The sequence below is a fragment of the Derxia lacustris genome, from assembly GCF_002105195.1.
Classification (GTDB): domain Bacteria; phylum Pseudomonadota; class Gammaproteobacteria; order Burkholderiales; family Burkholderiaceae_E; genus Derxia; species Derxia lacustris.
In genome coordinates this window covers 57,672-113,043 of sequence record NZ_MUHU01000009.1, presented here as the reverse complement: position 1 = coordinate 113,043, position 55,372 = coordinate 57,672, and the positions used below count along the sequence as shown (strand labels likewise).

The 55,372-nt window shown below is 69.2% G+C and carries 53 protein-coding genes (2 of these 53 only partly in view); 37 read left to right on the top strand and 16 right to left on the bottom strand.

Features of this window, described 5'->3' with window-relative positions; genetic code table 11:
- Positions 1–286: the 5' portion of a winged helix-turn-helix transcriptional regulator gene (locus tag B9P64_RS10070; RefSeq protein ID WP_085316112.1), read on the bottom strand. Its footprint begins 86 nt before the window's first position; 286 of the gene's 372 nt are visible here — the first part of the coding sequence; it begins with the start codon at positions 284–286; its stop codon lies off the left edge, out of view.
- Between the two features lie 98 nt (positions 287–384).
- Between B9P64_RS10070 and B9P64_RS10065 the strand changes: the two genes are divergently transcribed.
- Complete coding sequence (locus B9P64_RS10065; protein WP_085316111.1) at positions 385–1,371, top strand: quinone oxidoreductase family protein; 987 nt, start codon at positions 385–387, stop codon at positions 1,369–1,371.
- Between the two features lie 42 nt (positions 1,372–1,413).
- Here the strand turns inward: B9P64_RS10065 and B9P64_RS10060 are convergent, their stop codons facing one another.
- Complete coding sequence (locus B9P64_RS10060) at positions 1,414–2,046, bottom strand: CGNR zinc finger domain-containing protein (RefSeq protein ID WP_085316110.1); 633 nt, start codon at positions 2,044–2,046, stop codon at positions 1,414–1,416.
- Between the two features lie 157 nt (positions 2,047–2,203).
- Between B9P64_RS10060 and B9P64_RS10055 the strand changes: the two genes are divergently transcribed.
- The 3 genes from B9P64_RS10055 to B9P64_RS10045 are packed head-to-tail and all read left to right on the top strand — an operon-like array spanning position 2,204 to position 4,158.
- A complete protein-coding gene (locus B9P64_RS10055) occupies positions 2,204–3,157 on the top strand; it encodes an alpha/beta fold hydrolase (RefSeq protein ID WP_085316109.1) in 954 nt (317 codons plus the stop codon).
- An 8-nt stretch (positions 3,158–3,165) separates the two neighbouring features.
- A complete protein-coding gene (locus B9P64_RS10050; RefSeq protein ID WP_085316108.1) occupies positions 3,166–3,687 on the top strand; it encodes a GlcG/HbpS family heme-binding protein in 522 nt (173 codons plus the stop codon).
- Positions 3,688–3,729: 42 nt separating this feature from the next.
- Positions 3,730–4,158: a DUF4437 domain-containing protein gene (locus B9P64_RS10045; protein WP_085316107.1), complete on the top strand. Its 429-nt coding sequence runs from the start codon at positions 3,730–3,732 to the stop codon at positions 4,156–4,158.
- Positions 4,159–4,170: 12 nt separating this feature from the next.
- Here the strand turns inward: B9P64_RS10045 and B9P64_RS10040 are convergent, their stop codons facing one another.
- A complete protein-coding gene (locus tag B9P64_RS10040; RefSeq protein ID WP_085316132.1) occupies positions 4,171–4,755 on the bottom strand; it encodes a TetR/AcrR family transcriptional regulator in 585 nt (194 codons plus the stop codon).
- A gap of 176 nt (positions 4,756–4,931) precedes the next feature.
- On the opposite strand from B9P64_RS10040, the gene B9P64_RS10035 reads away from it, so the two are divergent.
- From B9P64_RS10035 to B9P64_RS10020, 4 genes are all read left to right on the top strand, one after another.
- Complete coding sequence (locus tag B9P64_RS10035) at positions 4,932–6,116, top strand: hypothetical protein (protein ID WP_085316106.1); 1,185 nt, start codon at positions 4,932–4,934, stop codon at positions 6,114–6,116.
- A gap of 34 nt (positions 6,117–6,150) precedes the next feature.
- The gene (locus B9P64_RS10030; RefSeq protein ID WP_085316105.1) at positions 6,151–7,440 is read left to right on the top strand and encodes a hypothetical protein; all 1,290 of its coding nucleotides are present in this window, start codon (positions 6,151–6,153) and stop codon (positions 7,438–7,440) included.
- A 129-nt stretch (positions 7,441–7,569) separates the two neighbouring features.
- Positions 7,570–8,271 carry a glutathione S-transferase family protein gene (locus B9P64_RS10025; protein WP_085316104.1) on the top strand — a complete coding sequence of 234 codons (702 nt, stop codon included), beginning with the start codon at positions 7,570–7,572 and terminating at the stop codon, positions 8,269–8,271.
- Positions 8,272–8,321: 50 nt separating this feature from the next.
- Positions 8,322–9,161 (top strand): DMT family transporter, encoded by an 840-nt coding sequence (locus B9P64_RS10020; protein WP_328589860.1) that lies wholly within the window; start codon positions 8,322–8,324, stop codon positions 9,159–9,161.
- A 50-nt stretch (positions 9,162–9,211) separates the two neighbouring features.
- Here B9P64_RS10020 and B9P64_RS10015 read toward each other — a convergent pair whose 3' ends face one another.
- Genes B9P64_RS10015 through B9P64_RS10005 form a run of 3 tightly spaced genes read right to left on the bottom strand, consistent with a single transcriptional unit; the run spans position 9,212 to position 10,792 of the window.
- Positions 9,212–9,502 carry a high-potential iron-sulfur protein gene (locus tag B9P64_RS10015; RefSeq protein ID WP_176256789.1) on the bottom strand — a complete coding sequence of 97 codons (291 nt, stop codon included), beginning with the start codon at positions 9,500–9,502 and terminating at the stop codon, positions 9,212–9,214.
- 11 nt (positions 9,503–9,513) lie between these two features.
- Positions 9,514–9,891: a cupredoxin domain-containing protein gene (locus B9P64_RS10010; protein ID WP_085316101.1), complete on the bottom strand. Its 378-nt coding sequence runs from the start codon at positions 9,889–9,891 to the stop codon at positions 9,514–9,516.
- Positions 9,892–9,895: 4 nt separating this feature from the next.
- On the bottom strand, positions 9,896–10,792 hold the full coding sequence (locus B9P64_RS10005; protein WP_085316100.1) for a metallophosphoesterase family protein: 897 nt from the start codon (positions 10,790–10,792) through the stop codon (positions 9,896–9,898).
- Between the two features lie 154 nt (positions 10,793–10,946).
- Here B9P64_RS10005 and B9P64_RS10000 point away from each other — a divergent pair, with 154 nt between their 5' ends.
- Both B9P64_RS10000 and B9P64_RS09995 read left to right on the top strand, forming a co-directional pair.
- The gene (locus B9P64_RS10000; RefSeq protein ID WP_085316099.1) at positions 10,947–11,543 is read left to right on the top strand and encodes a sigma-70 family RNA polymerase sigma factor; all 597 of its coding nucleotides are present in this window, start codon (positions 10,947–10,949) and stop codon (positions 11,541–11,543) included.
- Positions 11,540–12,382, top strand: coding sequence for an anti-sigma factor family protein (locus B9P64_RS09995; protein ID WP_085316098.1), 843 nt, complete (start codon positions 11,540–11,542; stop codon positions 12,380–12,382). Before B9P64_RS10000 ends, B9P64_RS09995 begins: the two co-directional genes overlap by 4 nt.
- 16 nt (positions 12,383–12,398) lie before the next feature.
- Here B9P64_RS09995 and B9P64_RS24345 read toward each other — a convergent pair whose 3' ends face one another.
- Complete coding sequence (locus tag B9P64_RS24345; protein ID WP_139826252.1) at positions 12,399–13,691, bottom strand: SEL1-like repeat protein; 1,293 nt, start codon at positions 13,689–13,691, stop codon at positions 12,399–12,401.
- A gap of 253 nt (positions 13,692–13,944) precedes the next feature.
- The gene (locus B9P64_RS09985; RefSeq protein ID WP_139826251.1) at positions 13,945–14,241 is read right to left on the bottom strand and encodes a hypothetical protein; all 297 of its coding nucleotides are present in this window, start codon (positions 14,239–14,241) and stop codon (positions 13,945–13,947) included.
- An 82-nt stretch (positions 14,242–14,323) separates the two neighbouring features.
- Between B9P64_RS09985 and B9P64_RS09980 the strand changes: the two genes are divergently transcribed.
- A complete protein-coding gene (locus B9P64_RS09980) occupies positions 14,324–14,506 on the top strand; it encodes a hypothetical protein (RefSeq protein WP_085316095.1) in 183 nt (60 codons plus the stop codon).
- Positions 14,507–14,572: 66 nt separating this feature from the next.
- Here B9P64_RS09980 and B9P64_RS09975 read toward each other — a convergent pair whose 3' ends face one another.
- The gene (locus tag B9P64_RS09975) at positions 14,573–15,967 is read right to left on the bottom strand and encodes an LLM class flavin-dependent oxidoreductase (protein WP_085316094.1); all 1,395 of its coding nucleotides are present in this window, start codon (positions 15,965–15,967) and stop codon (positions 14,573–14,575) included.
- Complete coding sequence (locus tag B9P64_RS24340) at positions 15,964–16,194, bottom strand: hypothetical protein (RefSeq protein WP_139826250.1); 231 nt, start codon at positions 16,192–16,194, stop codon at positions 15,964–15,966. Before B9P64_RS24340 ends, B9P64_RS09975 begins: the two co-directional genes overlap by 4 nt.
- Before the next feature lie 193 nt (positions 16,195–16,387).
- Between B9P64_RS24340 and B9P64_RS09970 the strand changes: the two genes are divergently transcribed.
- The 3 genes from B9P64_RS09970 (at position 16,388) to B9P64_RS09960 (ending at position 20,067) form a co-directional block, all read left to right on the top strand.
- Entirely contained in the window at positions 16,388–17,641 is a 1,254-nt protein-coding gene (locus B9P64_RS09970; protein ID WP_085316093.1) for an acyl-CoA dehydrogenase family protein, read from the top strand.
- A gap of 25 nt (positions 17,642–17,666) precedes the next feature.
- Positions 17,667–18,773 carry a sigma-54 interaction domain-containing protein gene (locus B9P64_RS09965; protein ID WP_085316092.1) on the top strand — a complete coding sequence of 369 codons (1,107 nt, stop codon included), beginning with the start codon at positions 17,667–17,669 and terminating at the stop codon, positions 18,771–18,773.
- 223 nt (positions 18,774–18,996) lie between these two features.
- The gene (locus B9P64_RS09960; RefSeq protein ID WP_085316091.1) at positions 18,997–20,067 is read left to right on the top strand and encodes a porin; all 1,071 of its coding nucleotides are present in this window, start codon (positions 18,997–18,999) and stop codon (positions 20,065–20,067) included.
- Positions 20,068–20,119: 52 nt separating this feature from the next.
- On the opposite strand, the gene B9P64_RS09955 is transcribed toward B9P64_RS09960, so the two are convergent.
- Both B9P64_RS09955 and ssuD read right to left on the bottom strand, forming a co-directional pair.
- Positions 20,120–21,328: an acyl-CoA dehydrogenase family protein gene (locus B9P64_RS09955; RefSeq protein ID WP_085316090.1), complete on the bottom strand. Its 1,209-nt coding sequence runs from the start codon at positions 21,326–21,328 to the stop codon at positions 20,120–20,122.
- A gap of 31 nt (positions 21,329–21,359) precedes the next feature.
- A complete protein-coding gene (gene ssuD / locus B9P64_RS09950) occupies positions 21,360–22,487 on the bottom strand; it encodes an FMNH2-dependent alkanesulfonate monooxygenase (RefSeq protein WP_085316089.1) in 1,128 nt (375 codons plus the stop codon).
- A gap of 443 nt (positions 22,488–22,930) precedes the next feature.
- Between ssuD and sfnG the strand changes: the two genes are divergently transcribed.
- The 8 genes from sfnG to B9P64_RS09910 all read left to right on the top strand — a co-directional run bounded on the left by sfnG (position 22,931) and on the right by B9P64_RS09910 (position 31,499).
- Positions 22,931–24,037 (top strand): dimethylsulfone monooxygenase SfnG, encoded by a 1,107-nt coding sequence (gene sfnG / locus B9P64_RS09945; RefSeq protein WP_085316088.1) that lies wholly within the window; start codon positions 22,931–22,933, stop codon positions 24,035–24,037.
- Between the two features lie 17 nt (positions 24,038–24,054).
- Entirely contained in the window at positions 24,055–24,972 is a 918-nt protein-coding gene (locus B9P64_RS09940) for a hypothetical protein (RefSeq protein ID WP_139826249.1), read from the top strand.
- Positions 24,969–25,736 carry an ABC transporter ATP-binding protein gene (locus B9P64_RS09935; RefSeq protein WP_085316086.1) on the top strand — a complete coding sequence of 256 codons (768 nt, stop codon included), beginning with the start codon at positions 24,969–24,971 and terminating at the stop codon, positions 25,734–25,736. Before B9P64_RS09940 ends, B9P64_RS09935 begins: the two co-directional genes overlap by 4 nt.
- A gap of 12 nt (positions 25,737–25,748) precedes the next feature.
- Positions 25,749–26,630, top strand: a complete 882-nt coding sequence (locus B9P64_RS09930) for a branched-chain amino acid ABC transporter permease (RefSeq protein ID WP_085316085.1) — start codon at positions 25,749–25,751, stop codon at positions 26,628–26,630.
- A 20-nt stretch (positions 26,631–26,650) separates the two neighbouring features.
- Positions 26,651–27,787: a branched-chain amino acid ABC transporter permease gene (locus tag B9P64_RS09925; RefSeq protein ID WP_085316131.1), complete on the top strand. Its 1,137-nt coding sequence runs from the start codon at positions 26,651–26,653 to the stop codon at positions 27,785–27,787.
- Between the two features lie 99 nt (positions 27,788–27,886).
- On the top strand, positions 27,887–29,242 hold the full coding sequence (locus B9P64_RS09920; protein ID WP_085316084.1) for an ABC transporter substrate-binding protein: 1,356 nt from the start codon (positions 27,887–27,889) through the stop codon (positions 29,240–29,242).
- Positions 29,242–30,093, top strand: coding sequence for an ABC transporter ATP-binding protein (locus B9P64_RS09915; RefSeq protein WP_085316083.1), 852 nt, complete (start codon positions 29,242–29,244; stop codon positions 30,091–30,093). Before B9P64_RS09920 ends, B9P64_RS09915 begins: the two co-directional genes overlap by 1 nt.
- A 44-nt stretch (positions 30,094–30,137) precedes the next feature.
- Positions 30,138–31,499 carry an ABC transporter substrate-binding protein gene (locus B9P64_RS09910; RefSeq protein WP_085316082.1) on the top strand — a complete coding sequence of 454 codons (1,362 nt, stop codon included), beginning with the start codon at positions 30,138–30,140 and terminating at the stop codon, positions 31,497–31,499.
- Between the two features lie 47 nt (positions 31,500–31,546).
- On the opposite strand, the gene B9P64_RS09905 is transcribed toward B9P64_RS09910, so the two are convergent.
- The 3 genes from B9P64_RS09905 to B9P64_RS09895 are packed head-to-tail and all read right to left on the bottom strand — an operon-like array spanning position 31,547 to position 34,921.
- Entirely contained in the window at positions 31,547–32,401 is an 855-nt protein-coding gene (locus B9P64_RS09905) for an amidohydrolase family protein (RefSeq protein ID WP_235839952.1), read from the bottom strand.
- A gap of 4 nt (positions 32,402–32,405) precedes the next feature.
- Positions 32,406–33,656: an SfnB family sulfur acquisition oxidoreductase gene (locus B9P64_RS09900; RefSeq protein WP_085316080.1), complete on the bottom strand. Its 1,251-nt coding sequence runs from the start codon at positions 33,654–33,656 to the stop codon at positions 32,406–32,408.
- Positions 33,657–33,691: 35 nt separating this feature from the next.
- Positions 33,692–34,921: an acyl-CoA dehydrogenase family protein gene (locus B9P64_RS09895; RefSeq protein ID WP_085316079.1), complete on the bottom strand. Its 1,230-nt coding sequence runs from the start codon at positions 34,919–34,921 to the stop codon at positions 33,692–33,694.
- A 463-nt stretch (positions 34,922–35,384) separates the two neighbouring features.
- Here B9P64_RS09895 and B9P64_RS09890 point away from each other — a divergent pair, with 463 nt between their 5' ends.
- The 15 genes from B9P64_RS09890 (at position 35,385) to B9P64_RS24325 (ending at position 54,949) form a co-directional block, all read left to right on the top strand.
- Positions 35,385–37,895, top strand: coding sequence for a TonB-dependent receptor plug domain-containing protein (locus B9P64_RS09890; protein ID WP_085316078.1), 2,511 nt, complete (start codon positions 35,385–35,387; stop codon positions 37,893–37,895).
- Positions 37,896–37,999: 104 nt separating this feature from the next.
- Positions 38,000–40,333 (top strand): molybdopterin-dependent oxidoreductase, encoded by a 2,334-nt coding sequence (locus B9P64_RS09885; protein ID WP_085316077.1) that lies wholly within the window; start codon positions 38,000–38,002, stop codon positions 40,331–40,333.
- A gap of 118 nt (positions 40,334–40,451) precedes the next feature.
- Positions 40,452–40,790 (top strand): hypothetical protein, encoded by a 339-nt coding sequence (locus tag B9P64_RS09880; RefSeq protein ID WP_139826248.1) that lies wholly within the window; start codon positions 40,452–40,454, stop codon positions 40,788–40,790.
- Positions 40,791–41,084: 294 nt separating this feature from the next.
- Positions 41,085–41,858 carry an HNH endonuclease gene (locus B9P64_RS26845; RefSeq protein ID WP_217808676.1) on the top strand — a complete coding sequence of 258 codons (774 nt, stop codon included), beginning with the start codon at positions 41,085–41,087 and terminating at the stop codon, positions 41,856–41,858.
- Positions 41,859–41,890: 32 nt separating this feature from the next.
- Positions 41,891–42,523, top strand: coding sequence for a hypothetical protein (locus B9P64_RS24335; RefSeq protein ID WP_139826247.1), 633 nt, complete (start codon positions 41,891–41,893; stop codon positions 42,521–42,523).
- 224 nt (positions 42,524–42,747) lie between these two features.
- The gene (locus B9P64_RS09870; RefSeq protein ID WP_085316075.1) at positions 42,748–43,401 is read left to right on the top strand and encodes a peroxiredoxin; all 654 of its coding nucleotides are present in this window, start codon (positions 42,748–42,750) and stop codon (positions 43,399–43,401) included.
- 160 nt (positions 43,402–43,561) lie between these two features.
- Positions 43,562–46,036 carry a TonB-dependent receptor plug domain-containing protein gene (locus tag B9P64_RS09865; RefSeq protein WP_085316074.1) on the top strand — a complete coding sequence of 825 codons (2,475 nt, stop codon included), beginning with the start codon at positions 43,562–43,564 and terminating at the stop codon, positions 46,034–46,036.
- The gene (locus B9P64_RS09860; RefSeq protein ID WP_085316073.1) at positions 46,036–47,070 is read left to right on the top strand and encodes an ABC transporter substrate-binding protein; all 1,035 of its coding nucleotides are present in this window, start codon (positions 46,036–46,038) and stop codon (positions 47,068–47,070) included. Before B9P64_RS09865 ends, B9P64_RS09860 begins: the two co-directional genes overlap by 1 nt.
- A 155-nt stretch (positions 47,071–47,225) precedes the next feature.
- Entirely contained in the window at positions 47,226–47,999 is a 774-nt protein-coding gene (locus tag B9P64_RS09855) for a hypothetical protein (RefSeq protein ID WP_139826246.1), read from the top strand.
- A 95-nt stretch (positions 48,000–48,094) separates the two neighbouring features.
- On the top strand, positions 48,095–48,655 hold the full coding sequence (locus B9P64_RS09850) for an ECF-type sigma factor (RefSeq protein WP_217808675.1): 561 nt from the start codon (positions 48,095–48,097) through the stop codon (positions 48,653–48,655).
- Positions 48,656–48,680: 25 nt separating this feature from the next.
- Positions 48,681–51,611, top strand: a complete 2,931-nt coding sequence (locus tag B9P64_RS09845; RefSeq protein ID WP_139826245.1) for a serine/threonine-protein kinase — start codon at positions 48,681–48,683, stop codon at positions 51,609–51,611.
- Between the two features lie 86 nt (positions 51,612–51,697).
- Complete coding sequence (locus B9P64_RS09840) at positions 51,698–52,150, top strand: helix-turn-helix domain-containing protein (RefSeq protein ID WP_085316070.1); 453 nt, start codon at positions 51,698–51,700, stop codon at positions 52,148–52,150.
- Complete coding sequence (locus B9P64_RS09835; RefSeq protein WP_407919684.1) at positions 52,144–53,469, top strand: type II toxin-antitoxin system HipA family toxin; 1,326 nt, start codon at positions 52,144–52,146, stop codon at positions 53,467–53,469. The genes B9P64_RS09840 and B9P64_RS09835 overlap by 7 nt, the downstream gene beginning before the upstream one ends.
- Before the next feature lie 74 nt (positions 53,470–53,543).
- On the top strand, positions 53,544–54,131 hold the full coding sequence (locus B9P64_RS24330) for an ABC transporter ATP-binding protein (protein ID WP_139826244.1): 588 nt from the start codon (positions 53,544–53,546) through the stop codon (positions 54,129–54,131).
- Positions 54,128–54,949: an ABC transporter permease gene (locus B9P64_RS24325; protein ID WP_139826243.1), complete on the top strand. Its 822-nt coding sequence runs from the start codon at positions 54,128–54,130 to the stop codon at positions 54,947–54,949. The genes B9P64_RS24330 and B9P64_RS24325 overlap by 4 nt, the downstream gene beginning before the upstream one ends.
- On the opposite strand, the gene B9P64_RS09825 is transcribed toward B9P64_RS24325, so the two are convergent.
- On the bottom strand, positions 54,912–55,372 hold the 3' portion of the coding sequence (locus B9P64_RS09825; protein WP_085316069.1) for a calcium-binding protein. It continues 1,918 nt past the right edge of the window; only the last 461 of its 2,379 coding nucleotides appear in the window; its start codon lies off the right edge, out of view; it ends in the stop codon at positions 54,912–54,914. The two genes, B9P64_RS24325 and B9P64_RS09825, sit on opposite strands and share 38 nt — an antisense overlap.

Below are 55,372 nucleotides of genomic sequence, written 5' to 3'. Positions count from 1 at the left end.
CGCGCAGCACCGGCGCCAGGCTCAGGCCGAGCGGCGTGGCGGCGTATTCCACGCGCGGCGGCAGCTCGGCGAACACGGTGCGGCTGACGATGCCGTGGGCTTCCAGCTCGCGCAGCTGGGCGATCAGCACCTTCTGGCTGATGTCGGGCAGCGCGCGTTCCAGCGTCGACAGCCGCATCGGCCCGTCGAACAGCAGATGGACGATCACCGCCTTGCCGCGCCCGGCAATCACCTTGAGCGCGCGTTCGGCGGGCAGCGGCGGCAGCCGCTTGACGGGTCGGTTCATGCACACCTCCTGGTGGGTAGCGCGGCAAAGCGTGGGTAGCGCGGGCAGGCGTGGCGTCGCCAAGCTGGCCGCTTCAACAGCAGCCGGAAACCGCAACGATGAAAGCCATCCAGATGAACCGCTTCGGCGGCCCCGAGGTGCTCGACCTGGTCGAGCTGGCGCTGCCCGCGCCCGGCCCGGGCCAGCTGCGGCTGCGCGTGCGCGCCGCCGGCGTCAATTTCGCCGAGACGCTGATGCGCGAGAACCGCTATGCGATGACGCCGCCGCTGCCGTCGGTGCCCGGCTGCGAGGTGGCCGGCACGGTCGATGCGCTCGGCGAGGGCGTGGACGGCTTTGCGCCCGGCATGCGCGTGGCGGCGGCGCTGTTCGCGGCCGGCGTCTACTTCGGCGGCTATGCCGAATACGTGGTGGTCGATGCCGCCGCGGTCGTGCCGCTGCCCGATGCGCTGGCGTTTGAAGATGCCGCCGCGCTGCCGGTTCAGGGCCTGACCGCGCTGGCGCTTGCGCGTCATGTGCCAGTGCAGGGCCGCAGCGTGCTGGTGACGGCGGCGGCCGGCGGCGTCGGCTCGCTGCTGCTGCAATTGCTGCGCGCGGCCGGCGCGGCGCGCGTGATCGCGCTGGCCGGCGGCGCCGCCAAATGCGAAATCGCGCGCGGGCTGGGCGCCGATGTCGCCATCGACTATCGCGCGCCCGACTGGCAGGCGGCGGTGCGCGCGGCCACCGACGGCGCCGGCCCCGATGTGGTGTTCGACTCGGTCGGTGGCGACATCACGCCAGCCTGCCTGCAATTGCTTGCGGCGCGCGGCACGCTGGTGATCTACGGCGCGCTCAACATCCAGTCGTTCGCGCTCGGCGTGCCCGAATTGCTCGGACTGATCTTCCGCAACCAGTCGGTCGCCGGCTTTGCGCTGGCGCCGCTGCTCACGCCGCAACTCCTGCGCGACGATCTCGCGCGGCTGTTCGCGCAAGTGCTGGCCGGCGAGCTGAAGCTCGGCGTGACCGCGCTGCCGCTTGCCGAGGCGGCCGAGGCGCATCGGCGGCTCGAAGGCCGCACCAGTACCGGCAAGCTGGTGCTGCTGCCCTGACGCGGGCGGCCGGCGCCGCGCATCACGTCGCATCACGCCGCATCACGCCGCGCCATCGCCACGCGCCCGCGCCCGGTGCGCCGCTGCCTTGCTGCGATTGCCGCAGGCCGCCATCGAGCACCAGCGCCGGCGCGGGCCGCGCTTGCCGTCGGCAAACCACAGCGTGCAGGCCGGGTTCTCGCACTTGCGCACCTGGTCGGGCCGCAACTCGGAAAGCAGCTCCACGCAGGCCGCCGCCAGCTCGGCGACCACGGCGCTCGCGCCCGGCGCGCGCTCGGTGAGCAGCGCGAGGCTGCCGTCGGCCGCGCGCGTCGCCGACTGGCGCAGCGGCCCGCCCGCAAGCCAGCCATTCAGCCGCGCGAGGTCGGCGTCGCTGGGCACGCTCACGCCCTGCGCGGTCCAGCGCGCGAGCAGATCGCGCAGCCAGTCGCGCAGGCCGCGCAACTCGCCGGCGAGCGCATCGCGCTGGCGCGGCTTGAGCGCCAGCACCGCCTGCGACAGCGGCGACGGCAGCAGCTGGGTCGCGTCGACCCAGGCCAGCAGCGTCGCGCCATCGCGCAGGAAATCGACCGGCTCTGCCTGCGGCGTGAACACGCTGTTGAGGAAATCGAGCGCGCGATGACCGCCGATGAGCATCGGCGCGAACGGCAGGACTTGATCGGCGGACTGGGGCATGGCGGCAGGCGCGGCGCGCAGGGAGACGGAGGCCGAAGCGTAACCGCAAAAAAAACACTTTGCCGGTTACGCAGTTTTGGATAACCTGTATTTGCAGTTTTATTAGGTTACTCAAGGCAGGCGTCGCCCGCCGCCCCCAACCCCGAGGAGCACTCCCATGTTCAACAACCCCGCCTCGCTCTGGCACTGGCTCGGCCTGCGTCCGCTGGCCCGTCATGTGGTCGCGCCCGGCAACGGCAGCGCAACAGCGGCGCCGCTTGCGCCGGTCGTGCATTGCCGCCGCGCCAGCGTCGACGGCCTCAGCATCTTCTATCGCGAGGCCGGCGCCGCCGATGCGCCGGTCATCGTGCTGCTGCACGGCTTTCCGTCGTCGTCGCACATGTTCCGCGACCTCATCCCGCTGCTCGCCGACCGCTTCCGCGTGATCGCGCCCGACTATCCCGGCTTCGGCCATTCCGATGCGCCGCCGGCCAGCGAGTTCGAGTACAGCTTCGACCGGCTCGCCGGCGTGGTCGATTCGCTGCTCGACCAGCTCGGCGTCGAATCGGCGGTGTTCTACATGCAGGACTACGGCGGCCCGATCGGCATGCGCCTGGCCGTCGAATGGCCGCAGCGCGTCGCCGGCCTGGTGGTGCAGAACGCCAACGCCTACATGGAGGGCGTGAGTCAGGCCGCCATCGACGTGTTCATGCCGCTGTGGCAGCACGGCGACGAGACCAACGCGCGCAAGCTGCTGCTGCCGGCCACCACCCGCTTCCAGTACGAGGCCGGCGCGCGCGATCCGGCCGCGCTCAATCCCGACGCCTGGACTCACGATCAGGCCACGCTCGACCGGCCCGGCGCCGCCGAGCGCCAGCTCGCGCTGTTCCGCGACTACCAGAGCAACGTGGCGCGCTACGACGCCTGGCACGACTGGCTGCGCAGCCATCAGCCCAGGACGCTCATCGTCTGGGGCAAGGGCGATCCGTTCTTCACCGTGGCCGGCGCCGAGGCCTTCACGCGCGACCTGACCGATGTGGAACTGCACTTCTTCAGCACCGGCCATTTCGCGCTGGAGGAAGACGCGCTGCCGATCGCGGCGCTGATCCGCAAGCGCTTCGCGCCCGACTGAGCCGGTAGATGAATCTGCAACGCATCTTTCCGGCGCTGCTGCTGGCCGTCGCCGCCCTGCCCGCCCAGGCCCAGGTGCTGACCAGCGGCCGCGCGCTGCCGCTGACGCTGGCCCAGGCGGCGGCGCAGGCCGCCATCGCCGCCTGCGAGGCCGACGGCTACCGCGTGTCGGCCTCGGTGGTGGACGCCGCCGGCGTCGAGCGTGCCTTTCTGCGCGGCGACCACAGCACGGTGCACACCCGCGAGACGGCCTTCCGCAAGGCCTATACCGCCGTCACGCTCGGGCCGATCTTCGGCACCACCACCACCGGCGCACTCGCCGACAAGGTCGGCAAGACGCCGACCGGCCCGGCGCTCGCCAGCGTCGGCAACGTGATCCTGCTGGCCGGCGGCGTCGCCATCCGCCACGGCGACGAGACGCTGGCCGCGCTCGGCATCGGCGGCGCACCGGGCGGCGCGCTCGACGAGCGCTGCGCCCAGGCCGGCGTCGCCGCGATCCAGACCCGCGTCGATGCGCTGACCGCGCCCTGAGCGGCCAGTCTTCATCCCCCCAATTTCCATCGAGAGAAATCCATGTCACTTCGTCTTCGCATCGCCGCAAGCGCCGTCGCCGCGCTCCTGCTCGCCGGTCCGGCTCTTGCCGCCGACAGCTCCGTCAGCACGCCGGTCACCGCGCTCAAGTTCTTCGATACCGGCGTCGGCCCGCTCAAGGCCGCCGTCGGCCACGGCGACCTGACTGCCGGCGCGCACAGCACCTACGTCAAGCTGCCGGCCGGCTTCAGCAGCCCGCTGCACACGCATACCGAGGACTACTACGCCGTCGTCATCACCGGCGTGGTCGCCAACGAGGTCGACAATGCCGCACCCGACCGGCCGCTGCCGCCCGGCTCCTACTGGTTCCAGAAGGGCAAGGCGCCGCATGTCACCAAGTGCCTGTCGACCACCGAATGCGTGGTCTTCATCACCCAGCCCGGCAAGTTCGATTACGTCAACGTGAACTGAGGCGAAGGCGTCTCAGCAGCCCAGCGCGGCCAGCGCCGAACGCGCCATGCCTTCGAGCAGCGCGCGCTGCGGCTTGGCGCGCGCCAGCACCCGCATGCCGAGCACCACGCCGAGCAGCAGCCGCGCGAGGTCGTCGACGCTGGCATCGGCGGCCAGCTCGCCGGCCGCCTGCGCGGCTTCGAGCCGGCCACGGAAGAAGCCTTCGATGTCGGCCAGCTCGCGCGCCACCAGCCGGCGCAGCACCGCGTCGTGCGGCGCCAGTTCGAGCGCGGTATTCACCAGCATGCAGCCGCGCCGCTGACGGTCATTGACCGAGGCATTCACCAGTTCGTCGAGGAAGGCGGCAACCGCCGCGCGCGGCGATTCCAGCGCCTCCAGCCGGGCGATGCGCGCCCGCACCGAGCCGTCGAGGTAGTGCTCGAGCGCGCGCCGGAACAACCCGAGCTTGTCGCCGAAGGCGTTGTAGAGGCTGGCGCCGGTCATGCCCATGCTCTTGGCCAGATCGCGCACCGAGGTGGCCTCATAGCCGTAGCGCCAGAAGCAGGCGACTGCCGCATCGAGCACGGCGGCTTCGTCGAATTCGCGGGGACGGGCCATGACTGCGCTTGCTCCTGTGCTGGCATCGGTGCGCGCCGGATGGCCGCGCACGCGCCGATTGTAGAGCGTTCGCTTCATAACTCCGTGCGGCGTTGAACCTTCCGTGAGGATTTGCCGGCCCTTTCGCTTCAACACTCGGCTGTCTGCAATGTCGCAGCCACCCGACGGAGAGTCGAATGAAGAGAATGCTTTTGCTGGCCGGCTGGTGCGCGGCCTTGCCCGCGCTGGCCCAGAGCCTGCCGGTCCAGACCCCCATCACCGAAATCCAGCCGGCGCCCGCGTCCATCGGCGCCGACGTGCCGGTGACCTATTTCGGCACCGCGCCGTCCACGGTGCAGAAGGAACTCATCGGTCCCTACCAGCTGCTCAAGGCCGGCACCATCGACCAGGAAGCCGGCACCATCACGCTGCCGCTCTACAAGGGCCAGCTCGCGAGCGGCGAGACGGTCTGGTACATCCTCACCGACACCAACGACGAGAAGAACGCCGATGCGCTCGGCCTCAACTTCTCGGCCAAGCTGGTGTATGCCGACGTCGGCCGGGGCGTGCGCAAGGCGTCGCAGCAGCTGGTCAACGGTCGCACCACGGTCGTGTTCGAAAGCGGCAAGGTCGATTTCTCGCCGGTGCATTCGGTCACACCGGGCGCCGCGCCCGACTACTTCCCGCCCACGGCGGTACAGCCCGGCGCGGTCGGCGATGCCAACTACAGCCCGCTCGCCAAGATCGGCGGCTACATCTACAACGCGCCCATCGTCGCGTTCAACGTCGACGAGAAGACGCTCGACGCCTTCTGCTCGGGCAATGCCGACCATTCGGTGGTGCACGACAAGGTGGTGTCGATCTGCCCGCGCAACAACGTGGTGACGCTCGCGCTGACCACCGGCTTCAGCTTCGGCCGGCCGGTGCTCTACCTGAGCACCGAAGCCAACAACGCCCTGCCCGCCGCGCTCGAAGGCGCGACGCTCGCGCCCGGCCTGACCGATGTGCAGGTGGGCGGCGACGATGGCGCGTTCAGCGCGGTCGAACGGCTGTTCGCGGTCATCAACGGCCCGACCAATGTCGAGCCCAATGTGGTGAATCCGGGCCGCCAGGGCTTCAACAGCGCGCTCAAGGGCGAGGGCGGCCCCCTCAATGTGCTCGGCGGCATTCCGACCGTGGCGACCGACTACAGCCCGCTCTGGGACCTGAACGTGGGCCAGTGGACCCAGCACGCCATCGACAGCCATTACCGCGCCCGGCTGCGCGACGAGTTCCAGACGCTCGGCTATGTGCGCTCGGGCTGGCTGACCGGGCCGGGCGGCAAGGCCTTCGGTTCCAGCGGCCTCATCGTCAATTGCCCGATCGTCTTCCGCTTCCTCTGAAGCGCCACGCCCAATGCCTCTTCAGGAGAAGTCCGTGAATCGCCAACATCTCGCCACCTTGCTGTTCAGCCTGTCGCTCGCCGCCTGCGGCGGCGGCAGCAACGACCCCACCACGCCCGCGCCGGCGCCTGCCCCGGCACCCGCGCCCGCCGTGAGCCCCGGCGCCGTCAGCGGCGATGCCACCAGCGGCATCGTCGCGATCCAGAACCCGACGCCCATCACCGAGATCCAGCCCTCGCCCGCGTCCATCGGCGCCGACGTGCCGGCGACCTATTTCGGCACTGCGCCGTCCACGGTGCAAAAGGAACTCATCGGCCCCTACCAGCTGCTCAAGGCCGGCACCGTAGATGAGGAGCGCGGCACGATCACGCTGCCGCTCTACAAGGGCCGGCTCGCGAGCGGCGAGGCGGTCTGGTACATCCTGACCGACACCGACGACCAGAAGAACGCCGAGGCGCTCGGCCTCAACTTCTCGTCCAAGCTCAGCTATGCGGCGGTCGGCAAGGGCGCGCGGCGCGGCCGCCAGCAGCTCATCGACGGCGAGACCGTGGTGGTGTTCAACGCCGGCCGGGTCGATTTCTCGCCGGTGCATTCGGTCACGCCGGGCGCCGCGCCCAACCCCTTCCCGCCGACGGCGGTGCAGCCGGGCGCGGTCGGCGATGCCGACTACAGCCCGATCGTGAAGATCGGCGCCCACCTGTACAACGCGCCGATCGTGGCCTTCAACGTCGACGGCGCCACGCTCGACGCCTTCTGCGCCGGCAATGCCGACCACCGGCTGGTGCACGACAAGGTGGTGTCGATCTGCGCCCGCGACAACGTGGTGACGCTGGCGCTGACCACCGGCTTCAGCTTCGGCCGGCCGGTGCTCTACCTGAGCACCGAGGCCAGCGACGCCCTGCCCGCCGCGCTCGAAGGCGCCACGCTTGCGCCCGGGCTGAAGGACATCAAGGTCGGCAGCGACGACAGCGCCTTCAGCGCGGTCGAGCGGCTGTTCGCGGTCGTCAACGGCGCCACCAACGACGTGGCCGGCGAGATCCATCCGCAGCGCCAGGGCTTCAACAGCGCGCTGCGCGGCGAGGGTGGGCCGATCAATGTGCTCGGCGGCATCCCGACCGTGGCCACCGACTACAGCCCGCTCTGGGATCTGAACGTCGGCGAATGGACCGCCTCGGCGATCGCCCACGACTACCGCACGCGCCTGACCGGCGAGTTCGAGTACCTGGGCATGGTGCAGCGCGGCCATCTCACCGGCCCCGGCGGCGGCCCCTTCGGCTCGACCGGCTTCATCGTCAACTGCCCGATCGTCTCGCGCTTCCTGTAAGCAGCGCGCGCCAGCAGGCCCGGCGTTCTCGCGGACGCCGGGCCACCGCGCCTGTCGGCCATGCGTCGGCCACATTTCGCCGCTATTCTTGAACGTCCGTTTTAAAACTCGACGAAAGGGCAGCACGCCATGATCCGCTTCTACTTCCATCCCACGCCCAATCCGCTCAAGGTCGCGCTGTTCCTGGCCGAGACCGGCCTGCCCTTCGAGCTGCTGCCGGTCGACACGCGCAAGGGCGAGCAGCATCTGCCGGCCTTCCGCGCGATCAATCCCAACGGCAAGCTGCCGGCCATCGTCGATACCGACGGCCCCGGCGGCGCCGAGGCGCGCGTGTTCGATTCCACCGCCATCCTGCTGTACCTGGCCGAGAAGACCGGCCAGCTGCTCGGCACGCCGGCCGACCGGCCCGAGCTGCTGTCCTGGCTGATGTTCATCGCGACCGGCATCGGCCCCTATTCGGGCCAGGCAGTGCATTTCCAGCGCGCGGCGCCCGAGCCGCTGCCCTATGCGATCAACCGCTACCGGCGCGAGGCCGAGCGGCATTACGCGGTGCTCGACGCGCATCTGGCCGGACGCGAGTTCATCGTGGGCGCCGACTACACGATTGCCGACATCTCGGCCTGGGGCTGGATCGATCGCGCGAATTTCGTGCTCGGCGGCGACGCTCCGCTCGCGCCCTTCCCCGAGCTGCAACGCTGGTTCCGCGCCATCGACGCACGGCCGGCGGTGACGCGCGCGCGCGCCATCGGCGCCGACCATGCGTTCAAGACCGAGATCGACGAGGACGCGCGCCGCGCGCTCTATCCGTCGAACTATCCGGCCCAAGCCTGATGCCGGTGCGCGCCGCGACCGGCCGCGTCTGGCTGCCGACCTCTGCCGCCATGCTCGCGTTTGCGGGCAACTCGCTGCTGTGTCGCGCCGCGCTGCTGCGCACCGCCATCGACCCGGCCAGCTTCACCGCGCTGCGGCTGCTGTCGGGCGCGGCCATGCTGATGCTGCTCGCGGCATGGCGGCAGCGCCGGGCTGGCCAGCCTGCCGGCGCCGCGCACGACTGCGGTCCGGCGCTGGCGCGCTGGTGGTCGCCGCTGGCGCTGTTTGCCTATGCCGCCGGCTTCTCGTTTGCCTATGCGCAGCTCGGCGCCGCGACCGGCGCGCTGCTGCTGTTCGGCGCGGTGCAGGCCACGATGATCGGCGCCAGCCTGTGGCGCGGCGAGCGGCTGTGCGCGCGCCAGCGCAGCGGCCTCGGGCTTGCGCTCGCCGGCCTCGCCGTCCTGCTGCTGCCGGGCTGGGCCGCGCCGCCGCCCGGGCCGGCGCTGCTGATGCTGGGCGCCGGCGTGGCCTGGGCGGTGTATTCGCTGCGTGGCCGCGCGGCACGCGATCCGCTCGCCGCCAGCGCGATGAACTTTGCGCGCGCCGCGCTGGCCGGGCTCGCGCTTGTCGCAGCCTTCGGCGCGCGGCTTTCCATCGATGGAACCGGACTGGCGCTGGCGCTGGCCTCGGGCGCGCTGGCCTCGGGTCTCGGCTATGTGTTCTGGTACGCGGCGCTGCCGCATCTGACCGGATCGGCCGCCGCCACGGTGCAGCTGAGCGTGCCGGTGCTGACCGCGCTCGGCGGCGTGGCGCTGCTCGGTGAACTGCCCGGTCCGCAGTTGCTGGCGGCGGGCGTCGCCATCCTCGGCGGCATTGCGCTGGTGCTGGTGCGCCCAGCGTCGGCGCACTGATGCGGGCGGCGGATCGGGCAGCGCGCGCCGCCGCGATCCGCCGCCCTTCGTCAACGCCTGGGCTTGGGCGAGAACGCGATGCAATGCCCCTTCGGGCTGATCGCGCCGGCGACGATGCGGCAACTGCCGGCCGCGCCGCCCGTGCCTTCCACGAACTGGCTGCAGTCGTCGCACTCCTTGCCTTCGACCGCCGACGCGTCCATGTACTTGACCGCCGCCTTGTCCAGCTTGGGCGCCTGCGCACCGGCCCGCGTCGCGAGCAGCGCCAGACCCAGGCCCGCCGCTGCCGTCACGCCGGCGCGCAATGCCTTGCGCCGGCCTTCGTCATGAGAACTGTCCATGCTCGGCGCCTTCATTCGCTGACGATGAGCGTGCCGCTCATGTCCTCATGGCCGCTGCCGCAGAACACGTCGCACAGGAAGGGAAAGCTGCCGGCCTTGTCGGTCACAAAGCTCAGCAGCGTCGGCTTGCCCGGCACGATGTCGGCGCGCACGCCGAAGTCGGCAATGTTGATGCCCATCGGCACCTCGGGCGCGGTGAGCTTGAGCGTGATCGCCTCGCCCTTCTTCACGCGGATCTCCGACGGCACGAAGTCGAACTTCTTCGCCACCACGTTGATGACGCGCGGCTTGGCCGCGGCAAACGCCGCACCGGTCGCGCCGCCGAGCGCGAGCAGCCCGGCCAGTTGCAGCAGGCGCCGGCGCGCCGCGAGCGTGTTGATGTCGTCCATCGCCTCAGCCCTTAGCCACGACCGGGAACTCGGCCAGCGCATAGGCCGGCGCCGCCGGCTTGGCCGTCACCTCGCGGAAGCCCAGGCCGCGATAGGGCTCGGCCGCATCCCAGGGCAGCGGCGCGCGCTTGGGCTGCGAGCCCGCGACCGGCAGCGGAAAGATCAGCGACTTGGCCGAGTGATGCGCGATGTGGCCGGTCATCTGGTGATGCTCCTGATGGATGTGGCCATAGAACACGGTGACGTTGGCATGCGTCGACAGCAGCTCGATGGCGCGCGCGCCGTCGCGCGTGGCCCAGTCCCATTGCGGATACAGGTCGAACAGCGGCCGGTGCGCGAACACCACGATGCGCGCGTCGGCGGGCTGGGCCTTCAGCTCGTCGGCCAGCCAGCCGAGTTGCGCCTCGCCGAGCTGGGCGCCCGGATCGCTCACGTTGTCGAGCACGATGAAATGCACGCCCTTGTGATCGAAGCTGTATTGCGTCGGCCCGAAGAACTCCTTGAACGCCTTGCCGTTGTCGAGCGAGGCGTCGTGCTCGCCGGGGATGAAGCGCACCGTCTTCACGTCGAGCTTGGCGGCCAGCTCCTTGAACTCGGCCATGCGCTTGCGGCGCTCGCGCGGGTCGTCGGTGGTGTGGGTCAGGTCGCCGGTGAAGATGATGAAGTCGGGCCTGGCGGCCAGCGCATTGACCGCGTCGATGGCCTTGGGCAGCGTGCCGCGCGCATCGGGATTGGGCGCGCCCTCGAAACCCCAGTGGGTGTCGGAAAGCTGTACGAAAAAGAAATCTTCGCTGCCGGCCATCGCCTGCATCGCGCTCGCCGTGCGGCCGAGGCCCGAGGCGAACACTGCGCCGCCGATGCCCGCGAGTTGAAGAAACTGTCGTCTGTCGATCGTGCTCATCGCATGCTCCTGGTCGAAGGGACCGGGTCGCGTGCGGGCGGCCCGGCGGGTTCCCCATGCAGTACCGGCCGGGCCCGCCGGCTATTCCCGCCAAAACGCCATCCACAAAAAGAAATGCCGCGCGGGAATAAACCGCGCCGGCCGGAGGTTGTGCATGGATGACCGGGACCTCAACGTGATCGATCCGACCGACCTGCGCCGCTTCGAGCTGCTGGCCATGCCGCATCTCGACGCCGCCTACAACCTGGCGCGCTGGCTCACGCGCAACGACAGCGATGCCGAGGATGTGGTGCAGGAAGCCACGCTGCGCGCGCTGCGCTACTTCGCGGGCTTTCGTGGCGACAACGCGCGTGCCTGGCTGTTGCAGATCGTGCGCAACACCTGCTTCTCGTGGCTGAGCGAAAACCGGCCGGCCGAGACCGTGGCGCTCGACGACTCGGCCGATGCCGACTGGCGCGAGCTGCCGGCGCCGGCCGCCGACGAGCCGCAGGCCATCGCGCTGCGCAGCGCCGACCGCGCGCGCATCAACCGCGCGCTGGCCGAGCTGCCCATTGCCTATCGCGAGGTGCTGGTGCTGCGCGAACTCGAGGACCTGTCGTACAAGGAAATCGCCACCATCGCCGACCTGCCGATCGGCACCGTGATGTCGCGGCTGTCGCGGGCGCGCCTGCTGATGCGCGCCGCGCTCGAACCCGATGCCCGGCCGCGCCTGCATGCGGTCGGCACTGCCAGCAAGGGAAAGCAATCGTGAGCCGTCATCCGACCGCCGGAGAACTCAACGCCTTCGTCGACGGCGAACTCGACCTCGCGCGCCGGCTGGAGATCGAGGCGCTGCTCGCCGCCGATGCCGGCCTGCGCGCCGAGGCCGAGGCGCTGCGCGCGCTGCGCGACGGGCTGCGCGCGCGTGCCGACTATCACGTAGCGCCCGCTGCGCTGCGCGGGCGGCTCGGCGCGATGCTGGCGGCGCAGACGGCGGCGGCAAGCGCCGAGCACGCCGCCGCGCCGCAGCGCATCCCGCAACCCGTCCCGCAAGCGCAGCCGGCCAGCGCCCGCCCCGCGTCCGCCGCGCTGCGCGGCTGGCTCGCGCGCTGGTTTGCCTGGCGCCCCTTCGTCTCGGCCTGCGGCGTGCTCGCCACGCTCACGCTGGCGGTCAATCTCGCGCTGGTCGGCGGGCGCGCCGACGACCGCCTCGGCGACGAGATCGTCGCGAGCCATGTGCGCGCCACGCTGTCCGACCGCGCGGTCGACGTGGCCTCGTCCGACCATCACACCGTCAAGCCCTGGCTGTCGGCGCGCCTCGACTACTCGCCGCCGGTGCCCGACCGGCTGCTGCCCGACACCGTCTTCCTCGGCGGGCGGCTCGATTACGTGAATGGCCGACAGGTGGCGGCACTCGCCTATCGCCAGGGCCGGCATGCGGTCGACGCCTATCTGTGGCCCGAGCGCGGCGCCGACAGCGCGCCCGCGTTCAGCGAGGAGCGCGGCTTCCGCCTCGCGCGCTGGACTCGCGGCGGCATGGCGCACTGGGTCGTGTCCGACCTCAATCGCGAGGAGTTCGGGCGGCTGGTGGCGCGGCTAGCTGACGACTGACAGCAGCGCAACCTGCTCAGTGCAGATCGGCCCAGGGATCGCGCGGATCGATCAGCGATTCGGGCGGATGTTGGCAAGTCACCTCGGCTTGCTCGTAGGCGCGCCGTTCCCATTGGTCTGCCAGCTTGCTGTCACGCTTGCCGCCCACGCCATGGCGTGTCCAGAGCGCCAGCTTGCAATGCGTGTATTCAGTCAATTTGCCCTGGTCGTGATGCGCCTCGGCCCAGCGCTCCAGGATGCTGCGCGCCATCGAAAAATCCTGTTTGACATAGCAGCCCTGCGCATAGGCCTCGACCACCCATTTGACTTCGTAGGAACTGTTGTTGAGCGATTTATTGGCCCGGGTCCTTACCCGAGTCCAGTCGCCCTGACTGGCCCTGAGCGATTCATCGTCAAGTCCCATGGCGTAGCAGAGCCCGGTCTTGTAGGGATCGGCAAGCATTTGCACGCGTTTGCCGAGCATCGCTATTTCCGACTTGGCTTTTTCAACATCGATTCGGGTACGCATGACGTCAATCCATTGGCGCCGAACGCCACTCGATACGTCGTAAAACCAATTGTCCCAGAGCTGAAGAATGTATCTGTATTTGTTCCTTGCACCAAAGGCCTGACCACGATCCCGCAGTTGTTGCTCCTGTTGACGCAGTTGATTGCCGTTTGCTATCAATTCCACAGCCCGACCGGAAAGCACCGAATGTATTTCGAGCCTGTTTGGCTGGGTGAAGTCCAGCGCCAAGGGGCCGTATAGTTCGTTCGTCGTATTGCGCGGCACAAAGGGATAGAGGCCTATCGTATCCGGGAAGGGATAGGGGCCTATCGTATCCGGGGCCAGCTTTGCCAGGAGTTCGCGATAAATCGGCAGCAGGGCTGCCGAAATCAGGAATGACCGATTGTCGACGGCCAATTGATTGTGCTCGCTGCCGGGCCGGTAAAAATCGGCCCACTCTGCCTCGATATCACCCTTGAATTTGTCGACCACCAGCCGGAGCGCCTCCGGCTGATCGGGATCGACTGCACTGGCGTAGGTGGCCGAAATGCGGTCTATCTCCTGAATGATTCTTTTCAGATCACGATCGGTGAATGTGGCGGGTTCGGCAGTCTTCGCTCCCAGCCAGGAAAATCCATTGTAGGCAAGCACAGTATTGGCAGCGCTGAATGCAATTTCCGCCCGCATGTTTGCATGTATCAATCTCGGCGACAGAAACAGATCGATGAACTGTTCTCGCTCCGTCGCCATTGCCGATGCAGTCATCATTACGCCTGCCAAGCCCGCCAGAATCCATTTGCGCATGCCGCCCGATCCAGTCATTTTCAACAATCCAATGCGATCTTCAAATTGATGTCGAGGCCACGTCACGAATGACTGCCATCACGCAACTGTGTAATGAATCGCCGCGCCAGTCCAGCAATTCCCCATTGAAGGACACTTTCGACCAAGTGAAAACCTGTCGGAAAACGCATCCGGCATGAATGTCCGCGCCCCAATGATCGAATCGATGAAAGTCAAACGGCAATAAAATGAATAGCTGCGCAAAATTGGCAATCGATTTCAAGGCAATTTGTCAATCCGGCAACCACGCAATCGGCGTTTCCAGCCCTCCACATCGCCGGCGGAAAGTCTTGCGCAGGCGCTTGGGCTTGAATGCGTCTCGCTGCTCGGCTTGCAACCGGCACCCGAAGACCTGATCGGCATTCCGCGGATCGACTGCAACGTGAGCCGCTTCTACCCGCCGGCCGTGATCGTGCGCGAGCGCGAATTCATCCTGTCCATCGACGAACTCAACATCGATCGGCGTCGGCAATCGCGCGCAGGACACGGCACTCGCGCGCCAGATGCCGAGCGCGCTGGTCGGCCGCATGGCCATGTCCATCTCAAGGCGTCGCCGCGCGAATTACTCGACTGGGCCGAGGCCAGCGGGATCCATCCCTGGGTAATCGACCATGCGCGCGCGCCCGGCCCAGCTGGCGACCGACATTCCGCCCACGGGCGAGGAGCCGTTTTCCGCGCCGCGCAGCTGGCATTGCGTGAGCGATGCGCTGCACGCCTTCGCGCCCGATCACCTCGATGCGCTGCTGAGCGGAAATCGCGCGCGGACGCCCCGGTGCGCGGCCGCGAAGGCGTGAGCGGAGCGTTCGGGGTCGATGCGGCACGCTGCCGCGCATGCGATTCGCACCGGCCGGACCGCGACTTCAGCGCGCTTGCGCGGCGGCCGCCTTGACCGCCTCGATGTCGCGATAGCGCGCCGCGGGATGCTCGGCGCCAAGCCGGGCGCCGGCGCCGAACAGCTTTTCGCGCAGCGTGCCGGGCGCGTAGGCATCCGGATAGACGCCGCGCTTCTGCAGCTCCGGCACCAGCAGGCCCACCACGTTCTCGAAGGTCTCGGGCGTGACCGCGTAGGCCAGGTTGAAGCCGTCGACATCGGTCTCCTCGACCCACTGCTGCAGCAGGTCGGCCACGGTGGACGGCGAGCCGACGAACACCGGGCCCAGTCCGCCGATCCCGCCGAAACCGGCCAGCTCCTCGATGGTCCAGCGCTTGTCGGGATCGCCTTCGGACAGCGTCTCGACGGCCGACACGATGGCGTTGGTGTCCACCTTGCGCACCAGATCGGTCGGCGCATAGGTGCCGAAGTCGATGCCGGTCCAGCCCGACATGAGCACCAGCGCGCCGTCGTAGCTCACGTAGCGCTGATAGTCCTGGAAGCGCGCCTGCGCCTTCGCGTCGGTCTCGTCCACGATGATCGTGAGCAGCGTGTAGATCAGCAGCTTCTTGGGATCGCGCCCGGCCAGTGCCGCCAGACGGCGGATGTCGGCGACATAGTTCCTCAGCACCGGCCTGGTCGGCGCGGCCACGAACACGCACTCGGCATGCTCGGCCGCAAAGCGCTGGCCGCGCGACGACGCGCCGGCCTGATAGAGCACCGGCGTGCGCTGCGGCGACGGTTCGCACAGATGAAAGCCCGGCACCTCGTAATGCCGACCCTTGTGCCCGATCTCGTGGACCCGGGCCGGATCGGCGAACACGCGCCGCTCGCGGTCGCGCAGCACTGCGCCGTCCTCCCAGCTGCCTTCCCACAGCTTGTAGAGCACCTCCAGATATTCGTCGGCCACGTCGTAGCGGTCGTCATGGCGGGCCTGGGTCGAGCCCAGATTGCGCGAGCCGCTCTCCAGATAGGACGTGACCACGTTCCAGCCCACGCGGCCGCCGGTGAGGTGGTCGGCGGTCGAAAGTCGGCGCGCGAACGGATAGGGATGCTCGAAGAAGATCGACGAGGTGATGCCGAAGCCGAGATGCTCGGTCACCAGCGCCATCGGCGCGGCGAGCTGGAGCGGATCGTTCACCGGAATCTGCACGCCCTGCTCGATCGCCTTGCGCGCGCTGCCCTGATAGACGTCGTAGACGCCGAGCACGTCGGCGATGAACACGCCGTCGAAGATGCCGCGTTCCAGCGTGCGCGCCAGTCCGGTCCAGTACTCCAGATCCTTGTACTGCCAGGCCCGGTCGCGCGGATGCGCCCACAGACCGGGCGATTGATGCCCGACGCAATTCATTTCGAAGGCATTGAAACGGAGGGTCTTGCTCATGATGGCTTTTCTGGAAAAGGCGAGAGGAATAAGGGCCCGCCCGATTCAGCAGCATTCGTGCCGTTGCAATTCAATTCCCCGGCTACCGCATTGGAAATAAATAACCGCGGGAATGAACGGGCAAAAAACGGCTGCTGCGGCAGCAAGCTTGCTGCTGAAGCAGCAACATGCCGTTCAAGACCGGTGAAACTCCGTCCGTCATCGCCAGATTGCGGAATGGCATGCATGGCGCAGACGCAGGACGGCAGAACTGATGCATTCCCAGCAGTTTCAGGGCTCGCGATTTGCTTTTCCAGCAGCAGGCCTGTCCGGCAGGCAGCAAATCCTGCTTGCCGGGCCGCAATTCGCTGGCACGCCCCCTGCTGACATGGCAGGGGTCGCCTTGCCATCCCATTCCAATTCGAAAAAGCCGGAGTTCCAATGCCGCCCCCGATCGCCAGCGCCCTTGCCACCATTGCTGGCCAGCCCGAAGCGCCTCTGCACAACGCTGCGCCGGCCAGCCGCGCCTATGGCCTTGCCAATGTCGACGGCGTGGTCGACGAGCTCGTCGCCCGCTTTGCCGAAACCGCGCCGTCGCGCGACCTGCTCGGCGGCACGCCGAAGCTCCAGCGCGACCAGTTGCGCCGCAGCGGGCTGCTCGCGCTGAGCATCCCCACCGCGTTCGGCGGACTCGGCGGCGACTGGAAGCTGGTGCTCGACGTCGTGCGCCGCTTTGCGCGCGTCGACAGCTCGGTCGCGCATGTGTTTGCGTTTCATCACCTGATGCTGGCCACGACCCAGCTGTTTGCCCGGCCCGAGCAATGGGAACAGTGGTTCCGCCACACCGCGCGGCACGACTGGTTCTGGGGCAATGCGCTCAACCCGCTCGACCGCCGCACCGTCTGCCGGCGGCTCGACGGCTGGAGCGAGTTCTCGGGCCGCAAGAGCTTCTGCTCGGGCGCGCTCGACTCCGAGATGCTCATCGTCTCGGGTCATCGCGAGACCGATGGTTCGCTCGTCGTGGCCGCCGTGCCCACCGGACGCAGCGGCATTGCCGTGATCCAGGACTGGGACAACATCGGCCAGCGCCAGACCGACAGCGGCAGCGTCGATTTCGAGCGCGTGCGCGTCGACGACGCCGAACTGCTGCTCGATCCGGGGCCGCTGACCACGCCGCGCTCCTGTCTGCGCCCGCTCATCGCCCAGCTCATCCTCACCAACATCTACGTCGGCATTGCCGAGGGCGCCTTCAACGAGGCGCGCGAGTACACCCTGCGCGAAGCGCGGCCCTGGCATGTCACCGGGCTGGAGCGCGCCGACGACGATCCCTATGTGCTGGCGCATTTCGGCGAGTTCTTCGTCGGGCTCGAATCGCTGCGGCTGCTGGCCGACCGCGCCGGCGCGCAGCTCGACCTCGCGCTCGCGCGCGGCACGGCGCTGACGGCCGACGAACGCGGCACGCTCGCCGTCTCGATCGCCACCGCCAAGGTGGCTGCCACCCGCACCGGCCTCGACATCTGCAACCGCCTGTTCGAGGTGACCGGCGCCCGCTCGACCCATGCCGGCCTCGGCCTCGATCGCCACTGGCGAAACCTGCGTACCCACACGCTGCACGACCCGGTGCAATACAAGATTCGTGAACTCGGTGAATGGGCGCTCAAGTCCCATCTGCCGGCACCGAGTTTCTATTCCTGATCCGCTCCGCCTCCAGGTGCCTCCGATGGAAAATCTCGCCTTGCCACCGTTCACGATTCCGCACTGGCATGCCGAATCGCGGCCGGTGCTCACCCTGCCCGAGGTCGTTGCCACTGCGCGCCCGATCAAGGCCAGCGCCCAGATATTCGAGGATGCCAAGTCGCTGGCGCTGCTCGAACGCATCCGCATGATTGCGCCGAGCAATGCCAATGCCCTGATCATCGGCGAGACCGGTACCGGCAAGGAATTGATCGCACGCCATATCCATGCCCTCAGCGCGCGCAATCAGGGGCCGTTTCTGGCAGTGAATTGCGGCGCGCTGTCGGAAACGCTGGTCGAAAGCGAATTGTTCGGCCATGAGAAAGGCGCATTCACGGGCGCATTTGCCGCCAAGGCCGGCTGGTTCGAAGCCGCGAATGGCGGCACGCTGTTTCTGGATGAAGTCGGCGATCTGCCGCTGCATCTGCAAGTGAAACTGCTGCGCGTATTGCAGGAGCGCGAAGTGGTGCGTCTTGGCGCGCGCCGGCCGGTGCCGATCGATGTGCGGCTGATTGCGGCCACCAATACCGACCTGGAACGCGCCGTCTGCGCGGGCCAGTTCCGCGAGGACCTGTACTACCGGCTGCGGGTCGCGCATCTGGCGCTGCCGGCATTGCGCGAACGGCGCGGCGACATCCTGCCGCTGGCGCGCTATTTCATCGACGAATACGGCCGGCGCATGAATTACGGCGAAACCCGGCTGGCCGCCGAGGCCGAATCGGTACTGCTCGCCCACGATTGGCCCGGCAATATCCGCGAGCTGGAAAACGTGATTCATCACGCGCTGCTGATCTGCCACGACAATGTGATCGGCCGCGACGACATTTCATTGTCGAGCCTGCAACGCCCGCAATCGCAAGCCGAGGGCGTAGATAAACCCGCCGCCGCCCTCGACCGGCTCGAAGAAGCCCTGCGTGCCCTCTACGAGGAAATGCCGGCCGACCTGTACAAGCTGATCGAGAAATCGGTGATTCGCAGCGCCTACGAGTTCTGTCACCACAATCAGGTGCAATCGGCCAAATTGCTGGGCGTGAGCCGCAATATCGTGCGCGCCCGGCTGATCGAATTCGGCGAGATCGATGCGCTGAAATAGTCGGCACCGGCGATTCGGCCAGGTCGGCGCCAAATCGGTCGCGTCAAGGCCTGCGCCAGTTTCGGCATTGGCGCTGATCGACTGCTGTCCGGCCAGCAATCGCGCCGGCTGAAGACGGCAGAAATCGCCGAATCGCCGCATTCCGCAGCGGTATGGAGATTGCGAAATGGAAAGGGTTTTCAACCCGTTCCAATTCAACAATCTTCAACTCAGGAATGCAGCCATGTCTCACTCCCTTTCGCTCAGGATTGCGCTTGCCGCCAGCCTCGGACTGGCCGTCGCCACGCCCGCCTGCGCGCAATCGGCCGGCAACGTCACGATCTACGGCCGCGTGGTCGCCGGCGTCGACTTCATCAATCGCGCCGATGAGCGCGCCGACGGCAGCAAGGCGACCAAGTCGGTCCTGCGCGGCGCATCGAACCAGTGGAACCCGAGCCTGCTCGGCTTCAAGGGCCAGGAAGAGCTGGGCGACGGGCTCAGGAGCGTGTTCCTGCTCGAGAACGGCTTCCAGGCGACCAAGGGCATCGGCAACGGCGACGGTCTGTTCAACCGCCGCGCCTATGTCGGGCTTGCCAGCCGCGACTACGGCACGCTGACGCTGGGCAAGAACCTGTCGATCAGCAACGACGTCTGGTATCTCGACCCGACGGGCCAGCAGTTCATCGGCACCGCAACGCTGGTGCGCGGACGCAACTGGCAGATTCCGAACAACCTGGTCGAGTACCAGAGCCCGACCGTCGCCGGCCTGCAAGTGGGCGTGCAGACCAGCCTGGGCGAGCAGACCAGCTATCCGGCGCTGCATCGCGATGCGGTGTCGGCCGTCTACAAGGTGGGCGGCGCCGAGCTGCGTGCCATCTGGGACACCATCCGCGATGCCGACGGCCGCTACACCGACCTGTTCAACACCTCGCGCGAACTGACGCTCGGCGGCACCGTCACCGTGGCCGACTGGAAGCTGCTGGGCGGCTGGGAGCAGCTGAGCGCGCCCGATGCGGTCGCCGGCGCGCCGTCGCGCGGCAAGCATTTCTGGCTGGGCGCGAACTGGCAGGCGACCCGGCGCGTGACGCTGATCGGCGCCGGTTACCGCGTGCTGCTCGATCGCGACAACGGCAGCGCCAACCTGTTTGCGGTCGGCGCGAACTATGCGTTCTCGGTCCGCACGCTGGCCTATTTCACCGTCGGCACGGTGCGCAACAGCGAGCAGGCGAACTTCTCGGTCGAGACCACCGACAACCGGCCGGGCCTGGGCGCGCACCAGATCGGCAGCTACGTCGGCCTGGTGCATTCGTTCTGACACGCAGGCCGCGGCTGACGCGGGCGCCGCGCGCAATGCGGCGCCCGCCGGCTCAGGAATAGAACGACGGCTTGGGGTAGTGGTCGTTCAGCGCCCAGTCGCCGAGCTCGCGCAGCTTCATGTCGAGCGGGTCGTGCAGGGTCTGCACGCGCACGTTGCGCCAGAAGCGGTCGAGCCGCAGCGCGGCGGTGGTGGCGCGGGCGCCGGCCACCTCGAAGATGCGGCTGGTCAGCTCAAGGCCGGTGCGGGTGGTGGTGACCTTGGCCGTGGCCACGGCCAGCGCCACTTCGCCGCGCTCGGCCTCGGTGAGCGCGTCGCCACGGGCCCAGGCGGCATCGAGGCGGTCGGCGGCGCGGTCGGTGAGCACGCGCGCGGCTTCGAGCGCGGCCCAGTACTCGCCGTAATGGCGAAGGATGTAGGGATCGTCGGTCACGCTGCTGCCCGGCGAGCCGGGCCAGAGCCGCGTCTGCTCGCGGGTATAACCGCGCGCCGCCGCCACCGCGCCCTCGGCCTGACCGAGGAAGACGTTGCAGAACACCAGCTGGGCGATCAGCGGGCGCAGACAGGCAAACGGCGTGCTGAGCGGCCCGGGCTGGAGCAGCAGCTCGTCCTCGGCCACCTGCAGGCGGTCGAACACGGCCGAACCGCTGTCGGTCTGGCGCTGGCCCATGTTGTCCCAGTCGTCGAGCAGCTCGATGCCGGCACGCTGCCCCGGCACCACGCCGATGACGAGGCGCCGGTCGTCGGCCTGGAGCGCCGACACGACCAGCATGTCGGCATCCGTCGCGCCCGAGCAGAAGCTCTTGCGGCCGGTGAATTCGCGCCCGCCCTCGACCCGCGTGGCGACGGTGCGCGTGTCGAGCGGGTTGAGCGCATTGCCCCAGAACCAGCGCCGGGCGGCGGTCTGCTCGAACCACGGCTGCCACTGATCGGGCCGGCCAAACAGCCGCACCGTGGCGAGCAGCAGATGCTGGAAGCCGTAGACATGGGCGAGCGAACTGTCGGCACGCGCGATCTCGCGCACGGTGTCGAGCGCGGTGCGCCAGTCGGCCCCGGCGCCGCCGAACTCGGTCGGGATGACGAGGGCCAGCAGGCCGCTCGCGCGCAGGGCATCGCGCTCGGCCTTGGGGTTGCCGCCGGCCTCGTCGCGCCGCGCGGCGGTGGCCGCGAAACCGGCCGCAAGTTCGCGGGCGATGGCGCGCGGATCGCCGACCGGGGCGGCGTCGAGCGGCGTCGTGGCCCGGATGTCGGGTGCATTCATGACAACTTCGCTCCTTCAGGCAACAGGGCGCTCATGCCCTGGCCGCCGGCAGCAGTTCGCCGAACGGGCCGGTGAGATTCGACACGCCTTCGTTGAAGCGCGGTCGGGTGTTGACGGGCAGCAGCGGGAACAGCAGCTCGGCCACGCGGTAAGCCTCCTCCAGATGCGGATAGCCCGACAAGACGAAATGATCGACGCCGAGGTCGGCGTATTCGCGGATGCGCGCCGCCACCTCCTCGGCGCTGCCCACCAGCGCCGTGCCGGCGCCGCCGCGCACCAGGCCCACGCCGGCCCACAGATTGGGCGCCACCAGCAACCGGTCGCGCCGGCCGCCGTGCAGCGCCGACATGCGCCGCTGGCCTTCCGACTGGAAGGTGGCGAAGGCCTGCTGGGCCGCCGCGATGGTGTCGTCGGACAGCTCGGCGATCAGCGCGTCGGCGGCATCCCAGGCCGCCTGCGCGGTCTCGCGCACGATGACATGCAGCCGCACGCCGAAGCGCAGCTGGCGGCCATGCCTGGCGGCGGCGGCGCGCGCGTTGGCGATCTTTGCGGCGACCGCGGCCGGCGGCTCGCCCCAGCTCAGGTACACGTCGATGAACTCGCCCGCCACGTCCAGCGCGGCCTCGGACGAGCCGCCGAAGAACAGCGGCGGATGCGGCCGCTGCACCGGGCGGAACGCGCTGTGGGCGTTCTCGACCTTCACGTAGTCGCCGTCGAAGCTGACGGTCTCGCCGCTGGCGACGGCGCGCCACACGGTCAGGAATTCGCGCGTGGCGGCATAGCGCTCGGCATGGTCGAGGAAGTCGCCGTCGCCGCGCTGCTCGACCGGATCGCCGCCGGTCACCACGTTGATGAGCAGCCGGCCTTCGGACAGCCGGTCGAGCGTGGCGGCCATGCGCGCCGACACCGTCGGCGACGTGACCGAGGGCCGCACCGCCACCAGGAACTTGAGATTGCGCGTGAGCGGCGCGAGCGACGCCGCCACCAGCCACGAGTCCTCGCAGGCGCGGCCGGTCGGCACCAGCACGCCGCCGAAGCCGAGGTCATCCGCCGCCTGCGCGACCTGGCGCAGATAGGCGTGATTCGAGGCCCGCGCGCCGCGCGCCGTGCCGAGTTGGCGCGCGTCGCCATGGGTGGGCAGAAACCAGAATATTTCCATCGGACTTTCCAATCTGACTCAATGACATTCCGGTTTCGCAGTTCCTGTGCCAATAACGAAAATGCCGTGAATTGGGCAAATGAAACCGGAAATGACAATTCGCCCGACCGGAATCGCCGCGACGGCTGCCTGACAGTCAGCAAGGCGCTGTTGCAGTGCTGCCCAGGCAGCAGCTGGCAATCGGCTTCGCGCCCGTTCGATGCCCGCATCCGTGAATCGCGGCCATATGCACATCACCAGCTGTTTGTGCAGCAGCAGACAAGGCGATGAATCGGTCAGAGGCTGTTCATTTTTCCGACAACTCGCCGTGTCGGGCCGCTGGATTTGCCACTTTTGCGATGACTGCCGCCGCATGGCATGCGCGCTGCTAAATGAATTGCGTCCCGGGCCCGCCCGGAAAGCCGGAATCGATCCGGCGCCATTCATTCAGCGAGGAGAGATTCATGAGCGGTCAGACCGAACAGCGCGACGACGCCGTCAAATTTGCCTATTGGGTGCCGAACGTGAGCGGCGGTCTCGTGGTGAGCAAGATCGAGCAGCGCACCCACTGGGGCATCGACTACAACCGCACGCTCGCGCAGACCGCCGAGAAGGCCGGCTTCGACTACGCGCTGACCCAGATCCGCTTCACCGCCGGCTACGGTGCCGAGTACCAGCACGAGTCGGTGTCGTTCAGCCAGGCGCTGCTGCATGCGACGACGCGGCTCAAGGTGCTCGCGGCCATCCTGCCCGGCCCCTGGAATCCGGCGGTGGTGGCCAAGCAGCTCGCCACCATCGACAACCTGACCGGCGGGCGCATCGCCATCAACGTGGTGAGCGGCTGGTTCCGGGGCGAGTTCACCGCCATCGGCGAACCCTGGCTCGATCACGACGAGCGCTATCGCCGGTCGGAGGAGTTCATCCGCGCGCTGCGCGGCATCTGGACCACCGACAACTTCACCTTCCTCGGCGACTTCTACCGCTTCCACGACTACACGCTGCGCCCCAAGCCGCTGCAGCAGCCGCATCCGGAAATCTTCCAGGGCGGCAGCTCGCGTGCCGCGCGCGACATGGCGGCGCGCGTGTCGGACTGGTACTTCACCAACGGCAACACGCCCGAGAAGCTCAAGCTCCAGATCGACGACATCCAGACCAAGGCCGCGCCCGAAGGCCGCCGCGTGAAGATCGGCGTGAACGCCTTCGTCATCGCGCGCGACACCGAGGCCGAAGCGCAGGCGGTGCTGGCCGAGATCATCGCCAAGGCCGATCACGAGGCCGTGCATGCCTTCGGCGACGCGGTCAAGCAGGCCGGCCAGGCCTCGCCCGAGCGCGAAGGCAACTGGGCCACGTCGACCTTCGAGGATCTGGTCCAGTACAACGACGGCTTCCGCACCAACCTCATCGGCACGCCGGCCCAGATTGCCGAGCGCATCGTGGCGCTGAAGGCGGTGGGCGTCGATCTGGTGCTGTGCGGCTTCCTGCACTTCATCGAGGAGGTCGAGTACTTCGGCCAGAAGGTGCTGCCGCTGGTGCGCGAACTCGAAGCGCGCAACGCGCTGGCCGTCGCCTGATCGCGCCGGAGCCGCCCGTGTCCCTCGCCCATTCCCGCACCGTGCTGCTGGCGCGCCGGCTCGGCCGCTGGCAGTCCTTCGACGACCGCGACTGGCGCGAGCTGCTCGCACGGGTGGCGCAGCGCTGGTCGCCCGAACTGCCCGCGCACGGCGCCAGCGTCGCGCTGCTCGGCCCGCTCGAACCGCGCCTGCTCGCGGCGCTGACCGTGGCGCGGCTGTCGGATGCGCGTCTCGACGACCGGGCGGCGCCGATCGACATCGTCTTTGCCAGCGGCATCGACGAGGCCGGCGCGGCGCTGCTGCTGCCGCTCGCCGCCGGCGCCCGCGTGGTCGTGGCCAACGCGGTCGGCAGCGCGGCCTGGGGCGATGCGCGCGTGCAGGCCTTCGACGACTGGCTCGATGCCGCGCCGGCGCCCGGCGCGCGCCCGAGCGCCGCCGCACCCGCCAACGCAGCCCGCTTTGCCAACCCGACCGACGCGCGCCGGGCCGACCTGCCGCCGCTCGGCGCCGACCAGCTGCTGCTCGCCACGCCCGGCCTCGCCGCCGGCAGCGCGCGCGCCCTGGCCGCGCACTGGGAAGACGGCGGCCACCGGCTGGCGCTGGCCGAACCCGACGGCGACCTGGCGCGCGACCTCGCCGACCTCGCGCCCGATGTGCTCGTCGGCGCGCGCGGCGAACTCGACCGGCTGGCCGATGCGCTCGACGCGCGCCTGCCGACGCCGGCCAGCCTGCCCGGGCGGCTGCTCGACGACCTCGGCTCGCGCGCCGGTCGCGCGCTGCGGGCCCGCACCCGGCGCCTGCTCGGCCTGCATCGGCTCCAAGCCATCTGGGGCCCCGAGGGGCTCGGCGCGACCACGCTCGCGCTCGCGCGCCGGCTCGACATCGCCGCGCTCGACCTGTCGGCCGGCGTGCCGACGCGCCAGGTGTCGGCATGAGCGCCCTGCTCGCGGTGCGCAACGTGTCGGTCGCCTTCGGTGGCGTGAAGGCCGTCACCGACATCAGCTTCGAGGTGCAGCGCGGCGAGGTGCTGTCGGTCATCGGCCCCAACGGCGCCGGCAAGAGCTCGCTGCTGAACGTGGTGAGCGGCTTCTACCGGCCGAGCGCCGGCCACATCGAGATCGACGGCGTCGCGCAGCGCCGCATCGACCCGGCGCGCGCGGCGCGGCTCGGCATCGCGCGCACCTTCCAGAATCTGGCGCTGTTCGAGCGCATGTCGGTCGTCGACAACGTGCTCGCCGGCGCGGCGCAGCGCCTGCGCGCGGGCTTCGTCGCGCAGGCGCTGCGGCTGCCGTCGGCGCGCCGCGAGGACGCACGCGAACGCGCCGCCGCCGAGGAAGTGCTGGCCTTCCTCGGCCTGCAACGCTGGCGTCATGCGCTGGCCGGCGGCCTGTCCTACGGGCTGCGCAAGCGCGTCGAGTTCGCGCGCGCGCTGATGGCCCGGCCGCGCCTGCTGCTGCTCGACGAACCGATGGCCGGCATGACCGCTGACGAGAAGCGCGACATGGCCTGCCACCTGGTCGAGGTGAACCGCGCCTTCGGCACCACCGTCGTCCTGATCGAGCACGACATGGGCGTGGTGATGGAAGTGTCGGACCGCGTGGTGGTGCTCGACTACGGCCACAAGATCGCCGACGGCGAGCCGGCCCGGGTGAGCAACGACCCCGCCGTCATCGACGCCTATCTCGGCGTCGCCCACTGAAAGGCGCATTCGATGGACTTCTTTCTCGAAGTGCTGCTCGGCGGCATGCTGGCCGGCGTCATGTACTCGATGGTCGCGCTCGGCTTCGTGCTCATCCACAAGGCCTCGGGCGTCTTCAACTTCGCCCAGGGCTCGATGGTGCTGTTCGCGGCGCTGACCTATGTGAGCCTGGTCGAGCGCGGCCTGCCGGCCTGGCTGGCGTTTGCCGTCACGCTGGCGCTGCTGGTGCTGCTGGCGCTGGCGGTCGAGCGCGGCGTGCTGCGGCCGCTGGTCAACCGTCCGCCCATCGTGCTGTTCATGGCCACGCTGGGCCTGAGCTTCATCGTCGAGGGCGCGGCGCAGAGCCTGTGGGGCACGCAGGTGCACGAGCTCGACCTCGGCATCGAGGACCAGCCGTTCGAGATCGCCGGACTGATGCTGAGCGAGTTCGACCTCGCCGCCGCGGCCATCGCGGCCGGCCTGGTGGCCACGCTCGCGCTGGTGTTCGACAAGACCCGCATCGGCCTGCGCCTGCGCGCGGTCGCCGACGACCCGCTCGCGGCGCTTGCCGTCGGCGTCGATCTGCGGCGCGTCTGGGCCGTGGTGTGGTCGGTGGCGGGCTTTGTCGCGCTGATCGCCGGACTGCTCTGGGGCGCGCGCTCGGGCGTGCAGTTCTCGCTCGCCTTCGTCGCGCTGAAGGCGCTGCCGGTGCTGATCATCGGCGGCTTCTCGTCGGTGCCGGGCGCCATCGTCGGCGGCGTGCTGGTCGGCGCGGCCGAGAAGCTCGCCGAGGTCTATGTGGGCCCGCTGATCGGCAGCGGCATCGAGAACTGGTTCCCCTATGCGCTCGCGCTCGGCTTCCTGCTGGTCCGGCCGCACGGCCTGTTCGGCGAGCCCGCGATCCAGCGCGTATGACGCACGACGGAGACAAGACCATGACGCCTCCCCATTCCGCCGAAGCGGCCGCCGACCGCGCTGGCCTGGCCGCCGGCCCCGGCCGCGCCGATGCGCCGCCGGCCCGCGTCGCCCACCGGCACCCGCCCGCGCGGCGCGGCCTCGGGCATGCGGCCCGGCCGGCGCAGCTGGCGCTCGCCGGGCTGCTGGTACTGGCCTGGGGCGTCGTGCCCTGGATCGCCAACGACTACTGGTTCTCGGCCGTGCTCGTGCCCTTCCTGGTGCTGGCGCTGGCCGGGCTCGGCCTCAATCTGCTGACCGGCTACACCGGCCAGCTGTCGGTCGGCTCGGCGGCGTTCATGGCCGTCGGCGCGTTTGCCACCTACAACTTCAGCCTGCGGCTGCCGGGCTTGCCGCTGCTCGCCAGCATCGCGCTCGGCGGCGGCATGGCGGCGCTGCTCGGCCTGCTGGTCGGGCTGCCGAGCCTGCGCATCAAGGGCTTCTATCTCATCGTCTCGACGCTCGCGGCGCAGTTCTTCGTGCAGTGGGTCTTCGTCAAGTTCGGCTGGTTCTCCAACGACAGCGCCTCGGGCGTCATCACCGCGCCGCGACTGGCGCTGGGCAGCATCGACCTGTCGTCGCCCGCCGGCCATTACCTGCTGGTGCTCGGCATCGTCTGCCTGCTCACGCTGCTGGCGCGCAACCTGATCGCGAGCAGCATCGGCCGGCACTGGATGGCGGTGCGCGACATGGATGCCGCCGCCGCGTCGCTCGGCATCGCCGTGCCGCGCGCCAAGCTGCTGGCCTTCGCGGTGAGCTCGTTCTATCTCGGCGTGGCCGGCGCGCTCTGGGCCTTCGCCTATCTCGGCACGGTCGAGCCCGACGGCTTCAATCTCAACCGCTCGTTCCAGATCCTGTTCATCGCGATCATCGGCGGGCTCGGCAGCATTGCCGGCAGCTTCTACGGCGCGGCCTTCATCGTGCTGTTCCCGATCGCGCTGAGCCAGGCCGCCGACGCGCTGCTGGCGGGCAGCGTCGATCCGGGCCAGCTCGAGAACCTGCAACGCATCGTGTTCGGGCTGCTGATCATCGTCTTCCTCGTCAAGGAACCCGACGGCCTGGCTCGGCTCGCGGCCCGTGCCGGCGCGGCGCTGCGCCGCTGGCCCCTGCGCGCCTGACGCGTCCGGCGCCCTCACCCAACCGCTTCAAGTTCGCCCGTCCGCCCGGCCTCGCGCCGGTGGCGGCAGGCCCCGTTCGCCCGAAAAAAGGAGATGCCCATGTCCCGCCTCACCCGCCTCGCCGCCGCGCTCGCACTGGCCGGCAGCGCCCTCGCCGTCACCCTGCCCGCCCACGCCCAGGCGAAGGAGCAGTACTTCCCGTTGCAGAGCTATCGCGTCGGCCCGTATGCGGCCGGCGGCAGCGGCTTCTTCGGCGGTTTCATCGACTACCTGCAACTCGTCAACGCGCGCGACGGCGGCGTGAACGGCGTGAAGCTGACCTGGAGCGAGTGCGAGACCGAGTACGTGGTGGAAAAGGGCGTCGAGTGCTACGAGCGCCTGAAGAAGGGCCTGAACGGCGCGCCCGCCGCCGCGACCAATCCGCTGAGCGTGGGCATTGCCTACGCCACGCTCGACCGCTCGACGCGCGACAAGCTGCCGCTCATCACAATCAACCACGGCCGCACCGACTCGACCGACGGCCGCGTCTTTCCCTACGTGTTCCCGCTCCAGCTCAATCCCTACAGCGAGGTGTCGGCGATCGTGAACTACATCGGCCAGCGCGCCGGCGGGCTCGACAAGCTCAAGGGCAGCAAGATCGCCGTGCTCTATCACGGCTCGCCCTACGGCAAGGAAACCATCCCGGTGCTGGAACTGCTGGCGAAGAAGTACGGCTTCGAGCTGACCCAGATCGAGGTGCCGCATCCGGGCAACGAGCAGCAGTCGCAATGGCTGACGCTGCGCCGCGTGAAGCCCGACTGGGTGATCCTGCGCGGCTGGGGCGTGATGAACCCGGTGGCGCTCAAGACGGCCAAGAAGACCGGCTTCCCGGTCGATCACATCATCGGGAACATCTGGAGCAATTCGGAGGACGACGCGGCGCCGGCCGGCGATGCCGCCAAGGGCTTCATCTCGATCACCACGCATCCGTCGGGCAGCAATTTCCCGGTGCTCAAGGACATCGACAAGTTCGTGGTGCAGCCGGGCCACGGCAACCTCGCCGACCCCAAGCGCTTCGGCAACGTCTACTACAACCTCGGCGTGGTGAACGGCATCCTCAATGTCGAGGCGCTGCGCGTGGCGCAGGCGCGCTTCGGCAAGCGGCCCCTCACGGGCGAGGAAGTGCGCTGGGGCTTCGAGAACCTCAATCTCGACGACAAGCGTCTGGCCGAGCTCGGCGCGACCGGCCTGGTGCAGCGGCTCAAGCTCAGCTGCGCCGACCATGAGGGCGGTGGCGCGGTGCGCTTCCAGCAATGGGACGGCAAGCAGTGGAACGTCATCAGCGACTGGGTCCAGGCCGACCGCGCGCTGCTGCGGCCGATCATCGAGCAGTCGGCGCTCAAGTACGCGCAGGAAACCGGCACGCCGGTGCGCGACTGCGCGAAGGAAGCCGCCGGCACGGTAGCGGCGAAGTGATGGGCGCGCCGCTCGCAAGCCCGGACGGCGCCGCGCCGCTGCTGCGGGTGCAGGGGCTGGAGGCGGCCTATGGCGGCGCCATCCTGGCGCTGCGCGGCGTGTCCTTCGACGTGGCGGCCGGCAGCATCGTGGCGCTGCTCGGCGCCAACGGCGCGGGCAAGAGCAGCACGCTCAAGGCGGTGTCGCGGCTGCTCGACGCGAGCCGGGGCGCGGTGACCGGCGGGCGCATCGAGCTGCGCGGCGCCGACATCGCCGGCCTGGCGCCCGATGCGCTGGTGGCGCGCGGCGTGTCGCAGGTGCTGGAGGGCCGGCGCTGCTTCGCCCACCTGAGCGTGGAGGAGAACCTGCTGGTCGGCGGCTTCGTGCGCCATGCCTCGCGCGCCGGCCTGCGCGCGGCGCTCGACCGCGTCTACGAGCTGTTTCCGCGCCTGAAGGAAAGGCGCCGTTCGCTCGCCGGCGTCACCTCGGGCGGCGAGCAGCAGATGGTGGCGATCGGTCGCGCGCTGATGGCCGAACCGTCGCTGGTGCTGCTCGACGAACCGTCGATGGGACTGGCGCCGCTCGTCGTCCACGAGATCTTCGAGGCGGTCGGCCGGCTCAACCGCGAGGCCGGCACGACCTTCGTGCTGGCCGAGCAGAACGCCACCGTCGCGCTGCAATACGCGCATGCCGGCCATGTGCTGGAGACCGGCCGCGTCGTGGCCTCGGGCAGCGCGGCCGAGCTGGCGGCGCGCGACGACGTGCGCGAGTTCTACCTGGGCCGCAGCGGCGCTGCCGCAAGCCTGCTGCCCGAACGCCTGCGCCGCCGGCCGCCCGCGCCCACGGTCGCCGCCAGCCCGGCCCAGTCCTGATCCCGCCGCGCGAGCGGCCTCACCTCAGCGAACCCGCAAACAAGATGCCTCTTCTCCGCTCCCTGCCGGCGCGTCCGCGCGCCCTCGTCGCCGCGCTTGCGCTCGGCCTTGCCACCGCCCTGCCCGCGCATGCGGCCGGCGAACAGTTCGTGCCCATTCCGATCTACCGCGTCGGCCCGTATGCGGCCGGCGGCATCGGCCAGGGCGGCGGGCTGATGGACTATTTCGAGCTCGTCAACCGCCGCGATGGCGGCGTCAACGGCGTCAAGATCACCTTCGAGGAATGCGAGACGCAGTACGAGGTGGAACGCGGCGTCGAGTGCTACGAACGGCTCAAGAACAAGGGCCCGACCGGCGCCACCACCTTCAACCCGTTCAGCGTCGGCATCGCCTACGCGGTGATCGAGCGCGCGACCAAGGACCGGATTCCGGTCATCACGCCCAACCACGGCCGCACCGACTCCACCGACGGCCGCGTCTTCCCCTACGTGTTCCCGGTCATCCTCAATCCGTGGAGCGAGACCTCGGCCATCGTCAACTACCTGGCCGAGCGCTCGGGCGGCGAGGCCGGGCTGAAGGGCCGCAAGCTGGTCGTGCTCTATCACGGCTCGCCCTACGGCAAGGAGACCATCCCGATCTACGAGCTGCTGGCGAAGAAGTACGGCTTCGAGCTGACCCAGATCGAGGTGCCGCATCCGGGCAACGAGCAGCAGTCGCAGTGGTTGCAGATCCGCCGCATCAAGCCCGACTGGGTGGTGCTGCGCGGCTGGGGCGTCATGAACCCGGTGGCGCTCAAGACGGCCAAGAAGACCGGCTTCCCGGCCGACCACATCATCGGCAATGTGTGGAGCAATTCGGAGGACGACGCCCAGCCGGCCGGCGACGCGGCCATCGGCTACATCGCCGCCACCACCCATCCGTCGGGCCAGCAGTTCCCGGTGATCCAGGCCATCCGCAAGACGGTGTACGGCGCCGGCGCCGGTCACATGGACGATCCGGCGCGGGTCGGCAGCACCTACTACAACATGGGTCTGCTCGACGGCATCCTGCATGTCGAGGCGATCCGCGTGGCGCAGGCGCGCTTCGGCAAGCGCCCGCTGACCGGCGAGGAAGTGCGCTGGGGTTTCGAGAACATCAACCTCGACGACAAGCGCCTGGCCGAGCTTGGCGCGACCGGCCTGATGCAGCCGATCAAGCTCAGCTGCGCGGACCACGAGGGCGGCGGCTCGGTCAAGTTCACGCAATGGGACGGCAAGCAGTGGAAGGTGATCAGCGACTGGGTCGCGGCCGACCGCAAGCTGCTGCGCCCGCTGATCGAGGCCTCGTCGACCGAGTACGCGAAGAGCAAGGGCATCGCGATCCGCGATTGCGCGAAGGAGGCGGGAGCGGTGGCGGCGGCGAAGTAGCCAATGCGAGGCGGCGGGCCGATCGTCCGCCACCCCGCCGCCCGCGATCAGGCCAGGCCGAGCACCCGCTCGGCATTGCCATGCAGCACCGCGTCGAGCACCTCGTCGCGCCAGCCCAGCGCGAGGAAGTCGTCCACCGTCTGCTTCATGGCGCGGAACGGGAACGACGTGGCGAACAGGAACTGCTCGCGCAGGAAGCCGTTGGCCGCTTCCACGTAGAGCCCGCTGCCGGGCAGGAACAGGTACATGTCGGGCACGACGTTGACGTTGGCATAGCGGAAGGCGATGCCGACGATCTCGTTGACGTAGGGCCAGCTGCCGTGGCTGACGACCAGTTGCAGGTCGGGATGGCGGCGCGCGACGCGGCCGATCGGCGCCGGATCGTTGAAGCGGAAATCGGGCGTGGTCGGCCCGGTCATCAGGAAGACTGGCAGGCCGAGCCGCGCGCAGGTTTCGTACACCGGCTCCAGCAGCGCGTCGTCGAAGTGCAGCGGCAGCGCGCCGAAGCCCGGTTCGAGGTTGATGCCGCGCAGGCCGAGCGCTGCGGCGCGCTCGATCTCGGCGACCAGCTCGGCCTCGCCGAGCCGCTGCGGATCGACCGAGCCGATGCCGATCAGCTCGGGCTGGCCGGCAATCAGCGCGGCGACGGCGTCGTTGCTGGTGGCCACGGTCGGCGTGTCGCGGCCGATGACGGTGGCCGCCGCGATGCCGGCCGCGCGGATCTCGGCGACAAAGCCGTCGAGCGTCCAGCCGCGCTCGAAATGGCGGTCGTCGTGGCTGCCCACGCGCCGGTTGAGCCAGCGCGCGGTGTCGTAGCCGGCCGTGCCCGGCGTCGAGCCGTAGAACTCGTGCAGGAAGGACGGGCGGCTGCGCAGGTCGATGATCTTGCGGGCGGCGCTCACGGCGTCAGTTCCACGGATGGCGCGGCGGGTTGATGCCGCCGAGCGCGTGGTTGCCGATGTGGAAGTACTTCCAGCGCACCGGGTCGTGCAGCGTGTGGGTGCGCGCATTGCGCCAGTAGCGGTCGAGGTTGTTCGAGATCAGCGTGGCGCGCGTGCCGGCCAGTTCGAACAGCCGGTTGGTGGTCTCGATCGCGGCGTTGGTGGTGAGCACCTTCGACTCGGCCACGCCGATCGTGGCGGCGGCCACGCTGTCCTCGGTGGGCGCGGCGAGCGCCGCGTCGATGAGCCGGCCGCCGCGTTCGAGCAGCGCCTCGGCGGCATGGAGCTGGATCGTCAGCTCGCCGACGATGGCGATGGTGAACGGGTCTTCGCTCGCGCGCTCCTTGCCGCTGTCGATCCACGGCCGGCTCTTGTCGCGCACGAAGGCAATGGTCTCGGCCAGCGCCGCGCGCGCGATGCCGAGGTCGATCGCCGACTGGATGATCTGCGAGATCGGGCCGGCGGCGGTCGGCCGGTCGAAGGCCGCGATCGGCACCACGCGCGCCCGGGGCACGCGCACGTTCACGATCTTGACCGTGCCCGAGGCCGTGGTGCGCTGGCCGAAGCTCGACCAGTCGTTGATGACCGTGAGGCCCGACGCATCGCGCTCGGCGAACACCAGCGCGCCCTGCCCCTCGGCCGTCACCGCGACGATGGGCACGTAGTGCGCGAGCAGCGCGCCCGTGGTGTAGAACTTCTCGCCGTTGACGACCACGTCGTCGCCGTCCTCGACGTACTGCGTCTCGAAGCTGGCGACATTGCGGCTGTGCAGCTCGCTGAAGGCATTGCCGAAGCGGTGGCCGGCCAGCGCCAGGCCGAACAGGTCGCGCTTCTGTTCCTCGGTCGCGTCGAGGTCGATGTGGGCGAGCAGCGTCAGGTGGTTCTGCGTGATCTGCGCAATGCTCGAATCGGCCGCCGCGACGATGGCGATGACCTGCGCCACGGTGGCGTACGAGACGCCGGCGCCGCCGTAGGCCGCGGGCACGTTGATGGCCCACAGGCCGCTCTGCGAATAGCGCTCGATTTCCTCGATCGGCAGAAAGCCCTCGCGGTCGCGCTCGGCGGCGCCGGCGGCGAAGTCGGCGGCCAGCCGCGTCGCCACCTCGATGGCCTCGGCATCGCTGGCGATCACATGGGCCGGCCGGGCCGGACGGGGCAAGGCGGGAAAGGGCGCGCGGGTGTTGACGCGCGGACGGTCGATGGCCTGATCTGGCATGCGGTTCTCCTGGATGCGGGGGGCGGGGCGGCGCGTCAGTTGGCGCCCTTGCCGGCGCCGATCTGCCACACATAGGGCGGCTCGGTGCCGTTGATGGCGTGGTCGCCGACGATGCGGGCCTTGTAGATGAGCGGGTTGTGGCTGGCGACGGTGCGGGCATTGCGCCAGTGACGGTCGAGCGCGCGGGCGCTGCTGGCGCTCGATGCGCCGAGCGCGTTGAACAGTTGCGAGGCGGCACGCAGCACCAGCTCGGCGATCACGATCTGGCCCTTGGCCGATTCGAGTTCGGCGTCGATGTTGGCCTGCTTCTCGGCCGCCGCGTCGCCGCCGAAGCGGGCCTCGTAGGCGCGTTGCGCCGGCTCGGTGGCACGCAGCGCGATCGCCTCGGCCGCATAGGCCGCCGCCGCGATCTCGCCCACCACCTGCTGGATCTGCACGTCCTGCGCCACCGCCCCGGCATTGCCGGTGCTGAACACGCGCTTGCGCTCGCGCACCTCGCGCGCGATGTCGCGCTCGACCGCGCGCGCGATGCCGGCCAGCGTGGCCAGCAGCACCAGCTGATAGAACGCGGTCTGGTACTTGAAGCGCTGGCCGAAGTCGGTGACATGGCCGGGCAGCACCTCGGCGTTGTCGTACACCGTGCTGCCGCTGCCGGTGGTGCGCTGGCCGAAGCCGTCCCAGTCGTCGGATTGCTGCACGCCGGGCTGATGGGTGCTGACGGCGGCGATCACGTCGGCGCCGGTGTCGCTGCGCTGGGCATAGGTGTCGATCCAGTCGGCAAAGATGCTGCCGGTGCTGTAGTACTTGCGCCCGCTCACGACCCAGCCGTCGCCCTTCGGCGTGACCTTGGTGATGACCTCGCCGATCTTGACGGCGCCGACTTCGGTCCAGCCGTTGCCCACCAGCTGGCCGGCCACGAAGCGCCCGAACCACAGCTCGCGGTCGGCCGCGTCATGCGAATTGAGCTTGTCTTCGACAAACGCGAAATGGCCGCGCAGCGCCTGCGGCAGGTTCGAGTCGGCCTCGCCCAGCTCGACCAGCAGCCGGAACAGCTGCGGCAGCGAGGCGCCGTCGCCGCCGTGCTCGCGCGGCACGCGCACCGCGCCGAAGCCCGCCTGCTTGAGCCAGCCGATGGCCTCGTGCGGCAGCGTGCGCGTCTTCTCGCGGTCGAGCGCGCCGTCGGCGATGCGCGCGAAGATCGGCCGGAACCGGGCCGCCAGCGTTTCGTAATCGGTGCCGGTGGAAAGCGGAAGGGACTGGGTCATGGATGCCTGCCAGAGGGATGCGGAAACACCCGTCAGCGGCAGCATTCATGCCACCGGGCGCAGCCCGCATTCATGCCGGAACCGATGCCGTCGGCGGCAAGGCGCTGCTGCCCTGACGCCATCGTGCTGACAGGCTGCTTGGCTGCCAGCAGCGCGCGCCGGCCGGCGCGGCCCGGCGATTGTCGAGGCCCGGGCCTGCCCGCCCGCCGGTCCAGCGGTCTGGATGGTCCGGATCGGCCTGGCCAGCGGGCCGGCCGCCAAAGTGCCCGGCCGGCATGAAGACATCGCCGTGCGAGACAGCGGCATTTCGGCGTCGATGCGCACTGGCACCCAGCCCAGGCCGATCCGCGTTGCAAACCACATCGCGCATATTTGCTTATTCACATCATGCGCTTTATAAATGTTGGCTTCCTCTTTAGGGTGCGGGCTCGGCCGTACTCACAAAGATCAGGAACCCAACAAGATGAAGCCCCAAACGCCCCTCCGGCCCCGCCGTGCCGCGCGCTGGATTCCCGTCGCCGCGCTCGCGCTCACCCCGATGGCGGCCGCGCTGGCACAAGCCACCGGCGGCCAGTCCTACGGCAATGTGCAGGACGTGGTCGTGACCACCGGCGTGCGCGGCGAGCAGCGCACCGTGGCCGACAGCCCGGCGCCCATCGACGTGATCGGCGGCGACCAGCTGGTACGCACCGGCCGCGCCGAGCTGAGCGAAGCCATCTCCAAGCTGCTGCCGTCGGTCAACTTCGGCACCAACCAGGCCGGCGTCAATTCCATCGTGCGGCCGATCAGCAATCGCGGCCTGGGCCCGGCCTACACGCTGGTGCTGGTCAACGGCAAGCGGCGCCACAACAGCTCGCTGCTGACCAACGGCGGCGGCGACACCAGCGGCGTGAATGCGGTCGACCTGGACCAGATTCCGCTCAGCGCGGTCGATCACATCGAGGTGCTCAAGGACAGCGCCGCCGCGCAATACGGCTCGGATGCGGTGGCCGGCGTCATCAACGTGGTGCTCAAGAACGGCGCCGCCGGCGGCCATGTGGCGGCCAGCTACGGCCAGCTCTACGGCGGCAGCGGCGACCTCGACGCGACCCGCGCCGAAGCCGACTACGGCCTCGCGCTCGGCGAGGATGGCGGCTTCCTGCATCTGAGCGCCGATGCGCGCCAGCGCGGCATGGCCTGGTGGAACTTCCCGGCCAGCAACCGCATCGCCTACGCGCCCGCCAGCGATCCGCGCAACGCGGCCTGGAACGGCGACGCCGCCCACAACGGCGATCCCGAGATCCGCGCCGGCAATGTCGCCTTCAATGCCGAGCTGCCGCTCGATGCCACGCTCAAGCTGTATTCGTTCGGCACGCTGGGCAAGCGCTACACCGAGATGGGCAACAACTACCGCCGGCCCAACGGCACGGCCTCGTTCTCGTCGGTGTTTCCCAACGGCTACTTCCCGCTCAACAACTCGGGCGAGACCGACTGGCAGCTGGTGGCCGGCGCCAAGGGTCTGAGCGCCGGCTGGAGCTGGGATGCGAGCACGTCCTACGGCCGCAACCGCGTGCGCCAGTACAGCGACCTCACCATCAACCCGTCGCTCGGGCCCACGTCGCCGACGCGCTTCGGCAATCTGGCCACCTACCAGTTCGACCAGTTCACCAACAACCTCGACTTCACGCGCGCCTTCGATCTGGGCCTGAAAAAGCCGGTGCAGATCTCGGCCGGCGCCGAATTCCGCGTCGACCGTTTCAGCACCTTTGCCGGCGATCCGCTCGGCTCGGTCAACGGCGGCTATGTCATCAAGGCCGGCGACCAGGACGGCAATCCCAATGTCGGCAAGCTGGCCTCGCTCGGCGCCCAGGGCGCGGTGGTGCTCACCGCCGCCGACGAGGCGCGGCTGCGGCGCGGCGTGTTCGCGGCCTATGGCGACGTGGGCTTCAACCCGACCGAGCGCTGGTTCGTCGACGTGGCGGTGCGCGGCGAGCATTACGACGACAGCGCCGGCAACACCATCAGCGGCAAGCTCAATTCGCGCTTTGAACTCACGCCCGAACTGGCGGTGCGCGGCACCGTGGGCACCGGCTTTCGCGCGCCGTCGCTGACGCAGATCGGCTATGCGCAGACCGACAACCGCACCAACATCGATGCCGCCGGCAATGTGGTGCCGAGCCTGTCGAAGGTGCTGCGCAACGACTCGGCCCTGGCCCGTGCGCTCGGCGCGCAGGACCTCAAGCCCGAGAAGTCGCGCAACGCCGGCCTGGGCCTGGCCTGGACGCCGGAGCGCGGCACAAACATCACGCTCGACGGCTATCGCATCGACATCAAGGACCGCATCGTGCGCACCGGCTACCTGTACGGCCCGGCCTTTGCGCCGGTGTTGCAGGCCGCCGGCCTGACCGGTACCGAGTGGGTGCAGTACTTCGCCAACGGCGTCGACACGCGCAGCACCGGCCTCGATCTGGTGGCCGACACCACGCAGGACTACGGCCGCTTCGGCACCGTGCGCTGGAATGTCGGCTTCAACTACAACGAGACCGAGATCACCAAGATCCGCGCCACGCCGTCGCAGATTTCCTCGCTCGGCGCCAATGCCGGCGGCAACAACGTCTGGTACGGCCGCTCGGCCCAGGGCGACCTGACGGTGGCCAATCCGCACAACAAGCTGATCCTCGGCGGGCGCTGGTTCATCGACGCCTTCGACGTGAATCTGCAAGGCACGCGCTACGGCAGCTACACCTGGCAGCGCACCGAGAACAAGGCGCAGGACCTCGACTTCGGCGCGCGCTGGATCACCGATCTGGACATCACCTATGCCTTCCGTGGCGGGGTCAAGGTCAGCGTCGGCGCGACCAATCTGTTCGACGTGCGGCCGACCAAGACCGGCATCCTCGATGCGAACACCGGCGTGGCGGCCTTCCTGTACGGCCCGTCGCCGTTCTCGCCGGCCGGGGGCTTCTGGTACACGAAGCTCGCCTACGACTTCTGAACGACGGCAGCGCGCCGGTCCCCATCTGCTCGCGCATCCCCTGCGCGTGTTTGCCCGCTCCGGACCAGGTCGGCCGGAGCGGGCCTTTTTTCGTTCGAGGCGTCATGCCGCACTACACCGCCGCCCACTGGGGCATTCAGCAAGTCGCCTGCGCACGCGACGGCACGCCGCAGCTGCACGCCTGGCGCGACGATCCCGACCCTTCGCCCATCGGCGCGCATGCGCTGGCCGCCAGCCAGGGGCCGCTGCGCGTCGCGCGGCCGGCGGTGCGGCGCGGCTGGCTGGAGCACGGCCCCGGCCCGGCCCGGGGCGCGCGCGGCCAGGAGCCGTTTGTGGAAGTGGACTGGGATACCGCGCTCGATCTGGTGGCGGCCGAGATCGCGCGGGTGCGGCGCGAGCACGGCAACGAGGCCATCTACGGCGGCAGCTATGGCTGGGCCAGCGCCGGGCGCTTTCATCATGCGCAGAGCCAGCTGCACCGCTTTTTGAACCTGGCCGGCGGCTATGTGCGCAGCACCGACAGCTACAGCCTGGGCGCGGCGCGCGTGCTGATGCCGCACATCCTGGCCGACATGGACACGCTGCAAGCCAACCATGACGACTGGGCCACGCTGGAGGCGCACACCCGGCTGTTCGTCAGCTTTGGCGGCATTCCGGCGCGCAATGCCCAGATCGATCCGGGCGGCGCCGGCCGGCATGAACTGCGCGGCGCGCTCGGCCGCATGGCGGCGCGCGGCTGCCGCTTCATCAACATCAGCCCCACGCGCGACGACTTCGGCGACGGCAGCGTGCAGCCGGCCTTCGCCGAATGGATTGCGCTGCGGCCCAACAGCGACACCGCGCTGATGCTGGCGCTGGCGCATGAACTGATCGTGCAGGGCCGCCACGACCGGGCATTTCTTGCAAGCCATTGCATCGGCTTCGAGCGGTTTGCCGATCATGTGCTCGGCCTCGACGACGGCCAGCCGAAGGATCCGCGCTGGGCCGCCGACATCACTGGCGTGCCGGCCGGGCGCATCGAGCGGCTGGCGCGCGAGATCGGCGCCGAGCGCACGCTCATCAACGTGGCCTGGTCGCTGCAACGCGCCGAGCATGGCGAGCAGCCCTACTGGGCCGCGACAGCGCTGGCGGCGCTGCTGGGCCAGATCGGCCTGCCCGGCGGCGGACTGGCGCTGGCCTATGGCGCGGTCAACGGCATCGGCTATCGCGGGCCCAAGTTTCACGGGCCGACGCTGCTGCAGGGGCGCAATGCGGTCAGCGCCTTCATCCCGGTGGCGCGGCTGGCCGACATGCTGTTCGACCCCGGCGCGCCGTTCGAGTACAACGGCGGCCGCCATCGCTATCCGCACATCCGCTATGTGCACTGGGCCGGCGGCAATCCCTTTCATCATCACCAGGATCTGAACCGGCTGGTGCGCGCCTGGCAGCTGCCCGACAGCATCGTGGCGCATGAGCAGTTCTGGACCCCGGCCGCGCGCCATGCCGACGTGGTGCTGCCGGCCACCACCACGCTGGAGCGCGCCGACATCGGCTTCTCGTCGCGCGAGGGTCACATGGTGGCGATGCGCCCGGTGATCCCGCCCCAGGGCGAGGCGCGCGACGACCACGCCATCCTGGCCGGGCTGGCGCGGCGGCTCGGCTTCGAGGCCGCCTTCACCGAAGGCCGCAGCACCGAAGGCTGGCTGCGCTGGATGTACGAGGAATGCCGCCCGCGCGCCGCCGAAGCCGGCGTACGCCTGCCCGGCTACGACATGTTCGTGGAGCGCGGGCTGATCGACTTTGCCCAGGCCGCGCCACCGCGCGCCACGCTGCTGACGCGCTTTCGCGCCGATCCGTTCAAGCATCCGCTGCCGAGCGACAGCGGGCTGATCGAGCTCTGCTCGCCGACGCTGGCGGCGTTTGCGCACACCGGCTTCGCGCCGCATCCGCGCTGGCGCGCGCCGGGCGAATGGCTGGGCGCGGCGCTGGCCAGGCGCTTTCCGCTGCATCTCATCAGCGACCAGCCGGCCAACAAGCTGCACAGCCAGCTCGACCATTCGGCGCTGAGCCAGGCCGACCGCATCGACGGCCGCGAGCCGATCACGCTGCATCCGGCCGATGCGGCGGCGCGCGGCATTGCCGACGGGCAGCTGGTGCGGGTGTTCAACGACCGTGGTGCCTGCGTGGCGGCGGCGCGGCTGAGCGATGGGGTGATGCGCGGCGTGGCGCGGCTGTCGACCGGGGCGTGGTTCGATCCGGCCGGGGCGGAGTTTGGCGGGGTCGAGGCGCATGGCAACCCCAATGTGCTGACGCAGGACGTGGCGTGCTCGGCGTTCTCGCAGGGGTGTTCGGCGCAGAGCTGTCTGGTGGAGGTGGAGGCTTGGCGCGGGGAGGTGCCGGGGGTGCGGGTGTTTGGGCCGCCGGAGTTGTTAATCGGGCAACTTGCCGGCATTCGTTAATCAGACGCAAGGAATTGACCCTAATTTCGCGATCCCAACGGTCGCCAAGATCGACAAACAGGACTGCTGCGGGCACGCTGTACAACTCAAATTGCAAGGGCTTTGCCAGGAGTCAATCTTGCCCAATACCAACTTCGGTCAATTGATAGTCGCCGCAAGACGCGCAGCCATGTATTTGCTGACTGTTTTGGACTGTGTCGCAGCTTTCTATATTGTCAAATCACTTCGTCAGCCTTCCTCCGAGACGGAAACGATTTGGCTGGTGATTCTCCTGCTTTTTGGCTTCGTCAGCGCGCTGAAGTTGATCGCAAGTCTGGCCGCCTTGGCTTGGCAAGCGCTGTGGCTATTCACGATGCCCCACTCCAGTCGCAAGCGCCAAATTGAATTATTCGGGCCGCAATTTTCACGCTCGGATTTTGGCTTGTGCTTCTTGCTGAGTGCATCAAAGGCCTTTTGACCGGCCGTGTCCTGTGCCCGCTATCCCGGCATATCGGCCATGTTTCGGTCTCCGATGCCAACCATTTATTGGCTAAGCGAGTTCGTTCTTCTTGCCCTCGGTGGGCTAATCGTGGCGATGGTTGCATGGGTCGCTTTCCGGTTGTCACGTGGCTTGTCCCCAAACCCTGCGGTTGAGCGAGCGAAATCTGACAAGGCCTCACAGCATCGCGCACCTTGAACACAGAATTTCTGGCAGGCCTTAAAATTCCCGATCAGGATTTTAATTGACATCTTCAACCGATCAAGGAACGGCATGAAACTCATCACATCCAAAAAGCAAATCGCTGAAAATTTGATCACCTTCAACAGTTATCGAGATAGTCATAATACATACCGTCGTGAGTTTTTCTACGAACGGCTACGTCTTGGAAAAATTTTTGTTTATGGAATCGTAAAAGATAAATTTCTCTTCTCCCCAAGTCGTTTTGCTGACTACATAAATTGCTCAGCAGAGAAGCATGATGCATTCTCAGGAAAAGACGGAAAGCAAACCACCCCAACAATCACAAAGCACCTTGGCAAACCAGCAGACAGCGAAGACGTCGAGAATGCGTACTTGAGTTTATGCGCAGAACTGGAAATTTCACCTTCAAACAAAAGAAGAACGTACTGGTTAATAGAATTGGACTCGATGTCCATTTCCACTAGGGTATTTGGCGGAAACAATGAATACCCAGATGAAGTTGAGAAATATGTTGAGGGAGCTACGAAGCGCGTGATCGTAAATGCATATGAACGAAGTTCCGAAGCTAGAGCGGCATGCTTAAACCACCATGGATACGACTGTGTCGTTTGTGGTTTTAACTTCGAATCAAAATTTGGCGCTAAAATTGGCGCCAAGTTTATTCACGTCCATCATCTAACGCCAATTTCTAGGAACAGCCAGCAGCACAAGATTGATCCGATTAACGAACTCCGACCCGTTTGCCCAAACTGCCATGCGATGTTACACAGGAGCGATCCGCCCTTTTCAATTGAAGAACTAAGAGAAATATTAGATAGTTCAAACACCACCAACAAACCCTGAAACAGCAATCAGACTCAAGTGCATCTACAACCATGCTCGATATACAGCCCTACTTCTCAGTGAAACACGGTAAAGAATTTGCCAAATCCCTCCCGAATCTTCGCAAGGAATTAGGTTGCATTCCGTTTGCAGAACACGATAGCGGCTATGGCGTAGGAGGAGACACGTTTAGAGCACTCAGAAAATTGCAAGTCCCTCCAAGTAAAGTTTATCAAGATTGGGCAGCAATCACCTGTAAGAATATAAACCCGAGACTCCTCAGCAAGAGCCTCGCCACCGGGGGCTTTCAGGATTGGCACACAATGCTAGCCGAATCACTCCAGCAGCGCTGGATCTCAAGGCAAAACGAACCTTTATCTTTTGCACACCAACATAAACTCATTGATCTATTCGTGAAATGGCTCAGCCGCCACGACTTTGAAAACAAAAAACTGACTAAACTTTTAGAACTTCACAGCAATAGTGCGCTCGATAGCAGAGTGCTCTCAAATTTAAATGCATGTCTTTCACATGCCCTCCCATTGACAAAGCCATCAATGGGAGATATTCATTGCAGAGAAACCTATGACTTTTGCCAAAAACTCATTGAGAGTTTTGCAAGTTATTATGGCGGAACCAAATTGCTATTCGACTATTTTTCCTGGAAAAAAATTGGTAATGATTAATCGATTGATAGCAAAAAATTTCCGCCACCTCAATAAAATGACAACACCACAAGGATTCTGTCAATCAACCTATCTCAGCAAATCAACCCCCGGTCAATTACATATACCCATCCGTTTTAACCGCGCTGCCCCCGTGAGGCGGTATCTATCGCCGGCCATCGACCGGCGGCAGCACGCCGCCCGATCGCCCCGGCAATCCCCGCCCATCTCACGGAGCTGACCTCATGGCACTGCGCATCAACGATCTCGTTCCCGACTTCTCGGCAGAAACCGACCAGGGCCCCATCACCTTCCACGACTGGATCGGCTCGGGCTGGGCCATCCTGTTCTCGCATCCCAAGGACTTCACCCCGGTCTGCACGACCGAGTTCGGCGCCGTCGCGCAGCTGGCCGAGGAATGGGCCAAGCGCGGCACCAAGGTCATCGGCGTGTCGGTCGATGGCGTGGAAGCGCACAAGAAGTGGAAGGGCGACATCGAGAGCTTCGCCGGCACGCCGGCCGGCTTCCCGATCATTGCCGACGAGGGTCTGGCGGTGTCCAAGGCCTTCGACATGCTGCCGGCCGAGGCCTATCTGCCCGATGGCCGCACCGCCGCCGATACCGCTACCGTGCGCTCGGTGTTCATCATCGGTCCGGACAAGAAGCTCAAGCTCTCGCTGACCTATCCGATGTCGGTCGGCCGCAATTTCGCCGAGGTGCTGCGTGCGCTCGACGCGCTCCAGCTGACCTACAACGTGCCGCTGGCCACGCCGGCCAACTGGGCCACCGGCCAGGACGTGATCGTGGCGTTGTCGCTCAACGACGATCAGGCGCGCGAGAAGTACGGCAGCCTCGACATCAAGCTGCCCTATCTGCGCACGACCAAGGCGCCGGCGTAAGCACTGCCGGCCCCCGCGCGGCGGCCGCAACGGCTGCCGTGCAACCTCGCGAACGACCCATATCGTTATCGCGACGCGGCACGGACAATTCAGTTTGTGCATAGTATTTCTTGGCTTTCATTAACAAGACGCAAGTCAGCAACAGGCTGACCTCGCTCCCATGAAGCCAAGAAATCCCCCCGCGAATCTTCCCCGCCCTCTTCTTGTCGCCTCGGCCGTCGCGCTGGCCTTTGTCGGCGGCCGCGCGCTCGCTGCCGATGCGCCCGCGCCCTACGCCAGCGTGCGCGACGTGGTGGTGACCACCGGCGTGCGCGGCGAGGAACGCACCGTGGCCGACAGCCCGGTGCCCATCGACGTGATCCAGGCCGAGGACCTGGTACGCACCGGCAAGGCCACGCTCAAGGAGACGCTGGCCACGCTGCTGCCGTCGTTCAACTTCACGCCGGTGGCGGGCGTCACGGTCAACAACGTGGTGCGGCCGCTGTCGCTGCGCGGCCTGAGCGGCGCCTACACGCTGGTGCTGGTCAACGGCAAGCGGCGCCACAACAGCGCCGCGATCAGCAATTCGGGCGTCGGCACGACCGGCGCCAATCCGGTCGACCTGGACCAGATTCCGGTCGCCTCGGTCGACCATGTGGAAGTGCTGCGCGACGGCGCGGCGGCGCAGTACGGCTCGGATGCGATCGCCGGCGTGGTCAACATCATCCTCAAGAACACCGACCACGGCGGCGAGTCGATCACCACGCTGGGCGGCTATTACCAGGGCGACGGCATCACCGTGCGCCAGAACCTGGGCTGGGGCACGACGCTCGGCGACGACGGCTTTCTGCGCCTGTCGCTCGACGCGGTGAACCAGGAGCGCAGCGAGCGCAACGATGCGGCGACCGGCGCCTTCTACTTCAAGTCCAACGGCCAGCCCGATCCGCGCGAAGCCACGCTGGACAAGCGCGGCGACCGCAACGGCAATCCCGAGCTGAAGGCGGTGACCACCGCCGTCAATGCCGAGCTCGGCGTCGGCGGCGGCACCCGGCTGTACGGCTTTGCCACCGCCGGCGGGCGCAATGCCGAGGCCTGGTACACCACGCGCCGGCCCAATTCCACCGGCGATCTGGTGCAGATCCATCCCGACGGCTTCATCCCCAAGTACTACCTGCACGAGTTCGATACCCAGCTGGTCGGCGGCCTGCGCGGCGAGGCCGCCGGCTGGAACTGGGATGCGAGCGCCTCGGCCTCGCGCAACCAGATCAACAGCCATGCCGGCACGCTCAATCCGTCGCTCGGCCCGTCGGGCCCGACGCAGTTCAAGCTCTACGGCATCACCGCCGACCAGGCCAGCGCCAATGCCGATGTGCGACGCGGCATCGACCTGGGGCTGGCGCGGCCGGTCGACCTGGCCTTCGGCGCCGAATACCGCAAGGAGCGCTACCGCCTGACCGCCGGCGACACCGCCGCCACCGCCAACGGCGGCTATGTGTATGACGCCAGCTACGGCGACGGCTCGCTCGCCGGCAAGCCGGCCAATGTGGGCGTGCAGGGCGTCAATGCCATCGGCCCGTCGAATGCCGGCTCGCTGACGCGCGGCGTGGGCGCGCTGTATGCCGACTTCGGCTTCAAGCCGATCGACAAGCTCTATCTGGGCGTGGCCGGCCGGGGCGAGCATTACGACGACAGCGCCGGCAACACCTTCAGCGGCAAGCTCACCGCGCGCTACGACGTCGACAAGACGTTTGCGCTGCGCGGCACCTTCAACACCGGCTTCCGCGCGCCGTCGCTGAGCCAGCAGGTCTGGTCGCAGACGTTTTCGAGCTGGCAGGTGGTCAACGGCGTGTCGATCCTGCGCAACTCGACGCTGGCCAGCCCGGGCTCGGCGCTGGCGCGCGCGCTCGGCGCCAGCGATCTCAAGCCCGAGCATTCGCGCAACCTGAGCCTCGGCTTCAGCCTCACGCCGACGCGCGACCTGACGCTGACCGCCGACGCCTATCGCATCCGCATCGCCGACCGCATCGTCTCGACCGGCTATTTCTCGGGCAGCGGCGTCGACGCCATCCTGGCCGGCGCCGGGCTGGAGACCGGCCAGCTGGTGCAGTACTTCACCAACGCGGTCGACACCACCTCCAAGGGCATCGATGTGGTGGCCGACTACCGCAGCGATCTCGGCGCGCTCGGCGTGGCCAAGTTCAACCTCGGCTTCAACTGGAACCGCACCGGCATCGACAGCATCAAGGACTCGCCGGCGGCGCTCAGCGCGCTCGGCTTCAGGCTGCTCGACCGCGCGGCGCAAGGCAGCCTCACCGACGGCTATCCGCGCACCAAGCTCATCCTCGGCACCAACTGGCTCAAGGGCGATTTCGATACCGGGCTGCGCGTCACGCGCTACGACAAGGTCATCGAGCGCAATGCGACCAGCGCCGCCAACGACGTGACCTATGGCGCCAAGTGGCTCACCGACCTGGACGTGAGCTGGCATGTCACCCCGGCCACCACGCTGGCGGTGGGCGCGAACAACCTGTTCAACGTCAAGGCCGACAAGTCGCCGTTCACCACCACCAACGGCGCGCGCTACGGCTATGGCGTGTCGATTCCGTTCAGCTACTACGGCGGCTTCTGGTATGCGCGCCTCGGGGTGGCGTTCTGATGGCGGCGCCGCTGCCACGGCGCCCGGTCGCCCCGGTGCGCACCGGCCGGCGCCGGCTTGCCGGCGCGCTGGCGCTCGGCGCTGCCGGCCTGCTCGCCGGCTGCGGCAAGCCGGCCGCGCCGGCGCTCGACGGCGTGGTGCTGCGCCTGGGCGACCAGCAGGGCATGACGCGGCTGCTGGCCGACGCGGCCCGGGCGCTCGACGGCCTGCCCTACACGATCGACTGGATCACCTTCCCGTCGCCGCCGCCGCTGTTCGAGGCCTTTCGTGGCGGGCATGTCGATTTCACCTACACCAACGACATCCTGGCGCTGGTCGCGGCCACCAATGCGCTGCCGCTCAAGCTGGTCGCGGCCAGCGAGGGCGAGGTCGGCGGCATCGGCATCGTGGTGCCGGCCGGCTCGCCGATCACCCGCGTGGCCGAGCTGCGCGGCAAGCCGGTGATCGTCTCGACCGTGCGCGGCGGCATCGCCGACTGGCTGCTGCACGGCGCGCTGGCCGAGGCCGGCGTCGATCCGCGCGAGGTGCAGATCAGCTATGCGCTGCAGAACGATGCGCTGACCGCCTTCACCACCGGCCGGGTGCAGGCCTGGGCCACCAACGATCCGCAGCTCTATCTGGCCCAGCAGGCCGGCGGCCGGCTGCTGCGCGACGGCAAGGGCATCAACAGCGGGCGCGGCATCTTTCTGGGCGCGCGCGCTGCGCTGGCCGATGCCGGCAAGCGTGCCGCCATCGCCGATGTGCTGGCGCGGCTGGCGCGGGCGCGGCAATGGTCCAACGCCCATCCCGATGAATTTGCCCAGGCCTATGTGAACCGGATGCGCATCGCGCCCGAGGTGGCGCGGGCGATGGTGGTGCGCGGTCGCACGGTGCTGCGCGGCCTCGATCCCGAGGTGCTGGCCGATCTGCGCCAGCTCGACCGCCAGCTGGTGCGGCAAGGCACGCTGGCGCGCGAGATCGATGTGGACGCGCTGGCCGAGCCGGGGCTGTTCACGCCGCCCGAGGCCGGCGGGCTGGGGCGGACGCCCGGCTGAGACCGGACCGGCGCCCGCCGGCCCTGGCTTGCGCCGGCGCCGATGCCGGTCTTGCCGCGCCGCGATGTCGGTTTTGCCGCGTCGATTTCGTTCACCCGTTCATGAGGCGCGCATTTCGCGCGCGGCAGGGATGGGGAAGCGCGATGGACTGGACGATGAAGACGCTGCTCACGGCGCTCGCGGTGCTGCTGGTGAGCGCGGTGGCGCGGCGCGGCGGCCGGCGGCTGGCCGGCGTGATTGCCGCGCTGCCGATGATTACCGCGCCCACGCTCGGCTGGCTGGCGCATGAGCAGGGCCCGGCCTATGCGGCGAGCGCGGCGGTCGGCAGCGTGGCGGCCTGCGCGGTGCTGGCGGCGTTTGCGCTCGGCTACGGGCTGGCGGCGCGGCAGCGCGGCATTGCGCTGGCGCTGCTGGGCGGGCTGGCCGGCGCGCTGGCGGCGATGCTGCCGGTGGTCGCGGCCAGCGCCCGGCTGGTCGATGCGCTGGCGCTGGCGCTGGCCTGCTCGGCACTGGCGCTGGCGGCGCTGCCGGCCACCGGTCTGCCCGATGCGGCGCCGCTGGCCGCGCCCCGGCCGCTGGCGCTGGCGCTGGCCGCCGCCGGCGTGACCGCGCTCATCGCCACGCTCGGCCCGGCGCTCGGCAGCTTTGCCACCGGCATGCTGTCCTCGCTGCCGCTGGTCGGCGCCTCGGTGGTGCTGCGCGAGCATGCCGGTGCCGGGCCCGAGGCGGCGGCGCAATTCCTGCGCGGCTATGTGTGGGGGCTGTTCGGCAAGGCGGCGTTCGGCGCCGCGTTTGCGCTGCTGGCGCCGCGCCTGGGCGCGGCCGCCGCGCTGGCGCTGGCCTGCGGCTGCGCCGCCGCGCTGTCGGCGCTCAAGCCGCCGTGCCGGCTGGTCGCGCCGCCGGTCCGGCCGCTGCACCAGCCCGACTGAAGTGGCCGCGCCGACAAGCGGTTACAACTGCCCGGACCGACCGGACCCGCCCCTATCATCGACGCCCCGACATCCGAGACCGACGGAACATCGACATGGGCGAAGTCACGCGCCTGATCGAACGTGCGCGCGACGGCGACCGTGCCGCCTTCGATCGCCTGTTCGAGCTGCTCTATCCCGAGCTGCGCCAGATCGCGCACCGGCGCCTGGCGCGCAGCGGCCGCGACGGCCTCATGCAGACCACCGCGCTGGTCAACGAGTGCTATCTCAAGTTCGCCCAGCGCGAGGCGCTGGCGCCGGCCGACCGGGCCCATTTCCTGGCCTATTCGGCCACCGTGATGCGCTCGGTCATCGTCGATGCGGCGCGGCTCGCCGGCAGCGCCCGGCGCGGCGGCGATGCCGAACATGTCGAGCTCGACACCGCCCACATCGACGCCCTGCCCGACAGCTCGGCCGCGCAGGAAATCCTCGCCGTGCATGGCGCGCTCGACGAGCTGGCCGGCATCGATGCGCGGCTGGCGCAGGTGGTCGAGCTGCGCTACTTCGGCGGCATGGCCGATGCCGAGATCGCCGAGGCGCTCGGCCTGTCGACCCGCACCGTCACGCGCGACTGGGACAAGGCCCGGCTGCTGCTGGCCCATGCGCTGCGCGATTGAGCGCCGCGCGCCACCGGAGACGACCATGACGCCGCTCGGCAAGCTGTCCGATCGATGGCCCGCAATCAGCGCCCTGCTCGACGAGGCGCTGAGCCTGCCGGCGACCGAGCGCGCCGACTGGCTCGCCGGGCTCGATGGCGAGCGCGCCGCCCATCGCGATGCGGTCGCCGCGCTGCTCGCGCATCAGGAGGCGGTCGAGTCGCGCGACTTTCTGGGCACGCTGCCCCGGCTCGATCTCGACCTGTCGGGCACCGCGCCGGTCGCCGGCAGCCAGATCGGCGGCTATCGGCTCATCGAGGAAATCGGCCAGGGCGGCATGGGCACGGTCTGGCTGGCCGAGCGCGCCGACGGCCTGCTGCGGCGCCGGGTCGCGCTCAAGCTGCCGCGCCAGGCCTGGGGCGATGCGCTGGCCGAGCGCATGGCGCGCGAGCGCGACATCCTCGCGTCGCTGGAGCATGAGCACATCGCGCGGCTTTACGACGCCGGCGTCGATGCGCTCGGCCGGCCCTTCCTGGCGATGGAATACGTGGCCGGCGAGCCGCTCGACGCCTGGTGCCGCGAGCGCGCGCTCGGCCTGCGCGAGCGCATCGGGCTGCTGCTGCAGGCGATGGCGGCGGTCGCGCATGCACACGCCCGGCTGGTGGTTCACCGCGATCTCAAGCCCGGCAACATCCTGGTGACCCGCGACGGCCAGGTGCGGCTGCTCGACTTCGGCATCGCCAAGCTGCTGGAAGGCGAGCTGACGCCCGAGACCGCGCTGACCCAGCTCGCCGGCCGCGCGCTCACGCTCGACTACGCCAGCCCCGAGCAGATCCGCGGCGAACCGCTGGCCACCGCGACCGACATCTACAGCATGGCGGTGGTGGCCTTCGAGCTGCTCACCGGCGCCCGGCCCTACCGGCTCAAGCGCGCCAGCGCGGCCCAGCTGGAGGACGCCATCGCCTCGGTCGAGCCGCCGCTGGCGAGCGCGTCGGTGGCCGATGCGCGGCTCGCGCGCCAGTTGCGCGGCGATCTCGATTCCATCCTCAACAAGGCGCTCAAGAAGTCGCCGGCCGAGCGCTATCCGACGATGGAAGCGTTTGCGCACGATCTGCGGCGGCATCTGGCCGGCGAGCCGGTCGAGGCCCGGCCCGACAGCCTCGGCTATCGCGCGGCGAGCTTCGTGCGGCGCTACCGCGTGCAGGTGGGCGCGGGCGCGGTGGCGCTGATCGCCCTCGTCGGCGGCGCCTCGGCCGCGCTGTGGCAGGCGCATGAGGCGCGGCTCCAGGCCGGGCGCGCCCAGGCCGAGGCGGAGACGGCGCGCGCGGTCCAGGGCTTCATCGAAAGCGTGTTCAGCGCCAACACCGGCGGCCAGGCCGATCCGACGCAAGGGCGCGCCACCACCGCCGCCCAGCTGCTCGACCGCGGCGCCGAGCGCATCGACAGCGAGTTGCAGCACGCGCCGGCCGCGCGCCTGCGGCTGCTGACCGTGATGGCCGCGATGTACGAGGACATGGTGCTGACCGACAAGCAGCTCGCCATGCAGACCAGGCGGCTCGAACTGGCGCGCGCCAGCACCGGCCCGACCAGCGAGGAAACCGTGCTCGCGATGGCCGACATGGCCCACGCCCTCACCAGCCTCGAACGCCGCGACGAGGCCCAGGCGCTGCTGCGCGACGGCGCCGCCATCCTCGACGCGCGCCATGACGACGACTCGCGGGCGCGCATGCGGATCGAGCTGATGCAGGCCTCGCTCGACCGCCGCATGGACCCCGAGCACGGGCTGGCCGCGGCCCGGCGCGCGGTGGCGCTGGCCGAACGCGACGGCCCCAACCCCGACCTGATCGACGCGCTCCATATCGAGGGCGACAACGCCTACTACGTCGGCGACAACGAGACCGCGCGCGCCGCCTTCGCGCGCGCCATCGCGCTGGCCGAGGCCTATCCGCAGCACGGCGCGTCGTCGCTGCCGTTTCTGTACGGCTCGCTCGGCAATGCGCAGCGCGCGCTCGGCGCCCCGGCCGACGCACTGGTCAACCTGCGGCGCGGCCTCGCGCTCGAACGCGAGCGCCACGACGACCCGATGACGCTGCACTTCACCGAGATGCAGCTGGCCAACTTCCTCTACGACACCGGGCGCTTCCGCGAAAGCATCGAGGTCATCGCGCCGGCGCACGCCTGGGCCCGCGAATGGGCGCGCGACTGGACCCAGGAAAAGGGCGCGAGCTTTGGCGCGCAGGCGGCGATGCAGCCCGCCGCGCACGGCCGCGCGCTGGTCGCCTACGGCCGGGTGCGCGACGGGCTGGCGGCGCTCGACGAGGCGCAGGCGATGGCAGCCAGGCTCGAATCGGCGCCCGAGCTGGAAGTGCCGCTGCTGGGCTTTCGCGCGCGGGCGCTGGTCGAGCTGGGCCGGCTCGACGAGGCGCAGGCCGCCATCGCGCGCGCCGATGCCATCGTCAAGGCCGAGGAGGGCCGCATGCCGACCACGCATGTCGACCCGGCACGGCGCCGCTGGCAGGTGGCGAGCGGCCGCGCGGCGCAGGCGCTGGCCGACTTCCAGGCCGCGCGCGCGGCGCAGAAGCTGCCCGCCGTCCCCGCCGCCAGCGAGCCAGTGCGCGAGCAGGCCGAATCCGCCTGGCTCGCGCTCGCCGCCGGCAATGCGCCCGCCGCCGAGGCGCAGGCGCGCCAGACGCTGGCCGTCATCGGCGCCGGCAGCACCGCCGACTTCGAGCGCGACCATGAGGCGCGCGCCACGCTGGTGCTGGGTCAGGCATTGCTGCGCCAGCAGCGCGCCGCCGAAGCGCAGCCGGTGCTGGAACAGGCGGTGGCGCGCTGGCGGGCGCTGGTCGACAACCGGCGCAGTCCGGCGCTGGCCGAAGCGCTCGCCGCCCTGGCCGATGCCCGGCGCGCGCTCGGCGAACGCAGCGCGGCAGCGGCGGCCGAGGACGAGGCGCGGCGCATTCGCCAGCGCGCCTAGCTGGCAATATCTGCTTGAAGCGATAATTTGCATAGATCGGCCTTGACCGATAAATTGCTGCCAACGCCACTTCACCGGGCAGCGCCATGGATTACGTCATTCGTCTTGCCGATCAGCTCCGGCCGCACATCCGCGCGCTGCGCAAGCAGGCCGGCATCACCCAGGCGCAGCTGGGCGCGCGGCTGGGCCTGGGGCAGGCGCGCATTGCCGAGATCGAGGCCGATCCGGGCGTGGTGAGCGTGGAGCAGCTGCTGCGGCTGCTGGCCGCGCTCGATGCCGCGCTGGTGCTGCGCGACGGCGCGGTCGATCCAGTGCCGGGCGCGGCCGGTGCCACCAGCCTTGCACCGGCCGCCGCGCCGACGGCAGTTGTGGCCGAACCTGCATCGCCCGCTTATGCCGACGCGGCGCCGCCGTCCGTGCAAGCCCGGTCTGGCGGCGATGCAGGCTCCAGCCCGACCGACGCTGCTGCCGCAACCCCCGCCGCCCCGGCCGCCACCGCCCGCCCGGTCGTCATCGCGCCACGCAAGGGCAGCTGGTGAGCGCCGCCCTCAACGTGTGGATGAACGGCGAGCCGGTCGGCCGCTGGACCGTCGCGCGCGGCGCGCACGCCTTGGTCTACGACGAGCGCTGGCTCGCCTCGCCGCGCCGCCGCGCCTTGTCGCTGTCGCTGCCCATCACGCCGTCGCGCGAGGTGCGCGGCGAGGTCGTCGCCCATTTCTTCGACAACCTGCTGCCCGACAACGACGCCATCCGCGCCCGCGTCGCGCGGCGGTTCCGGCTCGGCACGGCCGATGCCTTCGAGCTGCTCGGCGCCATCGGCCGCGACTGCGTCGGCGCGGTGCAGCTGCTGCCCGACGGCCTCGCGCCCGAGGGCTGGGACCGCATCGACGCCGAGCCGCTGACCGACGCGCAGGTGGCCGAACTGCTGCGCGCCGTGCCCGCTGACCTCGGCCCCGACGCGCGCGACGCTGCCGAGCCGTTCCGCATTTCCCTCGCCGGCGCGCAGGAAAAGACCGCCCTGCTCCGCCTCGGCGACCGCTGGCACCGAGCGCGCGGCGCCACGCCCACCACGCACATCCTCAAGCTGCCGCTCGGCCTGGTCGGCGGCGCGCGGCGCGTGGATTTGTCCGACTCGGTGCCAAACGAATGGCTCTGCGCGCAGATCGTCCGCGCGCTCGGCCTGCCGATGGCCCAGACCGCGATGGCGCGCTTCGACGATCAGCCGGCGCTGGTGGTCGAGCGCTTCGACCGCGCCTTTGCCGACGACGGCCGCTGGATCGCGCGGCTGCCGCAGGAAGACTTCTGCCAGGCGCTCGGCGTGCCGCCCGGCCGCAAGTACGAGCAGGACGGCGGCCCCGGCATGGCGCGCTGCCTGCAACTGCTGGCCGGCAGCAGCAGCGCCACGACCGACCGGCTCGCGTTCCAGCTCGCGCAGCTCGCGTTCTGGCTGCTCGCCGCGACCGACGGCCATGCCAAGAACTACTCGATCTTCCTCGCGGCCGGCGACGGCTACGGCATGACGCCGCTCTACGACGTGATCTCGATGTGGCCCTACTTCGGCCCCGGCCCGAGCCAGTTCCGCTGGCAGAAGGCCGGGCTGGCAATGGCGCTGCGCTCGAAGAACGCGCACTACCTGCTCGCCGGCATCGAGGCGCGGCACTGGCACGGCCTCGCGATGAAGCACGGCGGCCTGCCGGTGTGGGAAGCGATGCTCGGGTTGGTCGCGCAGACCGGGCCGGCGCTCGCGGCTGTGGAGGCGACGCTGCCGGCGGATTTTCCGGCGCGCATCTGGGACAGCATCTCGGCCGGCGTGCGGCGCCAGGCGGATCGCTTCATGCGCGGCGTGGCGGCGGGCTGAACGCCCGGGCCCGGAGCCCGAACGCCAGCGCCTGAGTACGATCGCGGCCCCAGCCACGCGCACCGCCCGACCCGATGCTCCAGCTCTCCGCCCTCGCCCGGCTGCATGTCGGCCCGATCGATCTCGTCGTGCACGCCGGCGAATGCGTGGCGCTCGCCGGGCCGTCGGGCGCCGGCAAGTCGCTGCTGCTGCGCATGATTGCCGACCTCGATCCGCACACCGGCGACATGGCGCTCGACGGCCGCGCATGCAGCGCCATGCCCGCCACCGAATGGCGCGCCCGGGTGCGCTACGTGGCGGCCGAATCGGGCTGGTGGCGCGACAGCGTGGCCGAGCATTTCGCGCCCGACGCGGACTTCGCCACGCTGCTGCCGGCGCTGGCCCTGCCGCCCGAGGCCGCGCAATGGCCGGTCGCGCGGCTGTCCACCGGCGAGCGCCAGCGGCTGGCGCTGCTGCGCGCGCTCGGGCCCGGCGTGCGCGTGCTGCTGCTCGACGAACCCACGTCGGCTCTCGACGCCGACAACGTCGCGCGCGTCGAAGCGCTGTTGCGCGCGCAATGCGCGGCCGGCGTGGCGCTGCTGCTGGTGTCGCATGACGATGCCCAGGCCGCACGCCTGGCCAGCCGCCGGCTGCGGCTTTGCGACGGACGCCTGGCCGCATGAATCCGACCTCGGTGGGCACGCAGGGGCTGGCCTTTGCCGCCGCGCTGGTCGTGGCCGATGCGCTGCTGTCGGCGGCGCTGGGCCTGGGCATCGGCCGCGCGCTGCTGATCGGCGCGGCGCGTTGCGTGGTGCAGCTGCTGCTGGTGGGGCTGGTGCTGGCGGTGGCCTTCGGCTCGGCATCGCCGTGGCTGGTGGCCGGGCTGCTGGCGGTGATGTTCCTCGCCGCCACGCGCGAGATCGATGCGCGCCAGCGGCGGCGGCTGGCGGGTCTGGGCGGACGCACGCTCGGCGGCATGGTGGCGGTGCTGGCCACGCTGGTCACGGTGCTGCCGGCGCTGGCCACGCTGGATGCCGCGCCGTGGTGGGCGCCGCAGGTGGTGATTCCGCTGGCCGGCATTGCGCTCGGCACGGTGATGAATGGGGTGGGCATCGCGCTCGACGGCTTCACCACGCTGGTCGTGCGCGAGCGCGCCGCCATCGAGGCCCGGCTCGCGCTCGGCGCCAGCCGCGCCGAGGCGTTGCGCGATGCGCGCCGCGAGGTGATGCGCAGCGGCGTGACCCACATCGTCAACCAGATGGCGGCGGCCGGGCTCATCACGCTGCCGGGGATGATGAGCGGCCAGATCCTGGCCGGTCAGCCGCCGGTCGAGGCGGCCAAGGCGCAGATCTTCGTGCTGCTGCTGCTCGCGGCCGCGACCGGCCTGGGCGTGATGGGCGTGGTCGCGCTGGCGGCGCGGCGCCTGACCGACAGCCGCGACCGGCTGCGGCTGGACCGGCTGGTCACCAGTAAAGGCTCGGCGCCAGCTCGAAGTCGCTGACGCCGAGCTCGTCGGCCGCCACGCCGAGCAGCGTGGCGCAGTCGATCCAGCCGTAGCCGGCGCCGGCCGCGCCGTCGGGATCGAACTGCACCACGCTGGCAGTGCCGCGCTGCACCCAGCGCAGAAAGCCCTGCTCGGGGCTGAGCGGATCGCCGCCGTCGTAGTAGCCCAGCGCCGCGCTCGACGCCATCAGCGACGTGTAATCAAAGCGGTCGCGGCCGGGATCGAAGTCGGCGATGACCAGCTGCATCGGCGTGTGCCCGGCGCCGAGCGGCGCAAACCGGTCGGCGCCCGCGCCGCCGCTGAGCACGGCTTCGGCGCTGCCGGTCAGGCTCACTTCGAAGCGGTCGTCGCCGGCGCCGCCGCTGGCCTGCACCCGCGCGCCGTTGTCGGCCGAGATCCGGAACCGGTCCTGGCCGCTGC

What these genes read in the sequence shown, in the direction of transcription:
- ssuD (WP_085316089.1), bottom strand. Translation starts at nt 22,487, where the DNA reads ATGGAAATATTCTGGTTTCTGCCCACCCATGGCGACGCGCGCCAACTC.
- B9P64_RS24335 (WP_139826247.1), top strand. Translation starts at nt 41,891, where the DNA reads ATGCTCGATATACAGCCCTACTTCTCAGTGAAACACGGTAAAGAATTT.
- B9P64_RS09890 (WP_085316078.1), top strand. Translation starts at nt 35,385, where the DNA reads ATGAAGCCCCAAACGCCCCTCCGGCCCCGCCGTGCCGCGCGCTGGATT.
- B9P64_RS10050 (WP_085316108.1), top strand. Translation starts at nt 3,166, where the DNA reads ATGAATCTGCAACGCATCTTTCCGGCGCTGCTGCTGGCCGTCGCCGCC.
- B9P64_RS09960 (WP_085316091.1), top strand. Translation starts at nt 18,997, where the DNA reads ATGTCTCACTCCCTTTCGCTCAGGATTGCGCTTGCCGCCAGCCTCGGA.
- B9P64_RS09975 (WP_085316094.1), bottom strand. Translation starts at nt 15,967, where the DNA reads ATGAGCAAGACCCTCCGTTTCAATGCCTTCGAAATGAATTGCGTCGGG.
- B9P64_RS09915 (WP_085316083.1), top strand. Translation starts at nt 29,242, where the DNA reads ATGGGCGCGCCGCTCGCAAGCCCGGACGGCGCCGCGCCGCTGCTGCGG.
- B9P64_RS09865 (WP_085316074.1), top strand. Translation starts at nt 43,562, where the DNA reads ATGAAGCCAAGAAATCCCCCCGCGAATCTTCCCCGCCCTCTTCTTGTC.
- B9P64_RS10020 (WP_328589860.1), top strand. Translation starts at nt 8,322, where the DNA reads ATGCTCGCGTTTGCGGGCAACTCGCTGCTGTGTCGCGCCGCGCTGCTG.
- sfnG (WP_085316088.1), top strand. Translation starts at nt 22,931, where the DNA reads ATGAGCGGTCAGACCGAACAGCGCGACGACGCCGTCAAATTTGCCTAT.
- B9P64_RS09935 (WP_085316086.1), top strand. Translation starts at nt 24,969, where the DNA reads ATGAGCGCCCTGCTCGCGGTGCGCAACGTGTCGGTCGCCTTCGGTGGC.
- B9P64_RS09930 (WP_085316085.1), top strand. Translation starts at nt 25,749, where the DNA reads ATGGACTTCTTTCTCGAAGTGCTGCTCGGCGGCATGCTGGCCGGCGTC.
- B9P64_RS24345 (WP_139826252.1), bottom strand. Translation starts at nt 13,691, where the DNA reads ATGACTGGATCGGGCGGCATGCGCAAATGGATTCTGGCGGGCTTGGCA.
- B9P64_RS10010 (WP_085316101.1), bottom strand. Translation starts at nt 9,891, where the DNA reads ATGGACGACATCAACACGCTCGCGGCGCGCCGGCGCCTGCTGCAACTG.
- B9P64_RS24330 (WP_139826244.1), top strand. Translation starts at nt 53,544, where the DNA reads ATGCTCCAGCTCTCCGCCCTCGCCCGGCTGCATGTCGGCCCGATCGAT.
- B9P64_RS10040 (WP_085316132.1), bottom strand. Translation starts at nt 4,755, where the DNA reads ATGGCCCGTCCCCGCGAATTCGACGAAGCCGCCGTGCTCGATGCGGCA.
- B9P64_RS09845 (WP_139826245.1), top strand. Translation starts at nt 48,681, where the DNA reads ATGACGCCGCTCGGCAAGCTGTCCGATCGATGGCCCGCAATCAGCGCC.
- B9P64_RS09925 (WP_085316131.1), top strand. Translation starts at nt 26,651, where the DNA reads ATGACGCCTCCCCATTCCGCCGAAGCGGCCGCCGACCGCGCTGGCCTG.
- B9P64_RS09885 (WP_085316077.1), top strand. Translation starts at nt 38,000, where the DNA reads ATGCCGCACTACACCGCCGCCCACTGGGGCATTCAGCAAGTCGCCTGC.
- B9P64_RS10055 (WP_085316109.1), top strand. Translation starts at nt 2,204, where the DNA reads ATGTTCAACAACCCCGCCTCGCTCTGGCACTGGCTCGGCCTGCGTCCG.
- B9P64_RS09850 (WP_217808675.1), top strand. Translation starts at nt 48,095, where the DNA reads ATGGGCGAAGTCACGCGCCTGATCGAACGTGCGCGCGACGGCGACCGT.
- B9P64_RS09920 (WP_085316084.1), top strand. Translation starts at nt 27,887, where the DNA reads ATGTCCCGCCTCACCCGCCTCGCCGCCGCGCTCGCACTGGCCGGCAGC.
- B9P64_RS09870 (WP_085316075.1), top strand. Translation starts at nt 42,748, where the DNA reads ATGGCACTGCGCATCAACGATCTCGTTCCCGACTTCTCGGCAGAAACC.
- B9P64_RS09860 (WP_085316073.1), top strand. Translation starts at nt 46,036, where the DNA reads ATGGCGGCGCCGCTGCCACGGCGCCCGGTCGCCCCGGTGCGCACCGGC.
- B9P64_RS10000 (WP_085316099.1), top strand. Translation starts at nt 10,947, where the DNA reads ATGGATGACCGGGACCTCAACGTGATCGATCCGACCGACCTGCGCCGC.
- B9P64_RS24325 (WP_139826243.1), top strand. Translation starts at nt 54,128, where the DNA reads ATGAATCCGACCTCGGTGGGCACGCAGGGGCTGGCCTTTGCCGCCGCG.
- B9P64_RS09970 (WP_085316093.1), top strand. Translation starts at nt 16,388, where the DNA reads ATGCCGCCCCCGATCGCCAGCGCCCTTGCCACCATTGCTGGCCAGCCC.
- B9P64_RS10035 (WP_085316106.1), top strand. Translation starts at nt 4,932, where the DNA reads ATGAAGAGAATGCTTTTGCTGGCCGGCTGGTGCGCGGCCTTGCCCGCG.
- B9P64_RS10065 (WP_085316111.1), top strand. Translation starts at nt 385, where the DNA reads ATGAAAGCCATCCAGATGAACCGCTTCGGCGGCCCCGAGGTGCTCGAC.
- B9P64_RS09955 (WP_085316090.1), bottom strand. Translation starts at nt 21,328, where the DNA reads ATGAATGCACCCGACATCCGGGCCACGACGCCGCTCGACGCCGCCCCG.
- B9P64_RS09855 (WP_139826246.1), top strand. Translation starts at nt 47,226, where the DNA reads ATGAAGACGCTGCTCACGGCGCTCGCGGTGCTGCTGGTGAGCGCGGTG.
- B9P64_RS09910 (WP_085316082.1), top strand. Translation starts at nt 30,138, where the DNA reads ATGCCTCTTCTCCGCTCCCTGCCGGCGCGTCCGCGCGCCCTCGTCGCC.
- B9P64_RS09900 (WP_085316080.1), bottom strand. Translation starts at nt 33,656, where the DNA reads ATGCCAGATCAGGCCATCGACCGTCCGCGCGTCAACACCCGCGCGCCC.
- B9P64_RS09980 (WP_085316095.1), top strand. Translation starts at nt 14,324, where the DNA reads ATGCGCGCGCGCCCGGCCCAGCTGGCGACCGACATTCCGCCCACGGGC.
- B9P64_RS24340 (WP_139826250.1), bottom strand. Translation starts at nt 16,194, where the DNA reads ATGCATGCCATTCCGCAATCTGGCGATGACGGACGGAGTTTCACCGGT.
- B9P64_RS09895 (WP_085316079.1), bottom strand. Translation starts at nt 34,921, where the DNA reads ATGACCCAGTCCCTTCCGCTTTCCACCGGCACCGATTACGAAACGCTG.
- B9P64_RS10025 (WP_085316104.1), top strand. Translation starts at nt 7,570, where the DNA reads ATGATCCGCTTCTACTTCCATCCCACGCCCAATCCGCTCAAGGTCGCG.
- B9P64_RS10060 (WP_085316110.1), bottom strand. Translation starts at nt 2,046, where the DNA reads ATGCCCCAGTCCGCCGATCAAGTCCTGCCGTTCGCGCCGATGCTCATC.
- B9P64_RS09985 (WP_139826251.1), bottom strand. Translation starts at nt 14,241, where the DNA reads ATGCGGCCGACCAGCGCGCTCGGCATCTGGCGCGCGAGTGCCGTGTCC.
- B9P64_RS10005 (WP_085316100.1), bottom strand. Translation starts at nt 10,792, where the DNA reads ATGAGCACGATCGACAGACGACAGTTTCTTCAACTCGCGGGCATCGGC.
- B9P64_RS09840 (WP_085316070.1), top strand. Translation starts at nt 51,698, where the DNA reads ATGGATTACGTCATTCGTCTTGCCGATCAGCTCCGGCCGCACATCCGC.
- B9P64_RS09965 (WP_085316092.1), top strand. Translation starts at nt 17,667, where the DNA reads ATGGAAAATCTCGCCTTGCCACCGTTCACGATTCCGCACTGGCATGCC.
- B9P64_RS26845 (WP_217808676.1), top strand. Translation starts at nt 41,085, where the DNA reads ATGAAACTCATCACATCCAAAAAGCAAATCGCTGAAAATTTGATCACC.
- B9P64_RS10015 (WP_176256789.1), bottom strand. Translation starts at nt 9,502, where the DNA reads ATGGACAGTTCTCATGACGAAGGCCGGCGCAAGGCATTGCGCGCCGGC.
- B9P64_RS10045 (WP_085316107.1), top strand. Translation starts at nt 3,730, where the DNA reads ATGTCACTTCGTCTTCGCATCGCCGCAAGCGCCGTCGCCGCGCTCCTG.